At 37.1% G+C, this 57,671-nt stretch carries 58 protein-coding genes and 2 riboswitches (2 of these 60 cut by a window edge); of the genes, 48 read left to right on the forward strand and 10 right to left on the reverse strand.

The annotated features are described in order from the left end of the window. The 12 genes from RV15_RS02640 to RV15_RS02690 form a co-directional block, all read left to right on the forward strand. On the forward strand, window positions 1-1,128 hold the 3' portion of the coding sequence (locus RV15_RS02640; RefSeq protein WP_071876511.1) for an isopeptide-forming domain-containing fimbrial protein. 1,671 nt of this gene lie to the left of the window's left edge; the window shows 1,128 of its 2,799 coding nt (coding positions 1,672-2,799); its start codon lies off the left edge, out of view; the stop codon is at window positions 1,126-1,128. A gap of 15 nt (window positions 1,129-1,143) precedes the next feature. Beyond that, window positions 1,144-1,488, forward strand: a complete 345-nt coding sequence (locus RV15_RS02645) for an LPXTG cell wall anchor domain-containing protein (RefSeq protein ID WP_071876512.1) — start codon at window positions 1,144-1,146, stop codon at window positions 1,486-1,488. Beyond that, window positions 1,488-2,312 (forward strand): WxL domain-containing protein, encoded by an 825-nt coding sequence (locus RV15_RS02650; protein ID WP_083429072.1) that lies wholly within the window; start codon window positions 1,488-1,490, stop codon window positions 2,310-2,312. The genes RV15_RS02645 and RV15_RS02650 overlap by 1 nt, the downstream gene beginning before the upstream one ends. Before the next feature lie 70 nt (window positions 2,313-2,382). Continuing rightward, entirely contained in the window at window positions 2,383-3,222 is an 840-nt protein-coding gene (locus RV15_RS02655; RefSeq protein ID WP_071876513.1) for a WxL domain-containing protein, read from the forward strand. A gap of 130 nt (window positions 3,223-3,352) precedes the next feature. Then, window positions 3,353-4,435, forward strand: coding sequence for a WxLIP family cell surface protein (locus RV15_RS02660; protein ID WP_071876514.1), 1,083 nt, complete (start codon window positions 3,353-3,355; stop codon window positions 4,433-4,435). Window positions 4,436-4,458: 23 nt separating this feature from the next. Further along, window positions 4,459-5,136 carry a hypothetical protein gene (locus RV15_RS02665; protein WP_071876515.1) on the forward strand — a complete coding sequence of 226 codons (678 nt, stop codon included), beginning with the start codon at window positions 4,459-4,461 and terminating at the stop codon, window positions 5,134-5,136. Between the two features lie 13 nt (window positions 5,137-5,149). Next, the gene (gene lepB, locus RV15_RS02670) at window positions 5,150-5,806 is read left to right on the forward strand and encodes a signal peptidase I (RefSeq protein WP_083429074.1); all 657 of its coding nucleotides are present in this window, start codon (window positions 5,150-5,152) and stop codon (window positions 5,804-5,806) included. A gap of 178 nt (window positions 5,807-5,984) precedes the next feature. After that, the gene (gene metG, locus RV15_RS02675; RefSeq protein ID WP_071876516.1) at window positions 5,985-7,994 is read left to right on the forward strand and encodes a methionine--tRNA ligase; all 2,010 of its coding nucleotides are present in this window, start codon (window positions 5,985-5,987) and stop codon (window positions 7,992-7,994) included. A 217-nt stretch (window positions 7,995-8,211) separates the two neighbouring features. Further along, on the forward strand, window positions 8,212-9,438 hold the full coding sequence (locus RV15_RS02680) for a hypothetical protein (protein WP_071876517.1): 1,227 nt from the start codon (window positions 8,212-8,214) through the stop codon (window positions 9,436-9,438). Window positions 9,439-9,584: 146 nt separating this feature from the next. After that, a complete protein-coding gene (locus RV15_RS02685; RefSeq protein ID WP_071876518.1) occupies window positions 9,585-9,944 on the forward strand; it encodes an HIT family protein in 360 nt (119 codons plus the stop codon). Window positions 9,945-9,962: 18 nt separating this feature from the next. Continuing rightward, window positions 9,963-10,208 (forward strand): hypothetical protein, encoded by a 246-nt coding sequence (locus tag RV15_RS18575; RefSeq protein ID WP_139242963.1) that lies wholly within the window; start codon window positions 9,963-9,965, stop codon window positions 10,206-10,208. Further along, window positions 10,162-10,455: a GNAT family N-acetyltransferase gene (locus RV15_RS02690; RefSeq protein ID WP_167364071.1), complete on the forward strand. Its 294-nt coding sequence runs from the start codon at window positions 10,162-10,164 to the stop codon at window positions 10,453-10,455. Before RV15_RS18575 ends, RV15_RS02690 begins: the two co-directional genes overlap by 47 nt. A 76-nt stretch (window positions 10,456-10,531) precedes the next feature. Here RV15_RS02690 and RV15_RS02695 read toward each other — a convergent pair whose 3' ends face one another. From RV15_RS02695 to RV15_RS02705, 3 genes are all read right to left on the reverse strand, one after another. After that, on the reverse strand, window positions 10,532-11,122 hold the full coding sequence (locus tag RV15_RS02695) for a hypothetical protein (protein ID WP_071876519.1): 591 nt from the start codon (window positions 11,120-11,122) through the stop codon (window positions 10,532-10,534). Between the two features lie 104 nt (window positions 11,123-11,226). Further along, window positions 11,227-11,703: a DUF1203 domain-containing protein gene (locus RV15_RS02700; RefSeq protein WP_071876520.1), complete on the reverse strand. Its 477-nt coding sequence runs from the start codon at window positions 11,701-11,703 to the stop codon at window positions 11,227-11,229. Window positions 11,704-11,911: 208 nt separating this feature from the next. Beyond that, entirely contained in the window at window positions 11,912-14,086 is a 2,175-nt protein-coding gene (locus RV15_RS02705; RefSeq protein ID WP_071876521.1) for a HelD family protein, read from the reverse strand. A 152-nt stretch (window positions 14,087-14,238) separates the two neighbouring features. On the opposite strand from RV15_RS02705, the gene RV15_RS02710 reads away from it, so the two are divergent. The 13 genes from RV15_RS02710 (at window position 14,239) to RV15_RS02770 (ending at window position 29,056) form a co-directional block, all read left to right on the forward strand. Further along, window positions 14,239-15,009: a TatD family hydrolase gene (locus RV15_RS02710; RefSeq protein ID WP_071876522.1), complete on the forward strand. Its 771-nt coding sequence runs from the start codon at window positions 14,239-14,241 to the stop codon at window positions 15,007-15,009. Beyond that, a complete protein-coding gene (rnmV, locus tag RV15_RS02715) occupies window positions 15,006-15,602 on the forward strand; it encodes a ribonuclease M5 (protein WP_071876523.1) in 597 nt (198 codons plus the stop codon). Before RV15_RS02710 ends, rnmV begins: the two co-directional genes overlap by 4 nt. Then, window positions 15,599-16,480: a 16S rRNA (adenine(1518)-N(6)/adenine(1519)-N(6))-dimethyltransferase RsmA gene (gene rsmA / locus RV15_RS02720; RefSeq protein WP_071876524.1), complete on the forward strand. Its 882-nt coding sequence runs from the start codon at window positions 15,599-15,601 to the stop codon at window positions 16,478-16,480. Before rnmV ends, rsmA begins: the two co-directional genes overlap by 4 nt. A gap of 276 nt (window positions 16,481-16,756) precedes the next feature. Further along, window positions 16,757-17,956 carry an MFS transporter gene (locus RV15_RS02725; protein ID WP_083429076.1) on the forward strand — a complete coding sequence of 400 codons (1,200 nt, stop codon included), beginning with the start codon at window positions 16,757-16,759 and terminating at the stop codon, window positions 17,954-17,956. 36 nt (window positions 17,957-17,992) lie between these two features. Continuing rightward, window positions 17,993-18,982, forward strand: coding sequence for a linear amide C-N hydrolase (locus RV15_RS02730; RefSeq protein ID WP_071876525.1), 990 nt, complete (start codon window positions 17,993-17,995; stop codon window positions 18,980-18,982). 20 nt (window positions 18,983-19,002) lie between these two features. Next, window positions 19,003-19,106: riboswitch (glycine riboswitch) on the forward strand. Window positions 19,107-19,291: 185 nt separating this feature from the next. Next, a complete protein-coding gene (gcvT, locus tag RV15_RS02735; RefSeq protein WP_071876526.1) occupies window positions 19,292-20,377 on the forward strand; it encodes a glycine cleavage system aminomethyltransferase GcvT in 1,086 nt (361 codons plus the stop codon). Between the two features lie 24 nt (window positions 20,378-20,401). Beyond that, window positions 20,402-20,785, forward strand: coding sequence for a glycine cleavage system protein GcvH (gene gcvH, locus RV15_RS02740; protein ID WP_071876527.1), 384 nt, complete (start codon window positions 20,402-20,404; stop codon window positions 20,783-20,785). A 3-nt stretch (window positions 20,786-20,788) separates the two neighbouring features. Beyond that, window positions 20,789-22,105 carry an aminomethyl-transferring glycine dehydrogenase subunit GcvPA gene (gene gcvPA, locus RV15_RS02745; RefSeq protein WP_071876528.1) on the forward strand — a complete coding sequence of 439 codons (1,317 nt, stop codon included), beginning with the start codon at window positions 20,789-20,791 and terminating at the stop codon, window positions 22,103-22,105. Continuing rightward, window positions 22,102-23,547, forward strand: coding sequence for an aminomethyl-transferring glycine dehydrogenase subunit GcvPB (gene gcvPB, locus RV15_RS02750; protein WP_071876529.1), 1,446 nt, complete (start codon window positions 22,102-22,104; stop codon window positions 23,545-23,547). Before gcvPA ends, gcvPB begins: the two co-directional genes overlap by 4 nt. A 277-nt stretch (window positions 23,548-23,824) precedes the next feature. After that, the gene (lpdA, locus tag RV15_RS02755) at window positions 23,825-25,207 is read left to right on the forward strand and encodes a dihydrolipoyl dehydrogenase (RefSeq protein WP_071876530.1); all 1,383 of its coding nucleotides are present in this window, start codon (window positions 23,825-23,827) and stop codon (window positions 25,205-25,207) included. Between the two features lie 126 nt (window positions 25,208-25,333). Continuing rightward, window positions 25,334-26,521: a M20 metallopeptidase family protein gene (locus RV15_RS02760; protein ID WP_071876531.1), complete on the forward strand. Its 1,188-nt coding sequence runs from the start codon at window positions 25,334-25,336 to the stop codon at window positions 26,519-26,521. Window positions 26,522-26,556: 35 nt separating this feature from the next. Then, on the forward strand, window positions 26,557-28,221 hold the full coding sequence (locus RV15_RS02765) for a formate--tetrahydrofolate ligase (protein ID WP_071876532.1): 1,665 nt from the start codon (window positions 26,557-26,559) through the stop codon (window positions 28,219-28,221). Between the two features lie 202 nt (window positions 28,222-28,423). Further along, a complete protein-coding gene (locus RV15_RS02770) occupies window positions 28,424-29,056 on the forward strand; it encodes a hypothetical protein (RefSeq protein WP_071876533.1) in 633 nt (210 codons plus the stop codon). Between the two features lie 57 nt (window positions 29,057-29,113). Here RV15_RS02770 and RV15_RS02775 read toward each other — a convergent pair whose 3' ends face one another. Further along, window positions 29,114-30,223 carry an ABC transporter ATP-binding protein gene (locus tag RV15_RS02775; protein ID WP_071876534.1) on the reverse strand — a complete coding sequence of 370 codons (1,110 nt, stop codon included), beginning with the start codon at window positions 30,221-30,223 and terminating at the stop codon, window positions 29,114-29,116. A gap of 186 nt (window positions 30,224-30,409) precedes the next feature. Between RV15_RS02775 and mgsA the strand changes: the two genes are divergently transcribed. Both mgsA and RV15_RS02785 read left to right on the forward strand, forming a co-directional pair. Beyond that, complete coding sequence (gene mgsA / locus RV15_RS02780) at window positions 30,410-30,832, forward strand: methylglyoxal synthase (protein WP_071876535.1); 423 nt, start codon at window positions 30,410-30,412, stop codon at window positions 30,830-30,832. 74 nt (window positions 30,833-30,906) lie between these two features. After that, a riboswitch (THF riboswitch) is annotated at window positions 30,907-31,004 on the forward strand. A gap of 347 nt (window positions 31,005-31,351) precedes the next feature. After that, window positions 31,352-31,888 carry a folate family ECF transporter S component gene (locus RV15_RS02785; protein ID WP_083429077.1) on the forward strand — a complete coding sequence of 179 codons (537 nt, stop codon included), beginning with the start codon at window positions 31,352-31,354 and terminating at the stop codon, window positions 31,886-31,888. Between the two features lie 70 nt (window positions 31,889-31,958). Here the strand turns inward: RV15_RS02785 and RV15_RS02790 are convergent, their stop codons facing one another. Next, window positions 31,959-33,722: an ABC transporter ATP-binding protein gene (locus RV15_RS02790; protein WP_071876537.1), complete on the reverse strand. Its 1,764-nt coding sequence runs from the start codon at window positions 33,720-33,722 to the stop codon at window positions 31,959-31,961. Next, the gene (locus tag RV15_RS02795; RefSeq protein WP_071876538.1) at window positions 33,719-35,443 is read right to left on the reverse strand and encodes an ABC transporter ATP-binding protein; all 1,725 of its coding nucleotides are present in this window, start codon (window positions 35,441-35,443) and stop codon (window positions 33,719-33,721) included. The genes RV15_RS02790 and RV15_RS02795 overlap by 4 nt, the downstream gene beginning before the upstream one ends. 408 nt (window positions 35,444-35,851) lie before the next feature. On the opposite strand from RV15_RS02795, the gene RV15_RS02800 reads away from it, so the two are divergent. The 3 genes from RV15_RS02800 (at window position 35,852) to RV15_RS02810 (ending at window position 38,903) form a co-directional block, all read left to right on the forward strand. Next, complete coding sequence (locus RV15_RS02800) at window positions 35,852-36,697, forward strand: putative ABC transporter permease (RefSeq protein ID WP_071876539.1); 846 nt, start codon at window positions 35,852-35,854, stop codon at window positions 36,695-36,697. A 225-nt stretch (window positions 36,698-36,922) separates the two neighbouring features. Further along, window positions 36,923-38,104, forward strand: coding sequence for a 3D domain-containing protein (locus RV15_RS02805; RefSeq protein WP_425429261.1), 1,182 nt, complete (start codon window positions 36,923-36,925; stop codon window positions 38,102-38,104). A 229-nt stretch (window positions 38,105-38,333) separates the two neighbouring features. Next, a complete protein-coding gene (locus tag RV15_RS02810) occupies window positions 38,334-38,903 on the forward strand; it encodes a GNAT family N-acetyltransferase (protein ID WP_071876541.1) in 570 nt (189 codons plus the stop codon). 16 nt (window positions 38,904-38,919) lie between these two features. On the opposite strand, the gene RV15_RS02815 is transcribed toward RV15_RS02810, so the two are convergent. Then, the gene (locus tag RV15_RS02815) at window positions 38,920-39,435 is read right to left on the reverse strand and encodes an LURP-one-related/scramblase family protein (RefSeq protein ID WP_071876542.1); all 516 of its coding nucleotides are present in this window, start codon (window positions 39,433-39,435) and stop codon (window positions 38,920-38,922) included. Between the two features lie 49 nt (window positions 39,436-39,484). Then, on the reverse strand, window positions 39,485-40,354 hold the full coding sequence (locus RV15_RS02820) for a Cof-type HAD-IIB family hydrolase (RefSeq protein ID WP_071876543.1): 870 nt from the start codon (window positions 40,352-40,354) through the stop codon (window positions 39,485-39,487). Window positions 40,355-40,549: 195 nt separating this feature from the next. Between RV15_RS02820 and RV15_RS02825 the strand changes: the two genes are divergently transcribed. The 5 genes from RV15_RS02825 (at window position 40,550) to RV15_RS02845 (ending at window position 44,989) form a co-directional block, all read left to right on the forward strand. Beyond that, entirely contained in the window at window positions 40,550-41,233 is a 684-nt protein-coding gene (locus RV15_RS02825) for a uracil-DNA glycosylase (protein WP_071876544.1), read from the forward strand. 153 nt (window positions 41,234-41,386) lie between these two features. After that, window positions 41,387-42,367 carry a phosphate acetyltransferase gene (gene pta, locus RV15_RS02830; RefSeq protein WP_071876545.1) on the forward strand — a complete coding sequence of 327 codons (981 nt, stop codon included), beginning with the start codon at window positions 41,387-41,389 and terminating at the stop codon, window positions 42,365-42,367. 123 nt (window positions 42,368-42,490) lie between these two features. Next, complete coding sequence (gene tsaE, locus RV15_RS02835; RefSeq protein WP_071876546.1) at window positions 42,491-42,964, forward strand: tRNA (adenosine(37)-N6)-threonylcarbamoyltransferase complex ATPase subunit type 1 TsaE; 474 nt, start codon at window positions 42,491-42,493, stop codon at window positions 42,962-42,964. Then, on the forward strand, window positions 42,961-43,482 hold the full coding sequence (locus RV15_RS02840; RefSeq protein ID WP_071876547.1) for a GNAT family N-acetyltransferase: 522 nt from the start codon (window positions 42,961-42,963) through the stop codon (window positions 43,480-43,482). The genes tsaE and RV15_RS02840 overlap by 4 nt, the downstream gene beginning before the upstream one ends. A 178-nt stretch (window positions 43,483-43,660) precedes the next feature. Then, window positions 43,661-44,989: a 6-phospho-beta-glucosidase gene (locus RV15_RS02845; protein WP_071876548.1), complete on the forward strand. Its 1,329-nt coding sequence runs from the start codon at window positions 43,661-43,663 to the stop codon at window positions 44,987-44,989. A gap of 24 nt (window positions 44,990-45,013) precedes the next feature. Here the strand turns inward: RV15_RS02845 and RV15_RS02850 are convergent, their stop codons facing one another. Beyond that, entirely contained in the window at window positions 45,014-45,766 is a 753-nt protein-coding gene (locus RV15_RS02850; RefSeq protein ID WP_071876549.1) for a MurR/RpiR family transcriptional regulator, read from the reverse strand. A 26-nt stretch (window positions 45,767-45,792) separates the two neighbouring features. Beyond that, window positions 45,793-46,320 carry a GNAT family N-acetyltransferase gene (locus tag RV15_RS02855; protein ID WP_245791201.1) on the reverse strand — a complete coding sequence of 176 codons (528 nt, stop codon included), beginning with the start codon at window positions 46,318-46,320 and terminating at the stop codon, window positions 45,793-45,795. 467 nt (window positions 46,321-46,787) lie between these two features. Here RV15_RS02855 and RV15_RS02860 point away from each other — a divergent pair, with 467 nt between their 5' ends. The 13 genes from RV15_RS02860 to RV15_RS02925 all read left to right on the forward strand — a co-directional run. Beyond that, window positions 46,788-47,465 (forward strand): Pr6Pr family membrane protein, encoded by a 678-nt coding sequence (locus RV15_RS02860; RefSeq protein ID WP_071876550.1) that lies wholly within the window; start codon window positions 46,788-46,790, stop codon window positions 47,463-47,465. Window positions 47,466-47,792: 327 nt separating this feature from the next. After that, window positions 47,793-47,996, forward strand: coding sequence for a hypothetical protein (locus RV15_RS02865; RefSeq protein WP_245791203.1), 204 nt, complete (start codon window positions 47,793-47,795; stop codon window positions 47,994-47,996). Window positions 47,997-48,012: 16 nt separating this feature from the next. Then, on the forward strand, window positions 48,013-48,522 hold the full coding sequence (locus RV15_RS02870; protein ID WP_071876551.1) for a phage major tail protein, TP901-1 family: 510 nt from the start codon (window positions 48,013-48,015) through the stop codon (window positions 48,520-48,522). A 212-nt stretch (window positions 48,523-48,734) separates the two neighbouring features. Beyond that, on the forward strand, window positions 48,735-49,076 hold the full coding sequence (locus tag RV15_RS02880; RefSeq protein ID WP_071876553.1) for a tail assembly chaperone: 342 nt from the start codon (window positions 48,735-48,737) through the stop codon (window positions 49,074-49,076). 56 nt (window positions 49,077-49,132) lie between these two features. Beyond that, the gene (locus RV15_RS02885) at window positions 49,133-49,417 is read left to right on the forward strand and encodes a hypothetical protein (protein WP_083429079.1); all 285 of its coding nucleotides are present in this window, start codon (window positions 49,133-49,135) and stop codon (window positions 49,415-49,417) included. A 15-nt stretch (window positions 49,418-49,432) separates the two neighbouring features. Beyond that, window positions 49,433-51,733, forward strand: coding sequence for a phage tail protein (locus RV15_RS02890; protein WP_071876554.1), 2,301 nt, complete (start codon window positions 49,433-49,435; stop codon window positions 51,731-51,733). A gap of 13 nt (window positions 51,734-51,746) precedes the next feature. After that, a complete protein-coding gene (locus RV15_RS02895) occupies window positions 51,747-52,514 on the forward strand; it encodes a distal tail protein Dit (RefSeq protein WP_071876555.1) in 768 nt (255 codons plus the stop codon). Then, window positions 52,511-55,315, forward strand: a complete 2,805-nt coding sequence (locus RV15_RS02900) for a phage tail spike protein (RefSeq protein ID WP_071876556.1) — start codon at window positions 52,511-52,513, stop codon at window positions 55,313-55,315. Before RV15_RS02895 ends, RV15_RS02900 begins: the two co-directional genes overlap by 4 nt. A gap of 25 nt (window positions 55,316-55,340) precedes the next feature. Then, on the forward strand, window positions 55,341-56,216 hold the full coding sequence (locus tag RV15_RS02905) for a phage baseplate upper protein (protein ID WP_071876557.1): 876 nt from the start codon (window positions 55,341-55,343) through the stop codon (window positions 56,214-56,216). Further along, a complete protein-coding gene (locus RV15_RS02910) occupies window positions 56,216-56,446 on the forward strand; it encodes a hypothetical protein (protein ID WP_071876558.1) in 231 nt (76 codons plus the stop codon). Before RV15_RS02905 ends, RV15_RS02910 begins: the two co-directional genes overlap by 1 nt. After that, window positions 56,443-56,763: a collagen-like triple helix repeat-containing protein gene (locus tag RV15_RS02915; RefSeq protein ID WP_071876559.1), complete on the forward strand. Its 321-nt coding sequence runs from the start codon at window positions 56,443-56,445 to the stop codon at window positions 56,761-56,763. The genes RV15_RS02910 and RV15_RS02915 overlap by 4 nt, the downstream gene beginning before the upstream one ends. After that, entirely contained in the window at window positions 56,763-57,269 is a 507-nt protein-coding gene (locus RV15_RS02920) for a hypothetical protein (RefSeq protein ID WP_071876560.1), read from the forward strand. The genes RV15_RS02915 and RV15_RS02920 overlap by 1 nt, the downstream gene beginning before the upstream one ends. Window positions 57,270-57,496: 227 nt before the next feature. After that, window positions 57,497-57,671, forward strand: the 5' portion of a protein-coding gene (locus RV15_RS02925; RefSeq protein WP_071876561.1) for a MarR family winged helix-turn-helix transcriptional regulator. It continues 290 nt past the right edge of the window; the window shows 175 of its 465 coding nt (coding positions 1-175); its start codon is at window positions 57,497-57,499; its stop codon lies beyond the right edge, outside the window.

Raw genomic sequence — 57,671 nt, forward strand, 5'->3', positions numbered from 1 at the left:
GATGTTAAAATCTCTATTAGTGCTGAACCAGCTAAACCTGAGGCAACTAAAATCTATAAAAATGAAACCACATCTGGCGATAGCAATCGGGTAGATGACACGCTTTCATTTGAATTAACTGCTACAAATACAGGTGGTAGTGTCTGGGAAGGGGTTACTTGGACAGATACGTATCCAAACGAACTTGAACTTGATAAATTTTCATTTGAATTAGTAGATGCAGAAGGTGTAGGAACGATGGTCGTTCCGACTTTCACAGAAAATCCTCGAACATTTGAGATTAACGATGCTTTAGATGTTCAACCTGGAAAACAGATTAAAGTTCGCTATAAAGCCAAAATTATTGGTGGGGGAAATACAACGATTACTAATAAGTTTGAAGCATCTAACATAAATAATCAAAATGCGACAGCGCAAGTTGATATTCCTATAGCAGAGAATAAAAAAGACCTTACGATTGAGTTTGTCGATAAGATGGGAAACACACGTTATACGTCAATCCTGTTGTCGGCAACAGTTGGTGAATTTGTGAAACTAAAAGAATTAGCTGAAACGGAAGGAACAGAAGTGTTTAATGCGATAAAAACTGTAGAAAGTGACGGTTACAAACTAGTTCAGCGTCCTTTGGATGAAGCATCTGTTGAAATTATCGATGGAGAAAATCGTGTGCAGTATGTCTTTGATGGTAAATTGATCCTATTTTCCGCTCCAGATGTCATTGATTTTAAAACCCAAAAGTATGATGGTAAAACAACACGTGTGAATGCACCAGATTATTATGGGGCTGATCTGGTTGTAAAAGATGGACGAGCAGTCAAAGAAAGATGGACCTTGACCGCAAAATTGGACAAAGAATTGACTTCGACTGATCCAACCGCACAAAACAGCGTATTGAAGAATGCAATCCTTTATTTTTATAAAGGAAACAAGATTACCTTAAGTACAGGCGCCGAAATGATTATGCGTGACACAAATAAAAGTGATCAAGAATTATATAACATTAGTGATACTTGGTTGGGCACTCAAACGGGTGACGGGTTCAAATTAGAAGTCGATCCAGGTGACGTAAAAAAATTAGGAAGTTATGAAGCTGAAATTTTGTGGGAACTTGCAGCGACGCCAGAATAAGAAAGGGAGGAAAAGATGATTAAACAATATAAATTTATATATTTAATGTTGCTATTTCTTCTGTTTGGGGCGTCGCTTATTGAACAAAATGCTTATGCAGATGGAGGTCAGGTGACGACTAGTGGGGTTGTTGGTTTTTACGAAGAGTCAAGCAGTGAGCCTCCAATATCAAGCACAAGTGAGTCAGTAACAAATAGCAATTCAAGTGAGCCTCTGATAGCCAAACCCAAAGGTCGATTACCAAGTACCGGTGAGATAATAAGCAATCCGTTTACGTGGTTAGGCTGCTTGTTAGCAATTAGTGCGATGGGATTGTTCTTATGGGTGAAAAATAAACGGCAGAACGGGGATGAAGACTGATGGATAAAATGACAAAAGTCGGTTTACTTTCCTGTGTGACGAGTTTAAGCTTATTTGTTACTTCAATTGTTTTTGTAGAGCCTGTTTTAGCAGAGAGCGCTGAAAGAATAGGAAAAGGAAAGATAGAAATGATCGGTGGTATACCAAAAGATCCGATTGATCCTGAAAATCCTGAAAAACCAGTCGATCCTGGTCCAGGACCTTCAACTGACGGACCTTTACGAATTGATTTTGTCTCCTCTTTTAATTTTGGAAATAATAAAATTGAAAAGAGAAATCATCATTTCTTCGCTAATGCCCAATTGTTTCACGATGGAACGACGGCCAGAGGAAGTTATATTCAAATCACAGATGAGCGTTCAGAAAAACTTGGTTGGACCTTGCAGGTTCGACAAGAGTTTCAATTTAAAAATTCTGTTATTCAAGAAAAAGACGAACAAGAATTGAAAGGGGCAACTCTTTCATTGGATCATGGGTGGGCTAATAGTATCTATACATGGGAAACGGCTCCTGTTGTGACAAAAGATACGATTGAAATTACAGAATTAGCCACAACGCAAAATATTGCGATTGCTGATGTAGGAAGTGGCAAAGGTCAGTGGACCATTGAATTTGGCGCTTCAGAAACAAATACGAACAATCAAAAAAATACACTTTTTCCTAAAACTACTCCTTCTGGTGAAGCCGTATTAGACTCAGAATTTGAAAATCAACTGGTTTATGGAAATAAGGCAGTTGCCTTGTCTATTCCAAATGGAACAGTGATTAAACCTGTTCAATATGAAACGGAATTAACATGGATACTGGCAGCTTTGCCAAATTAATTGGAGTTAACTTGTGAATAACAAGTAACTATATAAAAAAATAACACACACAATATTAGGAGGAAACAAAATGAAAACAAGAACACTATGTGCAGTTGCTTTAACAGCAATCATTTCATCATCACTAGTAGGCGGTGCCGCAGCATTTGCTGAAACTACTGAACACAGTAAGGCGGGTAAAGGGATCATCGAAATCATCGAAGATACTGACGATAATGGCGATATTGATCCTGAGAAAGAGGGCGGCGGCATTATTCCAGATCCTGATACAGTTGATAAAAATACAGTGCCAGGTGCAATTACTATCGATCGAGTGGCTGTATTGAATTTTGGAAAACAAAAAGTGTCAACAAAAACTGAAACATATACAGCATCAGAAATTCCAGTAACAGAAATTGCAGCAGATGGTACTGAAAACCCAGATAAAACAGTTCGTGGACCTTACGTACAATGGACGGATAAACGTGCAGGGGAAGATCACACGTATGCAATCAAAGCGGAATTAACGAAACAATTTACGCTTGTAGGTAACACAAAAACATTAGATAAATCAACAATTAGTTACAAAAACGGATTATTAAATTCAACACAAGAAAATCTTGCATACTGGCCAGCAGGCGAACCAGGCAACTTTACATTAGGAAATGGTACGGATAATGAAGGTGCTGGAAAACAATTAGTATTTGATAATACTAAATCAACAGGTGCTGTTGGTTTAGGAACATATTCAGCAGAATTTGGACAATCAGCAGACTTTTTAGCAGAAAATATCAAACGTCCAGGTGCACCAACAGCTGGAATAGGTGAAGCAGCTAGTTCAGTTTCTCTAAAAGTTCCAGCACAAACAGTTGAATTAGGAGCTTATCAAGCAGATATCACTTGGTCAATTGAATATACACCAGCACCATAAACGTTTAGATATCGAGTAAAAAGTGTCTATTATCAAGAAACATGTCACTTATTGAACCATAACAAGTATAGGAGGCTGGCAGGTTAAAATGTCAGCCCCTGTTTATTACAAGTAAAGGATGAAGGGCCAAATGAAATTAAAAATAACATACGTTTTATACCTGATGATGACACTTGTCGGAGTCTTAGGTACAACTCTCTATACATATGCAAACGAACCATCCGCTGCTGACGCACAGGGGGCAACAGGTTTTTATTATGAAATCAACTACCCTGAAAATCAGAAAGAGAAGAAAGGCTACTTCGATCTGAAGATGAATCCAGGTCAAAAACAAGAAGTAAGCTTATCATTGAAAAACTTTGGTGAAGAAGAGGTGACAATTGGTCTCAGTCTCAATGGAACCAGAACCAATTCTAGCGGTGTTATCGAATATGGTCCAAGTAAAATCGAAAAGGATCCATCACTAAAATTTGATTTTGTTGACCTAGTAAAAGCACCCGAAACAATTACGCTAGCTCCTAAAGAAGAAAAAAGCGTGCCAATCACAATCACGATGCCTGACACATCTTATGATGGAATCGTTGTTGGCGGTATCCAATTGAAAACAATAGAAGATGAGAAGAAGGTCAAGGAACCAGTCAAAGAAGGTGCCAATATTGCCAATAAATATGCGTACGTAATAGCAATGGTCTTACAAGAAACAGAGAAAGAAGTTCAGGCGGAATTGGCATTGAATAAAGTTGAAGTAGGTCAGTTCAATTATCGTAATACTGTATTTGTAGATGTCTCAAACATCAAGGCTAATTTTTTACGAAAACTATCAATGGAAGTTCAAATAACGCCAAAAGGAAAAGGAGAAGTTCTTTATGAGACTAAAAAATCTGAAATAAATGTTGCTCCGAATACCTTCTTGCGCTTTCCTGTCACAATGAATGGTGAAAAAATGCTCCCAGGAAAGTATACAGCAAATATCTTAGCAAAAGCTGGTGATCAAAAATGGGAATGGCATGAGGAGTTTACGATCACTGATGAACAAGCAGACAAGTTTAATCAAGAGGATGTCGATTTAGTTCGAGAAAAAGGTGTGAATTGGCCACTAATTATTGGAGTAGCAGTTGGAATCTTTACCTTTGTTGTACTTATTTTAGTTATTAATCGTTTAGTAAAAGATAGAAAGAATAAGAAAAAAAAGATGCGAAAGAAGCAGAAATAAATTGATCGAGGTAGGTTAAAGAAATGACTGTATTAGAAATAACTATCCGAGTGTTACTTATTTTGACTTTACTCAGCGTATTGCTTTTTATACTCTTTCTCTTTTTCTTTATCAAAACGGCGAAAGAAGTAAAATTTGTCGAAAAAAAACGCAGTAAAAATACGAAAAGAAAGCGCCAGCTGGCACGTAAGCGAAAACAGTTACGAATCGAAAAGAAAAGAATGAAGCGTCGGACAATCCTCTTTATGGTGTTAGCAACTCTGTTTTTGGGAGGGAGTCAATTCGTTTCGTATTACCAATCAATGACCTTAAGTAAAGAAGATGAAGATGTCATTGTGAAAAGCTATTTTTTACTAAATGATTTTGATCAACAACTAGAAAACGCAAAAACAGAAAGTGAAAGTAAGGATAAAATAGATGGAAATATCCGTTATTTAGCTGGGGCTATCACTAGCTATGGAGCGAACAAAGCTAGTGATTTGAATACGGAAGAAGGGCAACTAGCACTCAATCGCTACTACAAAGCAATGCTAGATATCGGAACTAATGCCATGCGTATGACAACTGGCATTTATGGAAATGAGGAAATAGCTTCAGACTATCAAGCAGATATAAAACGAGCTCGAGTTTATCAAAAGAAAGTATTTGAACTATATAAAGTCGACGAATCTGCCTTGAAAAAAAGCAAAAGTAATTCTTGATTAGGGCTGACAAATGAGCATAAACAGACAAGCCAGACCAACACAAAACGAACGATCAAAGATTGAGCAGATAAAATCAAAGCGAAAGAAAAATCCGAGCAAGAAATCGAGAAAAAGAAAACAGCAACAGCAAAAAAGACAGGCTAGTAAACAAAAAAAACGTAATCAGTTTATTCGTGAAGGGTTATTTAGTTTATTTTTACTAGCAATATTAGTCTATGGTCAATCTTTTTTCTTTTTTAGCTTAGCGAAATCAACGAGCTATGCCATGAGCCCAACGTTAAAGTTTGGGACGTATGTTTTAGTTGAAAAAACACAAAGAATTCAGAGACTAGATGTTGTTTTGATCAAACGGGAAAATGCACAAAAAACAGAAATAAAGCGCATCATCGGGTTACCAAATGAAAAAGTAGAATATAAAAATGATCAACTGTTTATCGACGATGAAGAACGAACGGAACCTTTCATCACAGAAGAGAAAAAATCAGCTCGTAAGAATGAATTCATGTATACAAAAGATTTTACCCTAGCTGACTTAACTGGGGAAACAACATTAGCAAAAGATTGTTATTTTGTCTTGGGAGATAATCGGTTGTATTCAACAGATAGTCGTGAATATGGTTTAATTAAAAGAGCAGAAATTATCGGAGTTGTAAGTACGCGTTTTTAACTAGGTTAAAGTTAATGTGTCTTAAGTCTAAAGCATGAAATAAAACTGTTCACAGGTTTTATCTCATGCTTGTTTTTTTATCTAGAGAAAATATCAGGATTTCTAGTTCAATAAAGGCAAGTGTGGTATACTATTTAGGAGTAAATTCAAGAGAATGCTAGAAGGAGGATGTTTCTACATGTCAGAAAAAGAAACATTTTATATCACTACCCCGATTTATTATCCAAGTGGACAACTACATATCGGCAATTCATATACTACAATTGCCTGTGATGCGATGGCCCGTTACAAACGCTTGATGGGCTTTGACGTGTTTTACTTAACAGGTGTGGATGAGCACGGACAAAAAATTGAAAATAAAGCTTCAGAATTAGGCGTTACACCGAAAGAATATGTCGATAAAATGGCGGCAGATGTTCAAAAATTATGGAAAACACTTGATATCAGCTATGATAAATTCATCCGTACAACAGATGATTACCATAAAAAAGCCGTTCAGCAAATTTTTGACCGCTTATTAGAACAAGGCGATATTTACCTTGGTGAATACGAAGGCTGGTACTCTGTTTCAGATGAAGAATATTTTACTGAAACACAATTAGCAGAAGTCTATCGTGATGACGAAGGCAAAGTGATCGGTGGAAAAGCACCAAGCGGCCACGAAGTTGAATTAGTCAAAGAAGAATCTTATTTCTTCCGCATGAGTAAATATGCGGATCGTTTATTAGATTACTACAATGAACATCCAGAATTCATTCAACCTGAATCACGTAAAAACGAAATGATCAATAACTTCATTAAACCAGGCTTAGAAGACTTGGCTGTATCACGTACGACATTCTCATGGGGCATTCCATTGTCTAATGATCCCAAACATGTGGTTTATGTTTGGATCGATGCTTTGTCAAACTATATCACAGCTTTAGGCTATGGCTCAGAAGATGATAGCCTGTTCCAAAAATATTGGCCGGCAGATGTTCATATGGTTGGAAAAGAGATCGTCCGTTTCCACACGATTTATTGGCCGATTATGTTAATGGCCCTAGAATTACCGTTACCCAAGAAAATTTTCGGTCACGGCTGGTTATTGATGAAAGATGGAAAAATGTCTAAATCTAAAGGCAATGTCGTTTATCCAGAAATATTAGTTGATCGCTACGGCTTAGATGCATTACGTTATTACTTATTACGAGCAATCCCGTTTGGTAGTGACGGTGTCTTTACGCCAGAAGACTTTGTTTCTCGTTTAAATTATGATTTGGCGAATGATTTAGGGAATTTATTGAACCGTACGATTGCGATGATCAATAAATACTGTGAGGGACATGTTCCAGCATATGCCTCTAAAGTGACACCTTTTGACAGTGAGTTATCCACAACTGCTGCGAATGTGATCGGTAAATACCATGAAGCAATGGAGAAAATGGAATTCAACACAGCAATTGCTGAAGTTTGGACCTTGATTTCACGTGCGAATAAATATATCGATGAAACACAACCATGGGTTTTAGCCAAAGATGAAGACAAGAAAAATGAGTTAGATAGTGTGATGGTCCACTTAGCTGAAAGTTTACGCATTGTAGCGATTCTGTTACAACCAGTGATGACTGAGACACCGACAAAAATCTTTGAACAACTAGGCTTAGATCCTGATACGATGAATATGGAAGAGATCCACTTCGGTGAGTTTCCAACAGATGTCAAAGTTATTGCGAAAGGAACACCAATTTTTCCTCGTTTAGAGATTGATACAGAGGTACTTTATATTCAAAAGAAAATGTCTCAAAATACGCAAACGACAACAGAAGAAATCAAATGGGATCCAGAAGAAACGGAACTTATTTCAACAAAAGACAAAGAAATCAAGTATGAAGATTTCGATAAAGTAGAACTAAAAGTAGCAGAAGTCATTGATTGTAAAAAAGTTAAGGGTGCTGATAAGTTACTACAATTCCGTTTAGATGCAGGAGATGAGCAAGATCGTCAAATCCTTTCAGGTGTTGCAGAATTTTATCCAGATCCAAGTGCTTTGATTGGTAAAAAAGTCGTGATTGTTGCAAACTTGAAACCAAGAAAAATGCGTGGGCAGATCAGCCAAGGAATGATTCTTTCCGCTGAATCGCCAGAAGGCAAATTACAAATCATCGACGCACCAAAAGAAATGCCAAATGGTGCAATTATTGCCTAATAAAAGTGACATTAGAATTAATAGTTCAAAAAAGCAATTAACAGCTTGTTAATTGCTTTTTTATATAAAATGTATATAAATGATTAATAATTTGACAAATATTAGTTATTTATAAGAAAATTAAAAATATTATAAACAAGCATATCAAAAATGATGTTTTTATTGTATTATTACTTAGAGTCATAAAAAAAAGAGTAATCTACAAGGAGAATGTAAAATGAGAATGAAGAAGTATATGATGGGGATCATTACAGGAGTTGCAATTTTTTTATTAGCAGCGTGCGGATCAGATCCGAGAAAAGAATTTACAAATGAGCTGTTTAGTTCTAAAAGCAAAGACTACAATGCTGCCAGCTTTGAGATGAAAATCAAAGACTTGACGTATGATGGTGATGAAGGCGGCGCGTATGTAAAAATGATTGCCAGCCAATTAAAAGACATGAGTATTGAAGGAAATTATGCAATTGATGATAAAAAAGATACTATGGAAATGGAGATCACAGCGAATCTATTTGGAGAGAAATTACCTTTCCAATTCGTTGGCAGTAAAGACAACTACTATATGTCTACTAGCTTTGTCTCAGGTTTGTTAGATCTAGCGAATTCATTTGGTTATCCACTTGAATTAAGCAAAAGCGATTTAAACGAATTAAAGGGCAAATATATCGACATCGCTCAAGCAGGCGATACGCTTACATCAGGTGAGTTAGACAAGAAAACAAATCCATTGAAGAACAAGTCATTTACGAATGCTGAAAATTCTAAAATGGGCAGAGAAGTTAAAAAATTGATCGAAAGCTTCGACAAAAAATCTTTTACAGCAGATAAAGATGTCGTGACACATACGTTTACTAAAAAAGAAATTATCAAGATAATGGAAAAAATAGACGAAGTTGCCAAAGAAAACAAAGAGTACAAAAAGTCAGATAGTGAAAAAGAAATGAAAGATGCTATCAAGTCATTGAAAAATGATCTAGATAAAATGGATATCAAAGTCAGTATCAACGAAAAGACGAAAGCTGTCGATATGGAAATGGCTTTAGCTGCTACGGATGAAGATAATGCTGAAATGAGTATTGTGATGTCAATTTCCACAACACCGAAAAAAAATAGTGGAAAAATCAAAATGCCAAGTAAAAAGGAAATCATCAGTCAAGATAAGTTAGAAAGTATTTTAGAAAATATTACTGGAGCTGCTACAAATGATTCAGAATTAGATGATGATTCGATCGATTATAGTGACTTGAAGGATGATCCGGAAATTCAAGAAATGTTGGATGCTCAATTAGATGAAATGATCGAGCGGATTGAAGCAAATCCAGAAGCTGTAACAGAAGAAAAAGCAAAAGAAGTACGTGAAGAAGCGAAAGAATATCTTAATGATAAGCAAATGAAAAAATTAAACGATGCGTTGGATAAAGCGTTGAAAGCTGGAACAGTTTAACAAAAAATGATGAAAAACAATGTTTCCTGTAGCTAAATCATAGATTTGGCTATTGTGGAGAACATTGTTTTTTTCTACATATGTTCTTGACTTGCTGGAATAGGTTATAATAGTCAATAAGAATTCTTAGGGTAAGGAGGCCCCATATGTGTGTATTTTGTGAAATAACAGATTTTGTTATTGAAAATGAATTAGCTGGTGCTTTTTATGATAAATTTCCTGTTAGCACCGGGCACCTATTGATCATACCCAAAAGCCACAGAATGGACTATTTTGATTTATCTATAGCAGAAAAGCAAGCAATCGAGGAGCTACTTCAAATTGGCAAAAAGCTACTTGAAGAGACAAATGAGCCTGCGGGTTTTAATATCGGGACAAATTGTGGCATTAACGCGGGTCAAAGTATCATGCATTGCCATATACATCTGATTCCTAGATATCTTGGCGATATGGTAAACCCAAAAGGCGGTGTACGAGGTGTGATTCCTTCAAAACAACATTACTAAAGAAGAGCGGTGATATTAATGCAGTTAAAAGAATTAACGGTAGCAGATGAGCTACGCTACTTAGCTTTTGCAAAAGAGTGGGGCTCTTTAGAAGAAGCTAAAATAACTCCGACATCTGCTAATCTAAATGGGCTGACTTTTTCGGAGTGGCTAGATAAACTACAAAAAGATAAAGATATCAGAAAGAATGATTTTGTTCCAGCAGATACACTATTTCTTGAAGTTGATTGGTGCTGTTCAACTAAGATATGCATTAACGGATAGACTTGTGCAAATTGGTGGGAATATTGGTTATGGAATCGTTCCTTCTGAAAGAGGAAAGGGCTATGCGAATTGGCTACTTGCACAAGCTTTACTTATCTTTCAAGAGCGTGGTTTGTCTAAAGTAATGCTTACGTGTGACAAAACGAATAGAGGATCGCAAAAAACGATCCAAAACAATGGTGGTATCTTGTCTGATGAGTATTCTGTTGAAGGAAAAATAGTCCAGCGGTATTGGATCGAGTTATAGTGTAAAAAATAAACTGTCTCTTATAAAAATTGAGGCAGTCTATTTTTCGTCACATACTTCTTCAGCAACCAGTCGACTAAAATTTTAATTTTTTATTTGATTTAATTCTACGGAAACGAGTTGGTAACAGCATGATCAATAGTGCATAAGGTACGCTAATAATCGACCAAGTCAAGGCTCGACTCAAACTGTTGTTTTTGTACAACCAATTAAGTAAAAAATGTAGACCCAAGATACTAAAGGCAACAAAAATCAAGACCGCATACGTCGGTTCATTTTTGATAGTCGCTCTAAAAATACTGCCGATTAAAGGGACGAGATAAAAATAAGCACTAGTTAATGAAATCCGCCAACTTTTTGCGATAGTCCCAAGGTTTATCAAGAAAAATACAATAGACAGTACAATTCCAAGCGGTGGAAAAAAGGCGATCAAAGCGGAATATACAGCACCCCATAAAAGCATCAAGGGACCTTTTACAATTGCCGCAAGACCAACAAAAATTGCTATCAAAAGAAATTGCTGCGTCATCGTACCATAAGCTAACAACCCAAAAAGAATCAGTAATACCCAGTGCCAAATCGTATTGACTTGAGGTTTTCGTTGAATCGTTACGTTTTTTTGAATCGTAGTTTTTAGAAAGTCAGATTCTTCAAAGAAATTTTTCAAAAAGCACTCACTCCTATCAAATTAAAAATCAGACTGGAGTTAAGTTTACTGCGAAGTAGATAAAAACACATCGGACTAAAGTCGGTTTTTTCCGATTTTTTTATTCAGGCACGGTTGATTCTTGCACTGTAACAACCTCTAGCTGCATTGTGAACATCAACGAAGGCAATTTTGTCATTTGCTAAAATATGACTGATGACCTCTGGCGTTAAACTTTTAGGTTCATAGAGGTACGCATCAATGATCATTCCCAAGATATCGTAGCAGCGAAGAGAAGTAAAGCGATCATAAATAACGGAGGGAATTTCATTTAGTTGTAAAGCTGATTCGCCTTTTCCTAAGGTAACGAAAATAGGTCCAGTTGCGTCATAAGGAGATTGCATACTTAAATGGTGATAGTTCAATAAATAGGTGGTCTCACCTATTAGACCTTCTTTCAACGAAATTCTACACGGAAAGCCAGGGGAACTGTCAACAATCTGTTTTTTGATATTTTTTGCTTCTAATTCTTCTGTTGTCATGGCGTTTAACCAAAGAAAATCTTTTCTTTTGAGACCAGTGATTAAAAAATTATTTTTCATATTTAGTACCGTCCTTTCTCTAGTGAACAGTAGCAGTATACTCAAAAAAATCGTCTTTTTCTTTCGAAAAATGGACAGTAAATTTTTTTTGTATTGCTTTGGACTAGTTAAGAAATTAGTTAGCTATTTTAGCAAATATAAAAGCGTGAAACCCTTTAAATTCAAAGAGTTTCACGCTTTTTTTAACAGTTTAAAGTCCTAAGTTTAATTATTCAAGCGCAAGCAATGTGGAAAGCTCTCCAATATAAGGCAGAAATACTTGTTTCATCCCACGAGAAATAGCTGTATAAAGAATTTTTTTCTCGCGCTCCGTTGTTCCATAACGCAATGTCGAAGGATCGTGAATAATCACATTATCAAACTCAAGGCCCTTAGCCATATCAATTGAAAGAATTTGGGTAGCATTCGTATTATTTTTTTGGGACAACTGATGCTCTAATTCTTCCGCTTCCACCGCGTTTTTCGTAATGATCACAGTCGCTTCTTCAGAGGACAATGAGCCTAAAATTGAAATAAGTTTCTCTAAATATACTTCTTGATCGTTACAAGAAATAAACACAGGTTTCTCGCCATCTTTTCGGATCGAGACAATGTTTAGTTTCTCATGATTTGTCACTAAAGTCTGAAAGAGCTGAGTGATTTCTTTACTTGAACGATAACTATTTAATAATTGATAAGAGGTAACTGAACGGCTGGACGCCGATAATAATTCTTGTAGATCAATAAAACTAATCGACGTGTTAAAAATCGCCTGATTTTCATCTCCTGCTAAGGTAAAGTTAGCTTGTGGGAATAATTTAAGCAGTAAAAGAATTTGAGCTTCAGTATAATCTTGTACTTCATCCACCAAAATAAACGCCATTTGTCTATTCGATAAATCTTCAATAAATTTATCTTTGAGCAATAACAAAATCACTACTTCATCTGCAGTATAGGCTGTTGTTACTCTTTCATATGAAACCTGTTGATAACGCTGATACAATGCTTCAAAAAGCAACCATTGGTCGAACCAAGCGACGTCAGTAATCGCATCTACCACTTTGCGGTATTTTTGCTGTAGTCGTTGAAGCGCATACGCTACTAATTGTTCCTCATCTTCTGCATCAAACGTTGTATCAAAATAGCGCAATTGTTCTGCTTCAGTCAAATCTTGCATCTGATCGATCATTTGTTTAGACTTCGATTGTTTGATCAAATAACGATTCCACAAACTTGAAAGTTTTTCTTTTGTTGCAGAAAGTCTGTCTCTGATTGATAAAGTAGTTGGTGTTTCTTGATATAAACCAAAAATCAATTCAGCAGAAAATATCGGTTTACGTTTGAATAAAATCGGTTTAAATAATGATTGTTGAATCAAAGATGCATCTTGGAAAGCTTGAATAAACGCCACAAAATTCTGCGATTGAATCACTCTTTGTTGGGCATTGACTTGTTCAGCAGTGATGCGTTTGAAATAGTCGGATTCACTTTCAATTGGCGCTTTTTCACGAAAGGTAAATTTAAGAAACTGCAACAACGTCAAATTTAAGGGATTCCGTTCACCTAAATTCGGCAACACTTGAGAAATATAATCAATAAAGGTTGAATTGGGTGAAAGCAGTAAAATATCATCAGCGGTAATTTTGGTCCGATGATTATAAAGTAAATAAGCAATTCGCTGCATGATCGCAGAAGTTTTTCCACTACCAGCAATTCCGTTGACCAAAAGCAATGGGTGGCTTTCATCTCGAATGATTTCATTTTGTTCTTGCTGGATTGTTGTGGTGATATCTTTCATGTACTGAGAAGAATCAGCCTCTAGTGAATGAAGCAAAATATCATCTTGGATCGCAAGACTGGTATCGAAAAAGTTGAGCAACCGATCCTCTTCAATAATCAATTGTCTTTTTAAATTTAAGCTAACAGGTATTTCTGTTTTGTTGACGTAATAACTGCTGTCACCTAAAACATTATTATAAAAAAGTGAGGCAATTGGCGAACGCCAGTCATAGATTCGTGATTCACCGTCAAGATTTGTAAAGTCATTCATCCCGATATAAAAGACATCACGATCAGAATCGTCATCTAAGAAGGTTACATCAATTTTTCCAAAATAAGGGACTTTCAGTAGTCGTTCGACTTTTTCTAGTTGTTTAGCAGCCGTCTCATTTTGAATGTTTAACTGATCGATTTCTCTATTTTTCATTTCCATCATGGCAAACGTTTCTAAGTTATCTGAGTAACTATCAAAATTTAGTTTTGTATCGCCGCTAAATTGCTCTAACACCGATTTTCCAGTCGTGTTGACTTCATCGATAGCGGTTTGATAGGTGTCTTTTGCTTGGCTCAATTCTTCATAAACCTGTTGCAGATGTTGGGTTTCTTGTGTGCGATCGTTTGACATATTGGTTCCTCCTGACATAAATTGCCGTGACCGAATAGTATAAGCTATTTTTTTGAATAAAGCAATTATAAGAAGCTGATAATTTATCGGTGCTGTCCATTCAGCTTTTGGCTAAAATGTGATAAAGTATAGAAGACAGAGGAGGAGTTTACTTGATTTTTGATTCTCATACCCATTTAAACGCAGAACAATTTAATGAAGATATTCCAGAAACAATTGCACGTGCGAAAGAATTAGGTGTAACAGAGATGGCCGTGGTTGGTTTTGATACACCGACGATCGAAAAGTCTCTGGAACTTAGTCAACAATATAAAGAAATCCAAAGTATTATCGGCTGGCACCCAACCGAAGCTGGCAGCTATACGCCAGAAATCGAAAAAAAACTGCAGCAATTATTAACGACACCCAAAGTAGTAGCCCTTGGCGAAATCGGTTTAGATTATTATTGGATGGAAGATCCAAAAGAAGTACAAGATCGTGTGTTTCGTCGTCAAATCGCGATCGCTAAAGAGATGAATCTGCCAATCAGTATCCATACACGAGATGCGATGGAAGATACTTATAACATTTTAAAAGAAGAAGATATTCGTGATATCGGTGGAATCATGCACAGCTTTAGTGGTGACCCTGAGTGGATGGCAAAATTTTTAGAGATGGGGATGCATATTTCTCTAAGTGGCGTTGTGACGTTCAAAAAAGCGCTGGAAGTGCAAGAGGTAGCTAAAGCAGTCCCGTTAGATCGTCTATTGGTCGAGACTGACGCACCGTATCTAGCACCTGTTCCCTATCGAGGCAAACGTAATGAACCAGGCTATACTCGTTATGTAGTGGAAAAAATCGCAGAACTACGAGAAGTTCCCTTTGAAGAAATAGCTAGACAAACAACAAATAATGCCCATCGCTTATTTAGGTTAGCCGAATGACAGATAAGTTGCGAATTGAAGAAATTATTGTCGTTGAAGGAAAAGACGATACCAGACGAATTCAAGAAGTTGTCGATGTAGATACGATTGAAACGATCGGATCTGCAATCAATGAGGATATTTTAGAACAAATTCAACATGCGCAAGAAACGCGCGGGGTCATCATTTTTACTGATCCAGATTTTTCAGGTGAAAAAATTCGCAAAACGATCATGGAAGTTGTTCCTGATGCTAAGCATGCATTTCTCTCACGAAAGCTAGCTGCGCCTAAAAAAAGAGGGAATAGTTTAGGCGTGGAACATGCCAGTGATGAAGCGATTTTAGAAGCACTAGAAAAAATTGTGACACCTGTTAACGGGTCTGATGATTACCAAGAAATACCTAGACAAACCTTGATCGAATATGGTTTAATAGCGGGAGCTCGTGCAAAAGAGCGTCGTGAAAAATTAGGGGACGAATTGCGCATTGGCTATACCAACAGTAAGCAATTGACCAAACGCTTGAAAATGTTTCGTATTACAGAAAAAGAACTGATAGACGTAATGAATAAGATAAACGAACTACCTAGTGAAAAATCGGAGGAATCAATTTGACAGAATATAAAGAAATAGCCACGCCTTCAAGAACCAAAGAAATTTTGAAGAAACATGGCTTTTCATTCAAAAAAAGTTTAGGACAAAACTTTTTAACAGAACCGAATATCTTACGTAAAATCGTCGAGACGGCAGGGATCGATACGCAAACCAATGTAGTAGAAGTAGGTCCCGGTATTGGGGCATTAACCGAACAGCTAGCTAAAAATGCTGCACAAGTTTTGGCGTTTGAAATCGATGATCGTCTGATTCCTGTTTTAGAAGATACGATGAGTCCCTATCGAAATGTCACAGTTATTCATAATGATGTGTTAAAAGCAGATTTAGTCGGTACAACCAAAGTGGTCTTTAAAGAAGAGCTTCCGATCAAAGTCGTTGCCAATCTACCTTATTACATCACAACACCGATCATGATGCACTTTTTAGAATCTGATTTAGAGGTACAAGAAATGATCGTCATGATGCAAAAAGAAGTTGCAGATCGCATCTCGGCAAAACCCGGAACAAAAGCATACGGTTCGTTATCGATCGCGGTTCAATACTTTATGGAAGCAAGCATTGCGTTTATCGTACCAAAAACCGTGTTTATTCCGCAGCCAAATGTTGATTCGGCAATCATCAAATTAACAAAACGTGATAAACCGGCCGTTGAGGTAACGAATGAAAAAGAATTCTTCAAACTAACAAAAGCCTCATTCCAGTTGCGCCGTAAAACACTATGGAACAATTTGATTCATTTTTATGGTAAAGATGATGGAACCAAAGCTTGGTTGACTAATAGTTTGACAGAAGCAGAAATCGATCCTTCACGTCGAGGAGAAACCTTGTCGTTAGTGGAGTTTGGTCGTTTAAGTAATACGTTAGAAAAAAATCGTTAAAAAAGTGGATTGAGAAAAATTGCTCTATTTTTCTCAACCTCTTTTTGTTATACAAAATAACGCAGCGAATGTTATACAAAGAGGTTGGAACAGGAGCTGCTTCTATTGACACCGATTATACGGATTTCATGTGGTTGAGATATAACTCGAAGAGTTATGTTCCTATCACAATTTATTTTGACTTTATGTAAAATAATTGGATTGAGATATTGACTTTTTTCAAATATCAAGCATAATTGTAGTTAGAAAGCGCTTTCTTAAATAAGGAGTGATACTGTGGAGAATAAGAAAACAAGAAATGTTACGTGGATGCTGGTAGCTATTTTTCTGGGATACACCTGTATTTATGTTGATAAAACGACAATTGGAATGTCGCTGGTGACAATTGCAAATGATCTAGGGTTTGATCCGCAACAAAAAGGATTGATACTCAGCGCTTTTTTTCTAGGATATACGATTTTTCAGATTCCATTTGGTTATTTATCTAATAAGATCGGGACGAGAAAAATGATGATTACGTCTGTTTTTTTAGTAGGAATTTTTCTTTTCTTATTTGGATTTGGTTTTTCTTTATTGTATTTTATTTTGATCCGGTTTATGACAGGAGCAGTGGCCCATTCAGGTTATCCGTCTTCTGTAAGTACCTTTATTTCACAAGAACTACCAATCGACAAACGCGGACCAGCGCAATCGACAATGATCGCTTCTTCTGGTTTTGCGGCAATCGTAGGACCGTTATTGATCGCTCCTCTTTTACTACAGATTGGTTGGCATAAGACCTATTATTATTTAGGTGTAGCAGTTCTTTTGATCGCCGTTTTAATGTATTTTGTGATCCCTAAAGAATTTGGCGGGGTGAAGGAGCAGTTAAAAAATAAAAATGCGATTTCATTTCGGGAAGTATTGAAGGACCGAAATGTTTGGATTTTAATTTTTGCAGCATTTTTTATCAATGCTGCGATATATGGACTGAATGGTTGGATGGCGACTTATCTGGTTGAAGCTCATGGGCTGGCCTTAACTCAAACAGCCTATGTATCGGCTATTATTGGCTTTTTCACGATGGTAGCTGCAATGGTGGGTGGCGTTGTGGTCAATAAGTATTTCATTGGTAAAGAAAAAAACGTCATTTTCATTGCCACTATAGGTGGAGGGATTTTTGCCGTTTTAGTTTCAGTTGTGGGAACGTTTTTCCTGAGTATGTTGGCGTTAACTTGCGCTGTGGCTTTTGCCAGTTTAGCATTTGCGACATTGATGAGTATTCCGGTGAAAATATTTCCAACAGATGAAGTGTCTGCAAAATATGCAACGATTAATGCGATTGGTGTTTCAGGTGGATTCGTTGCACCGACGATTATTGGTGCATTGATTCAGCTTTCTAATGGTGCTTTCTTTAGTTCATTTTTATTTATAGGTATTTCATTTATTGTTGCTGGAGCAATTACTTTACTCGTTAAAAAAAATGAAGAATCTTAGTTCAGAATTTTGAAAAAATGAAAAGGGTGTGAGAAAATGTGTACAGGAATTACAATTAAATCAATCAAAGGCAATAGTTACTGGGGAAGAACTCAGGAATTTAATTTGTTGCTGGAATATGATGGTGCAATTATTCCAAGAAATTACGATCTGACTGTTTCGTTAGATCATTTTTTTACACGTTATGCTGCGATGGGGGTCTCAATTGCAGGTCAGCCGTTATTAGTGGATGGTGTTAATGAAAAAGGATTGATGGGTGGTTCTTTTTACTTTGGTAATTATAACCGGTATATCAAATCAGACAAAATTCGCGCGATGGGAAAATTACCACTAGCAGGGGCTGAATTTGTGACCTATGCGTTAACGAACTATGCTTCGGTCGAAGAAATTAAAGAGCGGGCAAATCAAGATACGGCAATTGCAATTGTTGATAATCAAATGGGAATTCCCCAGCATTATGTATTCCAAGATGAGTCTGGTGCGTCTGTTGTCGTTGAGCCGTCGATCGATGGTGGGTATGAAATTTATGATAATCCTGTAGGTGTTTTTACAAACAGCCCTAAATTTGATTGGCATTTGACCAACCTTCAAAATTATGTAGGACTAAGTGATACGATAGCACCGGATATTCAGATGGATGATCTTCATGTGTTTTCAAATGGCAAAGGGTCTGGTTTACGAGGGATTCCAGGAGATTTTACCCCACAATCTCGATTTGTTCGCGCAGCGTATTTAAAGCATTTTTCGGAGACAGTAGACGACGAACAGGCAGTAGAACAGATTTTCCATATTTTAGATAGCTTTGATATTCCCAAAGGTGTTGTGAAAGTCAGTTCAGATACAGATGTGCAGTATACGCAATATACCAGTGCTTATGATAGTAAAGAAAAGCAAATGTACATTCATTTGTATGAGAATCGTATGATCCAAACATTGTCTTTAACAGCTGGTATATTAGATAGTTCAGCACCTCAATATTTTGAATTAGAGACGGAGCAACAGTATCATTCATTGCCTAAGAAATAGGCACAAAATAAAGTAGATGGAAGAGAATTACGGGAGAGACTAGCCATAGCACCGAAGGAATAAATAATCAGTGGCGCAAACCACTGATCATGAAGATCTCAGGTAAAAGGACCGTAATTGGACATCACTCTGGAAAGCGAAAGCACCGAAGGAGCAACTCTTCAAGAGGAAGACGAATCTCTCAGGTTTTGTACAGAGGAACAGGCATTTTTTTAACATGCCTGTTCCTCTGTTTTTATATAGTTTATCTAGCTTGGAGGTGTCATCGGTTAAGTATTAAAAATACAAAAAAGCAAAGGAGTAGAAAAGATGGATTTAAAAACACCTTTATATGACGCACATCTTGAAGCAGGCGGGAAAATGGTTTCATTTGCTGGTTACACACTACCTGTTCAATATAAAGATAGCGGTGTGATCAAAGAACATTTAGCTGTTCGAAATCAAGTAGGATTATTCGATGTTTCCCATATGGGAGAGGTCGTTTATGAAGGAAAAGATGCTTTAGCGAATTTGCAGTATGTATTAACTAATGATTTTAGTAATTTAGAAGTAGGTCGTGTTAGATACACCTTGATGTGTAATGAAAATGGCGGTGTAATTGATGATCTACTCGTTTATAAATGTAGCGATGAAAAATATTTATTAGTAGTCAATGCAGCGAATAGAGCAAAAGATGTTGCATGGATGAAAGAGCACTTATTTGGTGAAGTCGAATTTTCTGATCAATCGGATCAATTTGTTCAAATTGCGCTCCAAGGCGCATCTGCCAAAGAGATCATTGGGAAACTAACGAAAGAAGAAGAGATTCCTAAAAAATATTATAGCTTTACTGAAAATGCTAATGTAGGCGGTGTAACTTGTTTATTATCACGAACAGGCTACACAGGCGAATTTGGTTATGAATTGTACTGTAAACCAGAAGACGGGATCAAATTATGGAATCTATTGCTGAAGACGGGGCAAGAATTTGGCATCATTCCCTGTGGCTTAGGAGCTCGTGATACCTTACGGTTAGAAGCTGGGATGCCGCTTTATGGTCATGAAATGACAGAAGAAATTACTCCTCTTGAAACGGATTTAAATTTTGCCGTCAAGATGAAAAAAGAAGATTTTATCGGCAAAAAAGCGCTCATTGACAAAGGGGAACCTAAAATTACTCGAATCGGTCTACAGTTAACAGATCGAGGAATTGTTCGTGAAGGAGCTGATGTGTATTTTCATGATAAGAAAATCGGGCAGACCACCTCAGGAACCATGTGTCCATTCATTAATAAAGCATGTGCAATGGCATTAGTTGAGAAAAATAGTGTTGAAATTGGTTCTCCCATAGAAGTTGAGGTTAGAGGCAAAAAAATTAAAGCAGAAGTAGTCACAATACCGTTTGTAAAAAAATAATTGGAAAAGAAGGAGTCGTTTATTATGACAAAAGCTACGGAATTGAAGTTTTCAAAATCACATGAGTGGGTACTTTTTGATGGAGATAAAGTAAGAATCGGTCTGTCTGATTATGCACAGGATCAGCTGGGGGATATCGTTTTTATTGATTTACCAGATGAAGGCGACGATGTTACCAAAGGTGAATCATTTGCAGATATTGAATCTGTTAAGGCTGTTTCAGAAGCGTATTCTCCAATTACAGCTACAGTGACAGCAGTCAATGAAGAGCTTTTGGACAGTCCTGAGCTGATCAATACGGCACCGTTAGATTCATGGTTGATCGAAGTGGAAGGAGTAGACGAAATCGAAGACTTGCTGAGTGCTGAGGAATATAAAAAATTCTGCGAAGAATCTGAGGAGGCATAATGAATGGGTAACTATCTTGGCTCAACGGAACAACAACAACAAGAAATGCTTAAAACGATCGGTTTAAACACCATGAGTGACCTTTATCAGGATATTCCTAAAGAAATGATTGTAGAAAATCTCGATATTCCAGCGGGAAAATCAGAATTTGAAGTACGCCGTATCTTAGAAAATATGGGCAAGAAAAATAAAGTCTTCTCAAGCATTTTTCGTGGTGCGGGTGCCTATAATCACTACATTCCTGCTATTGTAAAGCAAATTGCAGCAAAAGAAGAATTTATGACGTCTTACACACCGTATCAACCAGAAATCAGTCAAGGGTTGCTACAGTCTATTTTTGAATATCAAACAATGATTTGTGAAATTACCGGAATGGATGCGACAAACGCTTCTGTTTACGATGGTGCAACGGCTGCCGCTGAGGCAATCAATATGTGTCTAGAAAAAAAACGCTTAAAGGTCTTGATCTCTGAAACAACGAACCCAATGACGATCCAAACAGCTTTGACTTATTTTAGTTCGAGAGACATCGAGTTTGTCATGATTCCTGAAAAAGATGGAGTGACAGATTTGTCTGTTTTAAAAGAAACACTAGATGATACGAGTGCTTGCTTCATTGTTCAACAACCAAACTATTATGGCGGAATTGAATCCGTTGAAGCAATAGCAGAAATGGTTCACGAAGCAAAAGCTAAATTTATTATGAGTGTCAATCCTGTGGCTAGTACGGTACTGAAAAGCGCTGGTGAAGTCAATGCAGATATTGCTGTTGGCGATTCACAACCATTTGGGATACCATTAGCTTTTGGCGGGCCGTATATTGGTTTTATTGCTACAAAAGAAAAAATGATTCGTAAATTACCTGGGCGTATTTCAGGTGAAACCGTGGATGAAGCAGGTGATCGAGCATTTGTTTTAACACTGCAAGCTCGTGAACAACATATTCGTAGAGAGAAAGCAGCTTCTAATATCTGTTCGAATCAGGCACTGTGCGCCTTAACCAATGCAGTCTATATGAGTACAATGGGCGCTCGTGGCATTCAAGAAGTAGCTGAGCAGTGTTATAGCAAGGCTCATTATCTTTTGGATCGATTAACGCAAATCAAAGGGGTAAAACGAACCAATGATAGTCCGTTTTTCCACGAATTTGTGACAACTTTTCCGGTAGCAAATGAAGTGATTCTGGCTAAATTAGAAGAGCATGATATCTTGGGCGGTTATCCTACAGAGCAAGGGTTACTATGGTGTGTAACAGAAATGAATACGAAAGAACAAATAGACGAAGTCGTCGCATTGGTGAAGGAGTCGTGTGGACAATGAAATTAATTTTTGAACGTAGTGTAGAAGGATATTATAACGAAATGATTTCTCCTTGTGATGTACCAACCACGGCTCTTCCAGAAGAAATGAAACGTCAAAAAGAACTCCATTTACCATCACTGCCTCAACCAGAGATCAGTCGACATTATACAGAACTGGCAGATGCAACATTTGGTATCAACAATGGTTTTTATCCTTTAGGGTCATGTACGATGAAATACAATCCTAAAATCAATGATGAAATGGCTGCGTATCCCGCTTTTGCTAATATTCATCCTTTACAACCAGAGCATACGGTTCAAGGCTCGTTAGAAGTGTTTACTACGGCTGAAATGTTGCTGAAAGAAATCACTGGGATGAATGCGATAACGTTTCAACCGGCAGCCGGAGCGCACGGTGAATTTACCAGCTTATTGATGATCAAAGCGTACCATGAAAAAAATGGTCAGCCGCAACGAAACAAAATTATTGTACCCGATTCTGCTCATGGAACAAATCCTGCAAGTGTAGCAATGACAGGGATGATCACAGTGAATATTCCATCAGATAAGTATGGGTGTGTTGATATTGCAGCTTTGAGAGAGGCTGTCGGCGAAGATACCGCGGGTTTGATGTTGACCAACCCAAACACAGCAGGGATCTTTGATAAAAATATTTTAGAAATTACGAAAATCGTTCATGATGCGGGTGGATTGAACTATTATGATGGTGCAAACTTAAATGCCATTATGGGCGTTGCTCGTCCAGGTGATATGGGCTTTGATATTATTCATTTAAATCTACACAAAACTTTCTCAACACCGCATGGTGGCGGTGGACCAGGATCTGGCGCTGTCGGGTGTAAATCATTATTAAAACCATTTTTACCTGATTATTATCCAGTTAAAGAAGGAGCAGAAATACGCTTTACGAGACCTGAGTATTCGATTGGATTAGTGAAAGGGTTTTATGGTCAATTTTCAGTCTTCTTGCGTGCGTTGACTTATATTCTATTTTTAGGATCAGAAGGAATTTCGTCGGCTTCTAAAGGTGCTGTGCTGAATGCCAATTACATGCTTCATGAATTAAAAGATATCTTTGAAGTGCCATATGGTGAATCATGTATGCATGAATTTGTGATTAGCTTAGATAAATTAAAGAAAGAAACAGGTGTGACAGCGTTAGACGTAGCTAAAGGAATTTTAGACCATCATATGTATCCGCCGACAATGTATTTCCCATTAACTGTGCCGGAAGCATTAATGGTAGAACCACCTGAAACAGAGTCGAAAGAACGGATGGACGATGCGATTGCCGTTTACCGTAAGCTTTATGGAGACGCTCATAAAAATCCAGAAGCCTTTCATGAGTATCCACTACATGCTCAAATCCATCGCGTGGACGAAGTAAGAGCTGCAAGGCATCCAATTGTTCGTTATGATTTTGCTTTGAAACAAGACTAGAAATACAATAAGAAATGTGAGGATGTTGATTGGTACAAGGTGAAGCGTAACGTTGTTACCATGAGTTATCTAGCTACGCAGGCTAGTCTCTCGGAAAAAAGATAAAAATTAAATGTGATAAAGAGCATCACAGTTAATTTTTCCTATTTTTCTGTCGAGACTACACGAGCCTGCTACGCTTTTGCTTTGAAACACAATGAATAAAGTGAATTGATGTTGAAAAGTACAAGGTGAAGCGAAGCGTAACGTTGTTACCTACAGAGTAAGGAGGAAATGTATGAAGTATGATCTAATCATAATCGGGGCGGGGCCCGGTGGGTATGTTGCAGCGATCAAAGCGGCTCAACTAGGGATGAAGGTAGCTCTGGTTGAAAGTGATCGTGTTGGTGGTACGTGTTTAAATCGAGGCTGTATTCCGACGAAAGCGTTATTGCATTCAGCCGAAACAGTTCGTGAAATAAAAAATGCGAGTGAAAACGGCATTCATATCAATGATATTCAAATCAACATGGAAGAAATCTACGCAAAGAAAAATAAAGTTGTTGATACCCTCGTTCAAGGGATCGAAGGCTTGGTCAAAGCAAATAAAATCGAAATGATTTTTGGATCAGCTCGAATCATCAAAGCGGGTGTAATTGACGTTGACGGATCAAGATACGAGACCGAAAAAATCCTGATCGCGACTGGCTCAAAACCAGCGATTCCACCAATTCCAGGCAGTGATTTGTCTGGTGTAGTAACAAGTAACGAACTTTTAAAACAGCCGAATACCTATAAAAAACTGACCATTATCGGCGGTGGAGTGATCGGTGTAGAGTTTGCCTCAATTTTTAATGAGTTAGGCTGTGAGGTAACGATTATTGAAACAGCTAATACACTATTACCAAATTTTGATAGTGAAATTTCAAAAAAATTAGCAATGGTATTAAAAAAACAAGGCATCAAAGTAGCGACAAAATCGATCGTGACCAGTATTTCTAAGGAGGAACAACTGACATGTACCTTTACAACTAAAGGAAAAGAAAATACTGTGACAAGCGATGCAGTTTTGATTGCTACTGGCCGAAAAGCAAGCTTTGAAGGGGTATTTTCAGCTGATTTGAATATAGAAATAGAAAATCAAAGTATTTGGGTCGGTGATTCTTTTGAAACGTCTATTAAAGGTATTTATGCTATCGGAGATGTAGCAAGCCGTGGCACTCAATTGGCTCATTTAGCTTCTGCTCAGGGAGTAAATGCTGTTTTGGCGATGAATCAAAAAGCAGTGGAATATGATTTAGAGGTAATTTCTTCATGTGTTTACACTACACCTGAAATCGCTGCTGTCGGAATAACAGAAGATGAGGCAAACAGTCAAGGAATCTCTGTGAAGGTTGGAAAATACAATATGGCAGGAAACGGCAAAACAATGATTGCAGGGAATTCATTAGGATTCATCAAAGTCATTGCAGATGCACAAAGTGACAAAATCATTGGTGCACAGTTGATGTGTGATCGGGCAACAGATATGGTCAGTGAATTTACGACGGCAATTGTTAACGGTTTGACGATCGATGAGGTAACAGCGATCGTTCATCCACATCCAACGTATAATGAAGGAATAGGCGAGGCTTATGAAAACCTTCAAGGTCTTGGAATCCACACGATCCCTAAAAAATAACAAAAATATAGCAAATAAGCTAAAATGTTTGGTACTATAATAAGAGAATCAACTGGTCCGTTAGTTTTGGGTGCATTATTGGTTTTTACAAAGTCACTTGGTTTAAAAAGAAAAGGAGAAAAAATAATGCTGACAGAAACACAAAAAAGAGTTGCCGATAGTTTAGAAGACGAATTGATCCAAATTAGAAGACATCTGCATCAAAATCCAGAAATTGGGATGGATTTACCGAATACGGTCGCTTTTGTAAAAGGGAAGCTGATAGAATATGGTTATGAACCTCAATCTTGTGGAGACTCAGGTATCACAGTAGTTGCTGGTAAAAAAAGCGGAAAAACATTCTTGTTACGTGGAGATATGGATGCACTGCCGATCCGAGAGCTGACTGATTTACCATTTAAATCCGAAAATGGTTATATGCATGCGTGTGGTCATGATATGCACACAACTATGTTGCTTGGAGCAGCAAAATTATTAAAAGAATTTGAAGCTGAGCTAGATGGACAAGTAAAATTATTGTTTCAACCAGGTGAAGAAATTCTTTCAGGTTCTAAAGTTTGTATCGAAAATCATGTCTTGGAAAACCCTAAAGTCGATGCTGGTATGATGATCCATGTTTTTCCGTTTAAGGGATTTAAAGCTGGACAAATCATGCCGACACCGCCAGGAACTTTTATGGCTAGTGCTGATTGGTTTGAGATCAATATTAAAGGACGAGGCGGACATGGCTCACAACCAGAGACATCGATCGATCCTATCAATGTAGCGGTTCATATTTATACAGCGTTGCAAGAACTTTCAGCAAGAGAAATTGGTTCAGAAGAACGCTTTGTTCTCACGATTGGTGAATTTACTGGTGGTACACCTGGCGCTTCAAACATTATTCCAGAAACAACAGTTATGAAAGGAACTTTACGAACATTAAAAGAAGATGTCCGCGAGCATGTCAAAGAACGAATGACAGCAATGGCTGAAAATATAGCCAAAGCCTTTCGTGCCGAAGCAGAAGTGATTTTCACTAATGGTTGTACAACAAATGTGAATGATCCAGAGTTGACAGCCTTTGCCAAAGAATCACTAACAGAAACATTTGGAGCAGATCGAATCGTTGCGATTCCTACATCGACTCCACTTATGGGCAGCGAAGACTTTGGCGAAATCAGTCAGCTGATTCCGACGACAACTGTTTTATTAGTTGCCTCAGAAGAAAATATCAATCTTCATAACCCAGCAATTGTTTTTGATGAATCAGTCTTGATCGAAGGTGCGAAAGTTTATGCAGATACAGCAATGTCTTGGCTGAAAAAAGGTTAAAAATAAAGAATATTTAATGAGAAGGAGGGAAAAAAGTGGTCAAAACAGATATTGAGATTGCACAAGAAGCAATTATGCTACCAGTCACTAAAGTAGCAGAAAAACTAGGTTTGAATGAAGAGCAATTTGAATTATACGGAAAATATAAAGCAAAAATCGAAGTTGATAAAATCAAAACGAACAAAGAAGGAAAAGTGATTCTGGTTACGGCAATCACGCCTACACCTGCTGGCGAAGGAAAAACAACCACAGTTGTCGGCTTAGGTGATGCGTTGAATCGAATTGGCAAAGATGCAATCATCGCTTTAAGAGAACCTTCTTTAGGCCCTGTTTTCGGTATAAAAGGCGGAGCCGCAGGCGGGGGTTATGCGCAAGTTGTCCCAATGGAAGATATTAACCTTCATTTTACAGGGGATTTTCATGCGATTGGTGCAGCGAATAACTTGTTAGCTGCAATTATTGATAATCATATTTTTCAAGGGAATGAGTTAGGGATTGATAATCGCCGTATCACTTGGAAACGAGCGGTAGATATGAATGATCGCCAATTAAGACACGTTGTCGATGGTTTAGGGGCCCGAGTCAATGGTGTTCCTAGAGAAGATGGATTTGAAATCACTGTTGCCTCAGAAATAATGGCTGTTTTGTGTCTGTCCAATGATATCGAAGATTTAAAAGAGAATCTAGCCAATATCATTATTGGATACACATACGATAATCAGCCTGTTACTGCCAGAGAACTGAATGCACAAGGGGCAATGACAGCTTTATTAAAAGATGCAATCAAGCCTAATCTGGTGCAGACATTGGAAAATAACCCTGCTTTGATCCATGGTGGACCGTTTGCAAATATTGCCCATGGCTGTAACAGTGTGATCGCAACGAATACAGCTAGAAAATTAGCAGATTATGTCGTGACTGAAGGAGGCTTTGGTGCTGATTTAGGTGCGGAAAAATTCATCGATATCAAATGCCGCAAATCCGGCATTCGTCCTTCTGCTGTCGTTGTTGTAGCAACTGTTCGTGCACTAAAAATGCATGGTGGTGTACCCAAAGATCAACTTGGTATCGAAAATATTGCAGCATTAACAGACGGATTACCGAATCTTTTAAAACATATCGAAAATACAACGACAGTATTCGGTTTACCAACAGTTGTGGCGATCAATAAATTTCCTACAGATACAGATGCGGAGCTTGAGCTTGTGAAGGAAGAATGTCAAAAACGCAATGTGAATGTAGTTCTTTCAGATGTCTGGGCACATGGTGGTGCTGGTGGTGAAGAGCTAGCGCAAGAAGTGGTTCGTTTAGCAGATCAGGAAAATCATTTTTCATTTGCCTATCCAGACGAATGGCCGATCAAAGAAAAAATCAGTGCGATCGTGGAGAAAATTTATGGTGGAAATGCTGTTCGCTATGAACCAATCGCTGAAAGAGAAATCACTAAACTGGAAAAACTTGGGTTCGGTCATTTACCGATTTGTATGGCTAAAACGCAATATTCATTTTCAGATGATCAAACGAAATTAGGCAGACCAACTGATTTTACAATAACAGTTAGTAATATCAAGATCTCGGCTGGTGCAGGATTTATTGTTGCTTATACAGGAACTGTGATGACAATGCCTGGCTTACCGAAAAAAGCAGCATACGAGAAAATCGATGTTGATTCTGATGGAAAGATTGTTGGTTTATTCTAGTGTAATGACAAAGGGAAAGATAGAAAACCACCTCGATAATTTGATTAGTTTAATCGAATAATTGAGGTGGTTTTTTCTGAATCAAAAATAGAGAGCTGGCTAATTTTTTACTGGAAATTAAATCCAAAGGTGTCTTGACACATAGATGGTTTTACCGTAAAATAAGACATGTCATATATGTCAAGACACATCGGAGGATTATATGAAAAAGAGCTCAGTCAGAAACTTAACGATTGCATCTTTACTAGTGGCGATGGGGATTATCATCCCGATGGTCATGCCCAGAATCACGATTGGACCAGCTTCATTTACTTTGGCTAGCCATGTGCCAGTTTTTTTAGCAATGTTTTTTTCACCAAGCGTAGCGCTGATAGTTAGTCTAGGTACTGGTTTTGGTTTTTTTATTTCAGCGACACCGATTATTGCGTTAAGAGCATTTTCTCATCTGTTATTTGCAGTGATAGGTGCCTTTTATCTGCGGAAACATCCAACGATCGTCTTAGCTAAACATAAGTTTGTATTGTTCAACGGACGTTTTCAATTGTTTAATTTTGTGATTGGCTTAATACATTCTGCTGCAGAATTAGCTGTAGTAAGTGTTTTTTTTACGATGGGAAATTTGCCGGAAACCTATTATACACAAGGATATCTATATTCAATCTTTTTGTTGATGGGTATCGGCGGACTGATCCATAGTTTGATCGACTACAACATTGCTTATTTTGTGGCAAATGCATTAAGTAAACAATTTGATATTCCAGTATTTAGTCAGGCTAAAAAATTGGAGCAAGCAAAAGTGGCTATTCTTCCCCAAGAGATTAAACCACAGCAATAAAAAAGCTGAGCAGCGAATTCATCCGCTGCTCAGCTTTTTTATAACGACTAATAGGGGTTACGGTAATTTAATGACTTGTTCTGTTTCTGGATCGAAGAAATGAGCTTTGTTGATGTTAAAGGCTAAATCAACCATTTCTTCAGGTTTATGGAAATCACGAGCATCTACTTTTGAGATGAATTCCGTGTCGCCTAATTTTGTATAAAGCATTGTTTCAGCACCTAGTAGTTCGGATACGACAACTTCAGAGCGCACTACAGCATCGTTCATTGCATCTAAGGCAACCTGTTCGCTGTGAATATCTTCTGGTCTAATGCCAAAAATAACTGATTTCCCTTCATACCCTTTTTCAACTAATAATTTATTTTTTCCTTCTGGAATGATAAGTTCTAATCCATGACCGTCACGAATGACTCCGTTGTTTAAGGTAACATTGAAGAAGTTCATAGCAGGTGAACCGATAAAGCCTGCAACAAAGACATTGTTTGGCGTATCGTAGACTTCTTTTGGTGAGCCGATTTGTTGAATGAAACCATCTTTCATAATGACGATACGATCAGCCATGGTCATAGCTTCTGTTTGATCATGAGTAACATAAACTGTCGTCGTTTCTAAGCGGCGATGTAATTTTGCGATTTCTGCCCGCATTGCAACACGTAATTTTGCATCTAAGTTAGATAAAGGTTCATCCATCAAGAAGACTTTTGCGTCACGAACAATGGCACGTCCAAGTGCAACACGTTGGCGTTGACCACCAGATAAAGCAGCAGGTTTACGTTGTAAATATTCAGTCAAACCTAAAATTTCTCCAGCGTTTTCCACCCGTTTTTTGATTTCAGCTTTGTCATATTTACGAAGTTTCAGACCAAAGGCCATATTATCAAAAACAGTCATATGAGGATATAGAGCATAATTCTGGAAAACCATTGCGATATCACGATCTTTTGGCGCAACATCATTCATGATCTTATCACCGATAGACAGTTCACCTTCTGTAATATCTTCCAAACCTGCAATCATACGCAAGGTTGTTGATTTACCACAACCAGAAGGACCTACAAAAACAATAAACTCACGGTCTGCAATCTCTAAGTTGAAATCTGTTACAGAATAATTTTCTGCATTATCATATTTTTTATAGACATGTTTTAACGCCATTTCTACCATTGTCGTCACTCTTTTCTTTTTTATTGTATCCTCAGTATAAATGAAAGCGCTATACATACTCAACGGAAGGTTGCACAAGAAAAAATCTTTTTTTTCGTCAAAGTGACAAATAAACAATCATTCCTTTCACTTTATACTATGAGAGTTTGTTATAATGAGGAAAATAAGTGAATTGAGGGATCGACGATGAAAATTGCATTGATAGCGCATGACCGGAAAAAGGAATTAATGGTTAAACTGACCTTGGCATATCAACCGATATTACAAGAACATGAACTATTTGCTACTGGAACGACTGGTTTGAGAATTTCGGAAGCTACAGGCTTGCCGGTGCATCGGTTTAAGTCAGGACCTTTAGGCGGGGATCAGCAAATTGGCGCAATGATCTCAGAAGATAAACTGGATATGGTGATTTTTTTGCGAGATCCGTTGGCTGCTCAACCTCATGAACCGGATGTGACAGCGCTGATTCGTTTGAGTGATGTTTATGAGATTCCTTTAGCGACAAATATTGGGACAGCTGAAATTTTATTAAGGGGCTTACAGGCTGGGTTTGCGGATTTTAGAAATGTGGTTCATGAAACAGATAATAAGCCATTGTCTTTTTAATCATTTTGTCGCTGGAGTTGCTTGCAGCAATGTAGGGAATATGCTATATTGCCTTTAGGCTTAGGCCTAATAAAAACAGAGTAGGAAATAAAGCGTTAAGTGCTGAAAGGATGGGATGTTGCCTTTCGGACGAAGAATATATAAGAGTAGTGAGCCAGCTGTATGAACTATTTCCTTGGAAAATAGATAACCAGTTCGTTTCACTTTTCTGTGATCTAGCTGTACGAACTAGCTCTTCGGAAAAAAGATGAATAATGCTAGTGGCAAAAAGCGCCACAATCAGTATTCCCTATTTTTCTGTCAGAGCTGAACGAGTTCGTTTCGCTTTTCTGTGATCTAGCTGCATGAAGCAGCCTTTGAGGAAAGTAGACAATCTTCACATGGAACAAAAAACGTTCCACGTTCAGATTCCTAACTTTCTAAAAGGCTAAACGCTTCATTCCGCTTTTCTATATTCGCGGTTTTATTTTCGCATTCGCTGCATATTTTGTGTAGCAGCTCTATGAGGAGATGCTAGAAATGAAGAAAAGAAAAATTGATACACGTACCATTACGTTGATGAGTTTACTGATTGCGTTAATGGTGGTTTTTACACGATTTATTTCGTTTGAGACCCAATTTTTACGAGTTAGTTTGACCTTTATTCCAGAATCATTGATGGGGATACTTTTTGGCCCATTCTGGACAGGAATCGGTAGTGCCGTGGCTGACACAGTTGGTATGCTGCTATTCCCAAAGGGACCTTATTTTCCTGGATTTACACTAAATGCATTTATCTCAGGAGCAATTTATGGTTTCTTCTATTATAAGAAAGAGCTGACTTTTAAACGAGTGATTATGGCGACTTTATCTGTTACTTTAGTTATCCATATGTTTTTAACACCGTTGTGGCTCGGCCTGATGTATGGGGTAGACATCTCCAATCTGGCTTGGTGGGTGCCTAGAATAATTAAGAATATCATCTTTTTCCCAATCCAAGTTATTGCAACATACTATTTAGGAAACAAAGTTCCTTACAAACAGTTATTAAATAGATCATTGGCTAATTTTAAATAAAAAAATCCCTCAAACTTTTCAACATTCCAAGAAAGTTTGAGGGGTTTTTTCTGATTTCTAGTATTTTAAATCATAATTGCTTTTTGAATTGTGCTTCATATAATGCATGATAATAGCCATCTGCTTTATGGATCAGTTCATCATGACTGCCGATTTCTACGACAGAACCTTGATCCATAACCAAAATTTTATCGGCGTTTTTAATTGTCGAAAGGCGATGTGCAATCACGAAGCTTGTGCGTCCGTCCATCATTTGCAAGAAAGCATCCTGAATGTTTTTTTCGGTCAACGTATCCACAGAACTAGTCGCTTCATCTAAAATCAACATCGGTGGATCACTGATCATTGTTCTGGCGATCGTCATCAGTTGTCTTTGACCTTCGGAAATTTTAATCCCACTTGCACCAATCAAAGTATCTAAACCTTCAGGCAAACGGGTAACAAAATCAAAAATATAGGCTTTCTTCATAGCAGCTTCGATTTGAGCATCCGTTGCCTCGGCGTTTCCGTAAGTCAGATTATCACGAATCGTGCTGTCAAATAACCAAGTATCTTGCAAAACCATCCCAAAACTTTTACGCAAACTATCTCTTGTGACCTGCGTGATGTTATGGCCGTCAATTGAAATTTGTCCACTATCTACCTCATAAAAACGCATCAGTAAATTGACTAAGGTTGATTTACCGGCACCTGTTTTTCCGACAATAGCAATCGTTTCACCAGGGAGGGCGGTCAAATTAAAGTCTTGGATCAATGGTTTTGAGGGTGTATAAGCAAAATCTACATGCTCAAATATGACTTTTCCTGTAACATTATTTAAAACAAAAGCATGTTCGCCCTCTGGTTTTTCTTCAGATTGATTGATGATTTCAAAGGTACGATCTAATCCAGCTAGAGCCGTTTGAATTTGAGTAGTAATTCCTGATAACTCAATAAACGGTTTAGAAAATTGGCTAGAATAAATAGTGAAACTAGAGATAACACCAATTGTAATTGCTTGATTCCCACTTAATAATAGAAGTCCTCCGACAAGACCAATCGATAGATAAGCTAAATGATCGATAAAACGAGAGAGCGGATTTGTAAGTGAAGAAGAGAACTGTGCTTTTTGACCACGAACATATAAGTCTTGATTCAATGCTTCAAAACGTTGTTGAGAAACGCTCTCTTGTTGAAAGGCTTTGACGATTTTTTGATTTCCAACCATTTCAGAAACATAACCAGAAATCTCGCCTACGATTTTTTGCTGAGCAGAAAAATTTTTCTGAGACGATTTTGCAACGGCCCAATTGACTAGAAAAATAATTGGTGTAGCGATCAAAACAACTGCTGTAAGAAGTGGGCTTAGCTTAAGCATAAAGAAGAATGCAATGATCACCACAGACAGTCCTGAAAATAATTGGTTAAAGACAGCCGAGCAAGCGACAGAAATATTATCCATATCATTTGTAAAACGACTGACGATATTTCCATGAGATGTTTGATCGTAATAATTTAACGGCAGACGATTTAAATGAGCGAAGGCATCTTTTCTAAGTTCTGCCACAGAAAGATAGGAAACACGATTTCCTAAACGTTGAATCAGCCATTGACTGATTACTGTAATGACCAAAATACCAGCTAAAGTGCTAAGAAATCGCAAGAGAATCGTAAAGTCAACAGTGCCCTTCCCGATCATTGTATCCACAGATTTTCCCATATAGTAAGTCATCAAAACGGTCGTTAAGCCACTGAGAATACCAAGAATAACCGCTGCAATCATTTCCTTAGGATAGCGAAGCAAATAGGGCATGAAACGATTAAATGAATTAGTTGCTGTTTTTTTCGTTGTCATTCGTTCGTTTCCTCCTCTTGTGAAGCGACTATTTCTTGATAGGCTTTAGAATGGCGTAATAATTCCGCGTGTGTTCCTAGCCCAACTTGTTGACCGCTAGCTAAAACTAAAATTTGATCTGCTTGTTGAATCGAACTGATTCGCTGAGAAATGATGATAAGCGTCGTTTCCTTTAAATCTTGGCGTAATGCGGTGCGTAAATTTAGATCTGTTTGATAGTCTAAGGCGCTTAATGAGTCATCTAAAATCAAAACGTCTGGTTTATGAATCAAGGCACGGGCAATCGTCAAGCGTTGTTTTTGACCACCAGAAAAGTTTTTCCCACCTTCGTATACTTTGGTATCTAAACCTTCACTTAGACTTTCAACGAAATCTTTGCATTGAGCGGTTTCTAACGCTTGCCAGCAGTCTTCATCAGTCGCATCTTCTTTTCCCCATTGAAGGTTTTCCCGAATGGTGCCTGTAAATAAAACAGCAGTTTGAGGCGTAATGGCGATTTTTTTGCGTAGTTTTTCTATAGACCAGTCACGCACATTAATCCCATCAACGAATAGATTGCCTTCACTGGTATCATAGAAACGGGGAATCAATTGAGTTAACGTACTTTTTCCACCGCCAGTCGGTCCTGTAATCCCCAGAATTGAGTTCTTAGGAATTTTCAATGAAATATCTTTTAAAGCTAATCCAGCGGTTGGTTGGTAACGGAAGGAGACATGATCAAAGACGATTTCTTTTGTTTGACCGTCAGAAGTAATGCCATCGCCTGTTGACTGAATACTAGGATCCACGGACAGCACCTCTTGAACTCTTGATGCTGAGGCTGAAGCGCGTGTAAAAATGATTACCAAATTTGAGACAACGATCAATGCAAGCAACATCTGATTCATATAATTGATCAAAGCCAGCACTTCACCTTGTTGCAATCCGCCAATCTCGACTTTGATTCCGCCAAGATAAAGTAAAGCCAAAATACCAAGATTCATTACTAAGGTGGTAGCTGGAGTCAATAAAGCTGAAATATTTGAAACACGAATATAGATTGAAGAAAGATCATCCGTTACTTCATTAACATGTTTTTCTTCCGTTTGTTTTCTAGCAAAGGCCCGAATGACACGGACACCGCTCAAATTTTGACTGATTTGTCGGTTTAACAGATCCAGCTTTTCTTGAACTTTTTTATATAAAGGCACTGTTGTTTTGATAATGAAATAAAGAATAAGACAAAAAATCGGCAGCATCAGTAGAAAAATCAGTCCCATCTGTACATTGATATAAAAAGCCATAATAACGGAACCGATACTTAAAAAAGGTGCCCTGATCACGAGTCGAATCAACATCGCCAAAGCTAACTGTAGCTGATTGATATCATTGGTCATGCGTGTGATCAACGTGTCCGTTCCAAAGCTATTTAACTCAGCATGAGAAAGTTGGTTGATCTTTTTCATCAATTGATTTCTCAATTCTGTTCCAAATCCTTGGGAAGCAATGGAAGAATAATACTGACAAATCATGACACAACCAAGCCCAATGACTGACATTAAAAGCATCCAACCAGCCATTTGTAGTACATAGGCGCGGTCATTGTTTCTAATGCCCTGATCAACTAAACGAGCCATGAATAAGGGCAAAACTAATTCAAAGCAAGCTTCTAAAAACTTAAAAAACGGGCCAAGGATAATTTGCTTGCGGTATTTGCTTGTATATTTCAGTAAATTGATCATGGTTTCCTCCTAAATTTAAAAGCGGAACAAATCGGTTAATCCTTTAGAAAATCAGAAAATTGGCATTGAAATGTTCTTTGTTTCACTGATAATTTATCTATTTTCCTAATGATTGATTTGTGTAGCTAGATATGGTTAAAGGCTAAATAAGCTAATTGAAATTGATAAAAAATAAGTACGCGTGACTAGAACAAACGTTTCAATATTTTTATTTCAAACGATTGGCTCATTCATTTGAATCGTAGCCATGTAAAAACGATAATATCATCATATTTTTTGTATGTTTCAAAACAAGATAAATAATCTCTTCTATTGTATAACAATCCCTCGTGAGAATAAAGTTGCTCGCATAAAATCATGGTTATTTGTTACAATAGATAGCAAATGCTATTTTAAAGGAGAAAATATATGAATGAATTTGTTAAAATCGTTTTACTATTTTTCATCTACTCATTTATTGGTTGGCTTTGGGAAACTGTTTACTGCTCATTAAAGGCTGGAAAATTTGTGTATCGAGGCTTTTTAATAGGACCCTATTGTCCAATTTATGGTTTTGGAATTTTAGGTGTGCTTTATTTTTTAGAGCCGCTTAGACAAAACATTGTGGTTTTGTATTTACTATCGACGATTTTGGTTACTATTTTAGAGTATATCACGAGCTATGGTCTAGAAAAGCTGTTTCATGCTTCATGGTGGGACTACAAGGATGTCCCTTTAAACATCAATGGTAGAGTCGCATTACCTGTCTCTCTTTTTTGGGGGATCGGTTGTGTATTGATCGTTCGGGTAATTCATCCCAGAGTAATGCTGCTTGAAAGCTTTTTATCCGAAAAATTTGGTTTGATTCTACCAATTGCTTTATTAGTGATCATAATCAGTGATTTGATTTATACCTTAGTTAACATGCAATCATTTAAAAAAGCGACAGCACAGATCAGTACCGCTGTTGAGGAACGTAAACAAGAACTAACAGCTGCCTTGACTGAGAAACGAGATGAACTATCAGCCAATTTTTCTGAGTTAAAAGAATCTGTAGCAGAAGAAATCAATGAACGAAAACAAGCCAAAACAGCTGAACGGGTTTCTTGGCTAGAAGAGTTTAAAGAGACGCCAGCAATCAAAAAAATAGTCGCTCATATGAACTTCAATCAAAAACGATGGGTGCGGAATTATCCTAATTTAAAGCTTAAAAACCTAAAAAACTCTTCTGAAGTACAGCAAATCATCAAAAAAAATAAAAAAAATGTCAAATAAATCTTATTAAGTATAACAGGATATTCGTGTGTCTTATTTGATCAATAAAGGTTGATAGCTAAGTCTTTTTACAGATATTTCCCCACTAAAATGAAGCAGATATTACCATACAATGTTACAGAAAAAGAGGTGTTTTCTCTGAAACGTAACAAATTGTAACAGTATTGAAATAAAATAAGCTCTATAGATTAGTATAATAGGTAGAGTTGGATTTAGTTAGGAAAGGTGTTGGATTCAGTGAAAGTAAAAAAATTGATACCATTTTTAGCTGCTATCATGCTAGTAAATGTTGCTCTTCCAATCGGTGCCGCAGCAGAATCATTAGATGAGCTGAAGGACAAAGAAGCACAAGCCGCACAAACGGGAGAATCACTTAGCGAAGATATCAATACAGCTTTGAATGATGTTAATGAAAAATACGCTGAAATTGAAAAACTCAAAGCAGATATTTCAAAAGCTGAAGAAACAATCAAAAGCTCTGAAGCTGAAATCACAGTGACAGAACAAAGCATTGCACGCCGCAAAGAAGTCGTTGGAGATCGTATGAAGGATATCCAATTGAGTGGGGAACAGCGTACATGGCAAGTATTATTAGATGCTGAAAGTGTATCAGATTTCTTTAGTAAAGCGTATGCGATGACAATCTTACAAAATGCAGAACAAGAAAAGATTGAAAGTCTATCTAAAGATAAAGAAAAATTATCTGATCTTCAAGAAACTGTAAAAAGCAAACAAGAAGAATTGCAAACCAACGAATCAAAATTACAGGATGAAGCATCAGCAATGGATGAACAAGTTGTAACCTTAAAACAGCAATTATCTGATAATCAAGCAGCGTTACAACAAATCGCCAGCCAAAAACAGACAGAAGAAAAACGAATTACAGATGAAAAGAAAGCCGCTGAAGCTCGTAAACAACAAGAGGCAGCAGCTGAAGCTCAAAGAAAAGCTAATGCTATAGCTTCATCAAGCTCAAGCAACAGCTCATCATCGTCTTCTTCAAGTAGTGATTCAAGTAGCAGTTCTAGCTCTAGCAGTGAAGAACAGCCTGTTGTTACACCACCATCTCAACCAGAAGAAACACCAATCACAGGTGGAGACACTGGTAACGGTGGAGCTAATGGTCGAGTACTTTATATGCAATCAACGGCCTATTCGTGGAAAGAAGCTGGTTCAGGCTTTATCACAGCAACAGGGATCGATCTTCGCTCGCAAAGCAATGTGATTGCAGTTGACCCAAGCGTGATTCCTCTAGGATCATTTGTAGAAGTAGAAGGATACGGCTTTGCTGTTGCCGGAGATACCGGTGGCGCAATCAAAGGGAATATTATAGATGTCCATTTCCCATCCGTTGACCAATGTTTGGTTTGGGGACGTAGAAACAACGTTAAAGTGACAATTCAATAAAAAAATGAAGACACTCCTTAGAGTGTCTTTTTTTTCTGTTTTTTCTTAGAGACAAAATAGCGAAGTATAACAAAAATCAGCCGAGACTAGCTCAAAACAAAGAACAGGTTTCCTAGTTAAAGAGCTATAGTTTAACTATGATTATTAAAACAAATTAAAATTGAAAGTGACTGTAATGCATTACTAAAAGATAAATGGTACACTTCAATATAGAAAGTGAGGAATAATAATGATTCGTTTTGCAACAAAAGAAGACGGAGAGGCGATTGCTCCGTTGATATTAGTTATTTTAAAAGATATGGAATTACCTTTATTAAAAATTATCCCTGAAGAGACAATTTTGGCTGTTTTAGCTGAAGCAGTTGCAGATCCAGTCTATCGCTATGGTTATCAACGAGGACTAGTCTATGAACAAGACGGACAGGTTGCTGGAATTGCTTTTGGTTATCCAAATGAAGATGAACCGCTAATTGACGAACCATTGAAAAAAATACTACGTAAATACAATTTGGATGAAGAAATCAGGATATTTGTCGATCCTGAAACCTTACCAAATGAGTGGTATTTGGATACGATTTCTGTTGATGAAAAGTACCGTGGGTTAGGAATCGGTTCTAAGTTATTGGATGCTCTACCAAAAATGGCAAAAAAAGACGGCAAAGAAATCATTGGCTTAAGTGTGGATAAAGCCAACCCGAATGCAAAAAAATTGTATAGTCGCAAAGGCTTTAAAGATGTAGCTGAGATGATGATCAGTGGACATTTATACGATCATATGCAAAAAAAAATCAGCGAATAAACGCTGATTTTTTGTTTCAACAAGTTCCCCAACCAATGATTGGTTTGTGATTTTGATTTTTCTTTTTATTGTACAACCAGTAATCCAATACAGCAGCAACGCAAATACATAAAGGTGCATCAGCATCATTAGCAACATCTAAACTAAAATAATTACCTGTAAAAAGCGTAGCCTTGTTCATTTCCATGATTTTCCGATTGACCTGATAAATAGAATAGTGGTGATTTTTAATATCCCCTAAAACCGTCCAATGCATATGTTGAATATAGTAAAAATCAGCATTTAAATTCAAAATTTTCCGAAGCACACCAACTTTTTCAAAGCCTTTATATAGGTCAAAGCGTGAGCCAAAAGCAAAGGATGTCTGCTTGATGCTGGCAACTAATTCTCCGCTCATTGTATAAAGAGAAAGTGCGTCACCACGTGTACCCCACCGACCAACAAGTAAGAAAAGAGACTTGCCGTCCTCATCTTTAACAATCGTTCTGGTAACATTGCTTAGTTGCTGTTCTTGAATAAAAAACTCAGACACAATATCTCACCTCTTTTCTTCGTTGTTTGGCAGCTGAACTAGAAATTTTTTATAAATCTTCTCTAATAGCACGTGTGATCGCTTCACCAACACCATTTTCTAAATTCGTGGAGGTGATGTATTTGGCATGGTCTTTAACTTCTAACTCGGCATTTCCCATCGCAAAACTAACACCAGCCCATTGTAGCATGCTAACATCATTAAAATTATCCCCGATTGTCATGACTTCTTTTTCTGAAATGCCGCGATCTTTTGCAACATGAGCTACGGCGATTCCTTTTTGAGCATTTTTATGATTGACTTCAATGTTATTTTGAGCAGAGGATGTGACGACTAAATCAGCTAATCCTCTGATTTGAGTGCTTGCAGGTGCTAGTACTTTTGGTCCTTCCATACTAAAACCGATAATTTTTAAGACTTCAATATCATCCTGCTTAATCAAGGTGCGCATATCATCGATATAAGTGATATCTAATAAAGATAAGTGAGCTGCAGCCATCGCAATCGCTACTTTATAGGTCAAATGGGGCATAGTTGTTGCAATGTGAGAAGCAAAATTTTCAATTCTTTTTTCTTGTCGCTCAGAATAAATACCTTTGTTAGTAGAGACTTCAAAGTAGATATCATGTGCATCTAAAATATCCAAAATTTCTATAGTTGTCTTCTTTTCAATTCCGGCAGTAAAGAGTGAATTACCTGCTTTATCGAACACTTTGGCACCATTCAGGGTAATCATTGCACATTCGATCCCCGCTTCATCCAGAGCAGGTTTCGCTTCGGTGTATGCTCGTCCAGTAGCCACCATAAACTCAATACCTAAACGCTCTGCTTCTCTAATAGCTGAGGCATTGTCTTTTGAAATCCCCATCTTCGAATCTAGTAATGTTCCGTCCATATCTGAAGCAATCAATTTAATCATAAAATTTTCTACACCTCGTTTATTTAACTTATCTATAGTTTACCATGTTTTTTCCATTTCGGTGCAGAAAAAATTCCTTGTCACTACTTAAAAAATCAGATATGCTTATTGTGTCAAAGAAAGCTGTCAGAATAGACGTTTTAATTAATCATAGTTGGAAAATAGTGTACGGTTCAAAAAGAAGGAGGACAATGAATGAAAGCAATTATTCATAATAGTTGGCAAAATGTTTTAGAAGAAGAATTTACAAAGGATTATTATTTAAAATTACGAGATTTTCTAAAACAAGAATACAGCCAACAAACAATTTACCCAGATATGTATCATATTTATTCAGCATTGGAGCTTACACCTTATGAAGATGTAAAAGTGGTGATCTTAGGACAAGATCCCTACCATGGACCAAATCAAGCTCACGGGTTGAGTTTTTCTGTGCAGCCAGGGGTCAAGACACCGCCATCTTTAATGAACATTTATAAAGAATTACAAGAAGATCTGGGCTATCCGCTGGTATCGCATGGCTTTTTAGAAAGCTGGGCAAAGCAAGGGGTTCTTTTATTGAACACAGTCTTAACTGTTCGGAATGGTCAAGCTTATTCTCATCGTGGACAAGGCTGGGAAAATTTGACGGATGCCATTATAAAAAAATTGAATGAACGAGAACAACCAATCGTATTTATTCTATGGGGCAAACCAGCCCAAGAAAAAATCAAAATGATCGATACCAACAAACATATTATCATTAAATCACCACATCCAAGTCCCTTAGCAGCCCATCGTGGCTTCTTTGGCTCAAAACCATTCTCAAAAACAAATCAGGCTTTAGAGCAACTTGGAGAAACGCCAATCAACTGGCAGTTGCCTGATACAGTGTCTTAAAACAGTTCATTCTGTTATAGTGCAGTAGGGCCTGTTTGTGAAAACAATATCAGAATCAGCATTTTTTCCACTAATACAGCTATAAATAACTGTTATTTTCTTGTAGAATGGTGTATGATAAGTTTGTATAAATAATCAGTTGGAGGGTATATCGTGGAATTATTCGATAGCTTAAAATTTAAAGTCATTCGCCGCAACATCAAAATTGTTTTCCCAGAAGCAACAGATCCTCGTATTTTAGGGGCTGCAGCTCGTTTGAAAGCAGAAGAATTAATGGAGCCGATCTTGATCGGTAAACAAGAAGCAATTGTGGAAGCAGCTCACGCTCGCGGAATCAAAGCATCTAACTTTACAATCATCGATCCAGATAATTATGATGGATGGGAAGAGATGGTTACAGCGTTTGTTGAACGCCGCAATGGAAAAGTCACAGATGAAGACGCTCGTAAGATTTTAAAAGATGTCAACTACTTTGGGACAATGCTTACTTACATGGGACTTGCTGATGGTATGGTCAGTGGTGCGATCCACTCAACTGGAGACACTGTTCGTCCAGCACTACAAATCATCAAAACAAAACCAGGTATTAGTCGTACAAGTGGTGCAATGATCATGGTTCGCGGTCGCGACCAAGAAAAATACATCTTTGCAGATTGCGCGATCAACGTAAATCCAACAGCCCAAGAATTAGCTGAAATTGCGGTTGATAGTGCAAAAACAGCTGAATTATTCGATATCGAGCCAAAAGTAGCTATGATGAGCTTCTCAACAAAAGGTTCTGCAAAAGCACCTGAAGTTGACAAAGTTGTTGAAGCAACAAAAATTGCTAAAAGTTTAGCGCCTGAACTTGAAATCGATGGTGAATTACAATTTGATGCTTCATACGTAGCATCTGTTGCACAATTAAAAGCACCAAATTCACCTGTTGCAGGACAAGCTACAGTCTTTGTTTTCCCAGAATTACAATCAGGAAATATTGGCTACAAGATTGCCCAACGTTTAGGTAACTTTGAAGCGATCGGTCCAATCTTACAAGGGTTGAACAAACCAGTATCTGATTTATCTCGTGGAGCAAATGAAGAAGATATCTACAAATTATCAATCATCACTGCAGCACAAACATTAATGAACTAATCGAAATTACTAGAGAGTTAAAACAAAGCGTTTCACGTTTTGCTTTGGCTCTCTAGTTTTTTTTTCAATAATTCGGTATACTACACTACATAGAAATATGGAAAGTTTAAGTAGGTGAAAAAAATGGATATCACAATCAATAATCCTAAAGAAACGGAATCTCTGGCAAAAATTATCGGGCTAGTTGCTGAACCTGGCGACAATATTATTCTTTCAGGAGATTTAGGCGCAGGAAAAACGACGATGACTAAAGGGATTGCTTTAGGCTTAGGCATCGAGCAAATGATCAAAAGTCCCACTTATACGATTATTCGCGAGTACCAGCAAGGACGCTTGCCGTTGTATCATATGGATGTATACCGTATCGAAAATGGCGCTGATGATCTTGGGTTAGATGAATATTTTGAAGGTGATGGATTATCTGTCGTTGAGTGGGGAAAGTTATTGGGAGAATTTTTACCGACAGATTATTTAGATATTACTCTTAAAAAAGATTTTGAAGATATGGAAAAAAGAGTCGTGTCGATTCAATCATTTGGAACGCAGGCAGAAAAATATTTGGCTCGCATTCAGCAAAAATTGGAGGAAAGTATATGACAGAGGTTGAATTTACGATTCGGGAAGCGATTCCAGATGATGCAGCAGAGATTTTACACGCGTTAAAAACGATTGGCAGTGAAACACCTTATTTGGTAATGGATGAAAAAGGGATGGAAATGGCGCCAGATGAGATGAGCGAGAACTTAGCGAATCTTTATGAATCACCAAATAACGTATTGATGGTCGCACTAGCAGACGGGAAAGTCATTGGTACGGCTTCTGTTAAAGCATCATCGAAAAAACGGATGGAACATATCGGCGAAATCGGCATCAGTATTTTAAAGGATTATTGGGGCTTCGGTTTAGGAAGCCTGATGATGGAAGAGTTGGTTTTGTGGGCGAAAGAAAGCGAAGTGATTCGTCGTTTAGAATTAACGGTGCAACATCGAAATCAGCGCGCAGTCCACGTTTATGAAAAAATGGGCTTTAAAACAGAAGTGATTATGTCTCGTGGGGCGAAAACCGATGATGGTGAATTCTTAGACGTTCATTTGATGAGCATGATGATTGATTGAGATAAGCAAAAGGATTGAGCATAAAAATGTGTTCAATCTTTTTTTGTAACGCCTTGTTACTAAAATGTCACAAGTTACTTCTTCCTTTATTATGTAACGACTTTCTTCTTTTCTATATATTCTCATTTGGCAAAAGGCTATACTAAGGTCAGATAAAACGCTTAAGGAGCTGAACGAAATGTCAAAAGGAATTAAAATCGTTACGATCGGTGGAGGATCAAGTTACACACCAGAATTAGTTGAAGGATTTATTAAACGATACGATGAATTGCCTGTACGTGAGTTATGGCTAGTTGATATTGAAGCAGGAAAAGAAAAACTAGAAATCGTGGGTGCAATGGCGAAACGTATGGTTAAAGCCGCAGGTGTTGACTGTGAAGTGCACTTAACTTTAGATCGTCGTGAAGCATTGAAAGATGCCGATTTCGTTACAACACAATTACGTGTGGGACTGTTAGATGCACGTATTTTAGATGAGCGCATCCCATTAAGTCATGGGTTGATCGGTCAAGAAACGAATGGCGCCGGTGGAATTTTCAAAGCGTTGAGAACTGTTCCAGTCATTTTAGATATTGTAGAAGATATGAAAGAACTTTGTCCAAATGCTTGGTTGATCAACTTCACCAATCCAGCAGGAATGGTCACAGAAGCTGTTTTGCGTTATGGTAATTGGGATAAAGTGGTTGGTTTATGTAACATTCCAGTAAACGCAGTCTTTGAAGAAGCAGAATTATTAGGCGAAAATAACCGTGATTTATTCTTCCAATTTGCTGGGATCAATCATTTACACTGGCATACAATTACAGACAAAAATGGAAAAGACCGTACGGACGAATTGATCAAAGTAATGTATGGTCAAGACGATGCCAAATCAATTGTAGCCAACATCAAAGATAATAACTTGATCTGGGAACAAGTTGAAAATCTACACATGGTTCCATGTCCATACCACAATTACTATTACTATACAGATAAAATGTTAGCAGAAGAATTGGAAGATTTCAAAAACAACGGTACACGTGCTGAAAAGGTAAAAGAGATCGAACATGAATTATTTGAATTATACAAAGATCCTAATTTAGACTACAAACCAAAACAATTAGCAGAACGCGGCGGTGCACGTTATAGCGATGCAGCGTGTGAAATCATTAACTCTATCCATAACGATAAACGTACAACCATGACTGTTAGCACTAGAAACAATGGTACGATCACAGATTTACCAGCTGAAAGTGCCGTAGAAGTAACTTGTACGATTACAGGAAAAGGTCCAGTACCTTATAACTTTGGTAGCTTTAAACCTCAAGAACGTGGGTTGTTACAAGTGATGAAATCAATGGAAGAATTGACGATCGAAGCAGCTGTTACAGGGGATTACGGTACATTATTACAAGCATTCACCATGAATCCGTTGATTACAAGTGGAAATGTTGCAAAAGAAGTAATGGACGAATTACTAGAAGCACACAAACAATATTTACCAGCTTTCTTTAAAGAAGGAAAATAAACTGAAAAAGCAAGACCATTCGTTTTATGAGTGGTCTTGCTTTTGTTTTTGTACTTCTTTTGCCAAATATTCTACTGTATAAAGTGCGGGTACCTGAGATGTAATATCGCTATCCCCAATTCTTTCTGTTGAAATATAATAAGGAATATTCACATCTGAAAGGGCGGCAATCGGTGATTTTTCACTATTTGTAATTGAAATGATCGAGCTATCATTTGTAATAAAATGATTCAGATAATTGATGATCGCTTCATTCTCGCCACTAACGGAAAGAGCAATGACACAAACATTTTTGGCCATACTTTTATTGAAAAAGTTCACAGGATGATTGATTGGATCTTCAATGTGAAACGCCATACTGAAAATAGAGGAAAAGTACAATGCTCCATATTCAGCAATAATATTGGATGATCCTGTACCAATAAATAAGACAAGATCCTTTTCAGATAACAATTTTGCAGCTGCTTGAATTCGTTCTTGGTAAAAAGCTTCTGTAGACCGTTGGATAAAATTAGTAAATGATGTTTCATCTACAGCGTGTGTTGTAACAGGTTCCGTCAACGATTTTCGATATAAATTCAATTTGATTTTAAATTCGGAAAAACCTTCACACCCAAACTTTCGGCAAAAACGCAAAATACTGGCGGTGCTGCTATGGGTTTCTTTGGCTAACTCACGGATGCGCATGTAAACCACTTCATCGATGTGAGAGGCAATATATTTATAAATTTCTAAATCGATGGGACTTAAATCTGGACTATGATCTAAAAATAACAAGCTGTTCACTACTTTCTTTGTTAATATTATTTATTCAAATCAATACTATAAACAAAATGACGCACAGGCAGACCAGAATAATCTTTGTCGAATTGCTTTATAATCGTCATTCCATTCTTTTCTGCAACTTTTCGAGAAGGAATATTTGTGTCTCGAATGATCGAACAAATTTTTTCTGCTTTTAATTTATTTTTTGCATAGGTGAGACATAATTGGCTAGCAGAAATTGCATAGCCTTGGCGCCAATATTTTTTATTGACCAAGTAGCCAATTTCTAGCAATGCTTCATTTTCAACATCAGAATAAACAATACCACATTGACCGATAAAAGCCTCACTTTTTTGATCGATGATCGCCCACAGACCGAAGCCGTATTCTTGATAGCTTTTAAAATTCCAGCTCAACCAATCTTTGACTTTTTCTTCTGAGAAGGCTGATTCATAGGCGTACATCGTTTCTTCATCTTGTAAAATCAAACATAAATCCTTGAAATCATCGGTTGTGAATTCTCTTAAATAGAGCTGTTCATTTTCGATTATTTTTTTCGGCATCATTCGTTCCTTCCTTTTTATCAAAATCTAATTTCTAATTCATAACATACAATGGCCAAAACTTTCCTTGGACAATTTTTTAAGACTTCTTTTGCATAACTATGCACTTGATATCATAAATTAGTGGAGAATGACCTTAGCAAAATTGTCTGTTCGTTATTTAAGTGGTATTGCTGGATCAAGGCTGATAAACCCGTAGTGAACTCTTGTAGAAACATTATATGATACGTACTTTCAAAGAAAATCTATTTTAATATATTCTATCATAAGTCTTTTTAAAATAGGAAAAACTACTGTTGTTCAAAACAAAAGAGAGTATCTCTTTTTAAAATTGTTTTTTTATAACTTAATAGTTAGTAACTTAAAATTAAAAATTCCTACAATTAGGTTGACTTAGTCAACCTAATTGTGGTTTAATATATGTATTAACATGTTAATGAACACATTTGAAAAAGAAAGAAGGTCAAGAGATGAAACAAAAAATAATAACAATTTCTAGATTTATATTAGCACTCTTAATCACACTAGGACTTCTAGAAAGATTAGGTATTTTTAATGGAGAGATAGACTTAACAATGTTTGTTTATTATACAAATTTGAGCAATGTATTAGTGCTGATAGTAAGTGGCTATACTGCATATAAAATGTTACAAGCAATAATCAAAAATGAAAATTTTAGTATGAGTAGTCGCTTAGAGAAACTACGAATAGCTACTACTGTCATAATTGTAATAACTGGATTGGTATATCACTTTGTCTTGTACCCACAGTATAGATCTGAAGATCCATATTATAATTGGTTTACATTTTATAATATTATTTCTCATTATGTTGCGCCAATAGCTATGTTTGTAGATTGGTTATTTTTCGATCAAAAGATAAAATTAAATGTAAGTGATCCAATCAAATGGTTATCAATTCCAATTATTTATATCGGCTATGCACTAATTTACGGATTAGTGGGTCCGATTATCCCTAAAATAGGAACATCTTATGTGTATTTCTTTTTTGATATTGATAAAAAAGGAATCACAGGAGTTTTTAGCTGGGTTGTCATATTGCTGATTTTCTTTCTAGTATTAAATTATCTTATATATTTTTTAAATAACAGTTTGGCTAAAAGACAACAATCAAGTAAGAAGGTATAGACATTGTTATTCTTTACAGAAACTGAGATTTTTGAATCAAGTTAGAAACTTAAGCTCTGATACTTGGATGTCAGAAAGGTTGGGAATCATTTCTTTAAAAACTAGTTAATGAACTCTAAACAACGATAAAAATAGTATTATCATTAGGTTTTTGCACACTAATGATGATACTATTTTTATTTGTTTTGGGAGGATAACACAAGTGAAATGGGAAGAATTTGAAAGAAGGTTGAAAGTTTATAAGAGAGGATGCAATGTATACTGATTTCATAAGTTAGTCAGTACAGCTAAAGTCGCCCGTGACTATAAATGAGAGGGGAAGTTTAGATGATGAAGGGTGTTTCTACTTTTTTAGATAAGAAAGATCTATCTTTTAAGCAGCAAGATAAGACAATCAAAAATCAGTTAAAAATTATCAAAAAGCTGCAAAAAAGAGTTAAAGAAGAACAACGACGAAAAAATCAGCTTGCATCTCAATTAAAGCGATCGCTTCAACAGTTAGAAGAAATTAAAAGAGCAACAAAAGACTAAAGGAGGAAATGAACATATGACAGCATTAAGTGGAGTAGATGTAGTTTGGCGTTTTCGTTTAGCCGAAGATGAAGGAAATGAACGTGCGTGGGGATTAGCCTACAGTACAGAAAATGGTTACTCAAAATCAAAAGAAAGTGAATCGACTGTGACCAAAGATGGCAGCGTAGTGACGCCAGGTGCAACTGAAACAACAGTAACTGCCACAACATTATACAAAATCGGTTCGACACAAATCGATAAATTAGAAACAGCGATGGATGAAAATAAGCGTGTTCAAATTTGGCGTATCAATACCAAAGAAATTGGTACTGGCAACGATGAAGGGAAATTCAAAGCTAAATATTTTGAAGGCTATTTTACTTCATTTGAAGAAACTGATTCAGCAGAAAATAAAGTTGAATATTCTTTAGAATGGGCAATCGAAGGCGCAGGTAAGAATGGTTTTGCGGCATTAGAGCTTGATACTTCTGAAGGCGGCGATTATGCATTTAAAGATACTGTAAAAGTGGAAGCTAAAGCATAATCACTTTATTTTATAAAATACTTGAGGCCGGGACATAACTCTACGAGTTACATTCCAGCCTCAAGGAATCCGAATAAACGGTGGGAGCAGAAGCAACCCCTTCGGAAATAAGCTGAAATTCACAAAAATTTGAAGAGCTATTTTCGTGAATTTCCTCTTATTTCTCGGAGTTAAACACTTCTGTCCCAACCTCACAATCAGGAGGAATAAATATGGAATTAACAATGAACGAAAAAACATTTAACTGCACATTCGGCTACGGCTTCTTAAAAGAAATCAACAAACGTTATTCAGTAGAACGCGGGGGTATGCAGTTGAAATTAGGAGTAGGTGCAATTGTTTCGAATCTGCTTTTATCTGATGTCGATACATTATTTGAAGTTTTATTGATTGCGAATATGACAGAGAAACCTCGGTTGACGGTCAAATTTTTAGAAGAGTACGTTGAACAAAATGGCACAAAAAATCTGTTCGAAGAAGTGATCGATGAGCTAAAAAAGTCGGAATATACTGGGATGATGACCAGCAAAATGCTGGAAGAAGCACAAGCGTAACTAACATAGATTTTGATGAAGTATATGAACATGTCCGTTTAAATTGTTTACGTTTTTTGCAGATTGAAGATTTTAATGAAATTGCACGACTGACGATTCCGGATTACGAATTACGGATGAAGGCCTATCAATTAAAACAGTTAGATCGACAATACGAGATACATCTTCAAGCTTGGGCAACGGTTATGGCAGGACAAACACGCAAGGGCAAACCGATTTTCAGAACCTTTGATAAGTTCTTCGATTATCGCAAGGCAGAAGAGAAAATACTTGGTAGACAAAAAAGAACTTCTCCTGATAAAGAGAAACTTCAAAATTGGATCGCCAATTTTAATTCATAGGAAAGGAGGGGGAAAATGGAGAAAAAACAAAATGTAACGACAGTCTTATCAGCTATAGACAATAATTTTTTTAAAACATTAGCTAGTGCTGAGGGGGCACTTAACAATACTAAAGGAACATCAGATCGTTTATATGAATCTTTTACTAAATTAGCATCATATAATATCCCTCCTCAGAGTTTCGAGGTATTCAAGCAAAGTGCACAAGATGCTTCAACTATGGTGGATAACCTTGGGGAAAAGCTGAAAAAAAGATTTACTCCAGTTATTGAAAAGCCAAATTTGACTGGAATGATAGATGCTGTTGATAAAACAATTACTGATATCAACAGCAAGCTGAAACTATTTCATATGCCTAGTTTGGGAAAAATGATGAGTGGGGACGACTCTGTTTTTGGGAAAATCAACGGTAATATAGATAAAGTAACGCAGTCTTTTGGCGGAATGACTCAAAGTTTTGGTGATAAACAGAAACAAATGATTTCAGGTATGTCAAACTGGAAACAAAATCTTACTGGATTTACAGAAAATACTAAATATCAAATGAAGTTATTTACGATGGCTATGCGGACAGAAGGCTCTCCTATCGATAAGTTAGGTACAGCATTTGATGCGGTTTCTACTAAAGTTTCGTCAGGTTTTTCAAAGATGTATCAAAGCTCTGGAATGATGGGTTCAGCATTTAGGCAAGTTGGTGAAGGATTCAACGGTGTAAAAGATTATATGAGCGGTCTACCTGAAAGTGCAAGATATCAAATGAAGCTTTTAGGGATGCATATAAGAAGTGAGCATCCAGCTTTGGCTGAATTAGGAACCAAGTTTTCAGATATGTCTTCTCAAGTAGGTGGAACGATTTCTACTGTTGCTTCTAAATTTGGTATTTTAGGAGGAAAATTCACTGATACAATTACAAATTCTAAACTGTTAAAATCTACATTCAGCGGAATAGGAGCAACCTTACAAGGATCTGCTAATGTAGGAACAACGGCTATGACCTCAATGGTTCAAGGTTTGTCATCTGTTTTTGGATTTGCCTTAAAAGCATTAGGACCAGCGGCTATTTTAGGTGTTGCATTAGCTGGCTTTGGATTACTAGACAGCCAGTTTGATGGTCAAATAGGCAATATGATAGAAACAGCAACCACAAAAGGCCCAGCTATTATTGCAGGGTTTGTACAAGGAATTATAGAAAAGCTTCCAGAGTTGATGGAGACAGGTACGCAATTAATAGCTGGTTTGACAGAAGCTATCGCTGTAAATCTACCTGTAATCATGCAAAGTGCAGTTGATCTGATTGGCGCACTAGTTCAAGGTGTAATTGAAAGCTTACCTACCTTGATTCCAGCAGCACTGATGTTGATTGAATCATTAGCTACTAGTTTATTATCGGCAGCACCACAACTATTATTGACAGGATTAGATTTGTTGATTGCATTAGTCGATGGGATTTTAGCGAATAAGGATCAGATTGTTACTACTGTAACAAATATTATTGAAGCATTCACCACAAATATCACGAATAAATTACCAGAAATTATTAAAAAAGGTGTTGAGGTTTTAACAAAACTTGCAGAAGGGATCGCCTCTGTATTACCCACTTTGATACCAGTCGCTATAGAAGCAATTGCAACTTTAGTAGGAACACTATTAGAGCAGCTACCAACATTAATTGATGCAGCAATAAAAATTGTTGCAACGTTGTGCAAAGGATTATGGGATAATCTACCAGAAATTTTATCAGCAGCTGGTAAGTTGTTGGGGACTTTTGTTGAAGGGATTATTGGGCTTTTACCAGATATTGCTAGTGCAGGATTGAGAATGGGTAACGAAATAATCAAAGAACTTACAGGAGTAGATTTATTTGAAATTGGTGGCAATATAATTCAAGGCTTGATTGACGGTATCGGAGGGATGGCTAAAGCAGCATTAGATGCAGTCAAGAACCTTGGTAAAAGTATTGGAGATGCATTTAAAGGTCTTTTCAAAATCCATTCACCATCTCGCTGGATGCGAGATGAAATCGGAGCGATGTTACCCGCCGGTCTAGCTATCGGTATCGAAAGAAATGCTCATGTAGTTGACCAACCAATGGATAAATTAGTCTCTCAAATCATGCTGCCAAGCTTAGATAGTTTAGATCAACAGTTAGAAACGGTCCAAGATGTATCTATCCAATCCAGTAGTAAACAAATGATGGTTCAAACCAAACAACCTGCAACCTTCAACATCAAGCTCGGTAATCAACAATTCAAAGCCTTTGTTTCCGATATTTCAGAAGCAATGGGACAAGATTCTGCTATTAACTTAGCATTTTAGAAGGAGGGAAAACATGTATTATTTTGAAGACACAACTAAAAAAGTCCATAAAGATGATTTGATCCTTCCTTCTTCAGCCATGATGTATGATGGTGTTTATCTCGAAAAAATGATCGATGGTTATCGTACTTTAGCGGTAACAGGTAGAGAAATGCTGTCACTTACGGTAGATACACAAGAAACTCAGGTTGGAAGTATTAAATTAAATCAAAAATTACCCGCTCGAACAATTAAAGTGACCTATCAATTGATTGGAAAAGATGCTAAAGAGGTTCAGAAAAAATACCGTCAATTGATGCAATTGCTTTATAAAGAGTCGGCTGTTGAAATTCGCTTTAAAGATGAATTGGATTATCATTATCACGGACAATATATGACAACAGATGAAGTTCGTGGAGATACCAATAGTATCATTGCAAGCTTTGAAATTCTTTGTACCGATCCCAAGAAATATTCGGTGTTACTGAAAACGGACGGACCCATTACAACCTATTTACCCTATCAAACGATACCAGAAAAAATCACAGTAACGATTGCCGCGTTTGGTCCTTTAAAGATTACAAACAGCGACCAAACAATTAAAATCACTAGTTACAATTTAAGCGCAGGCGATCAAGTGGTTTTTGATTTCTTAAAAGGAAAAGTTTTTGTAAATGAACTAGATCAAACTTTTTTACTAGATTTAGAAAGTGATTTTGAAAATTTTAGTATTAAAGAAGGTCAAACTGTTCAGTGTAATAATGGCAAAATGACCATCTCTTATCGGGAGGTACAACTATGAATAAAAGCGTTTATTTTTTTGACGAGCGTCAACATTTACTTCGAATCGTTAAAGAGAATGAGCTGATAGAAGTCATCCAGGAAAAAGAAATTACATTGAGTAAAAACGAATTGATGAATGATACGCTAAATGTATCTACCGTATATGACGAAGAGCTGAAACAAGCGGTCTACATGGCTGTGAAAGAAGTAGCACCTTCATATAGTTTATATAGAATTATTTTAGATAGTGAAGAGGAAAATCTTTTATCATTTGTAGGTATTAGTTTTGCACCCGACGAGTTAGATTCTTATGTTGTCAAAAATGTTCAAGTGAAAAACGGCTCAATTAAAAATACGATTCAAAAACTGTTGGCAGAAACAGAATGGCGTTTGGGTAAAATCGATTCAAATTTACCTTCATTAACAGAAGATTTTAGCTTCCTATCTGTGCGTGATGCATTAAAAAATATTCAAGCACAAGGGTGCGAAATTCTGTTCAAATATAAAATCGATGGTATCGGTATTACGGATAAATGGCTGGAAGTCTATCGTGAAATTGGGGAACAAAGTAAACAACGTTTTACCTATGGGGAAAAAGCGTTAAGCATTGTAAAAGAACAAGACCGTAATCAGGTTTACACAAGTTTAATCGGTCGCGGACGTGGCGAAGATGTGGGCGATGGTGAAGGCAAACGAATCGAATTTACTAATGTAGAGTGGAAAAAAGCCAATGGCAAGCCTTTGAATAAACCCAAAGGACAAAATTGGCTGGAATTTCCCGAGATGACCAAACAATATGGTATCCCGCTAAAAAATGGTGGGATGCGAAGACGGGAAAAAGTCATTACATTTGATGAAGAAGAAAGTCCAGAAAAATTGCTACAAAAAACATATGATTCGCTTATTGAATATTCTCGTCCGCTCGTTCAATTTAAAACTGAGATTTTAGGTGGTGATACGATTGGGAATACCGTAACGATTCATCGACATGATCGAAATTATCATTACCAAACTCGAATTTTCAAGGTGAAAATCGATCGTTTGACAGGAAAAGTCGAAGCCGGTTTAGGAGATAATATTACGAAGAGTATTTCAAAAGCTACTTCGGATCTCAAAGGAAATGTAGATTCATTGGAAGAGAAAAAGATGACCTTTTATGATTCTGAAGAAATTTCCAAATGGCAAGATGATATTATTCGTGGAGCCAAAGGCGGCTCTATAAAGTTAATGAATGGGATTGAAACAGGAAAATCAAATAGTCGTGAACCCTATCAACAAGTTTTTATGGATGGGAAATCGTTAGAGAATAGTAAACATTTTTTAATCATGAACTCTGATGGCATAGGCTTTGTTAAAGATAAATTTACAAATACGCCTAAAACAGCTTGGACGATTGATGGAAAGTTTAATGCTGACTTTATTCAAGCTGGTACCTTAGAAGGCGTTACTGTCCAAACAAAGAAAGATAATGATTTTCAAATCAAGTTACAGTCAAATGGAACTATTGCTTTTAGAAATCAAAAAAAGAATGAAGAAGAAGGCTGGATCGGTGCTGTAATAGATGGGAAAACGAAAGAACCAGTGGGTGTTGCCATTTGCCAAATTCCGGGATATAAGTTTTCAATTGGTTCAGCGGTTTCTAAAGAAGAAAGAGCACCGAGTGCGGTGTTTGAAATCCCTAAAGAATCAAACGCAAATAAGAAAATATGGCGATTACACGGTCAAGGAGAAATTAATGGTGACTTAAAAATAACAGGAAATGTAGACATTAAAGGAAGCCTATCAATCAATGGTGTCAAAGTCATTCCTGGAACTGGCAATGGAGGCAGTGGTGGTACAGGCGGCGGATATCCGTCAGAAGTAACCAGTCAAGAGGATAAATTTGCTTGGGATTTATGGAGCTATTTAACCTCTAATGGATACAGTCACGCCGCAGCTGCGGGAATTTTAGGAAACGTCCAACAAGAAACTGGCGGCACCATGAATCCAGATACTGATCAGATCGGCGGTCCTGCATATGGACTAGTTCAATGGGATGGGTCTAGCTATCCTTTAGTTGGTAGTCCTACATGGGATGGTCGAGAATATGTTAGACGTCTGATTGCAGCTGCAGGTATCAACAATGACTATAAATCAACATTAGCACAAGGAAAACTAATCGATTGGTGTATGTACAATGGACAGTGGCTAGGCGCGGTTACTCCAACAGGTGTTGCTGAGTTTAAAATAATTTCTGACCCAGCGATAGCAGCCTATGCATTTGAAATGAATTTCGAGCGACCAAAAAATGCTCATCCAGAAGGGCAAGGTTATGCACAAGGATGGTATAACAAATTTCACAATTTAAAACCATCAACTGGAACAGGAAAAGCAGGATTGGATCATTTAGAATCATTAGTGGGTCAGTATTGGGGAAATGGTCAATGCTATGCCGTGCCAGCTGAATATTCTGGTTTCTTAAGTGGCTGTGGATTAGGTGCGCAAACCAGTTATCCATTAAGTCATGTTATAGGCAGCACTGAGGGAGCAGCTGATATTGGCAGTTCTTATGATTGGGCTGCAGTTGGTTGGAAAGTTATTTATCAGCCGGAGTATAAAGATTTAGTATCTGGCGCAATCATCAACTGGAAACGCGGCGGAAACATTGGTGGATTTAATGTCGATTATACCTATGGCCACACAGGTGTTATCCGAGGTTTAACAAATGATGGCTTCCAAACCTACGAACAAAATATTGGCAAGGGACAAATTATTGAAAGATACGACCGCACATGGGTCGGGTCAAGCGAAATCAGTTCGATCGTCATCCCACCAAAATAAGCAATTTTTAGAAAGGAGTGAGCAAATGTCAATTATATATCCAATTTTTTTATCGATCACACAACCAAACGACAATATTCCATCAATCATGATTCGCCAATTTGACGAAGGAACTCAAGTCTTGGATGTGACGATCACGGAACACGGTAAACCAAAAGACATTTCAAATTTAACCCCATTTTTCTGCGTCAAACAAGGACACCATGCCGGACTTGGTTTGTCTGAGCAAAAAGTCACGAAAATCATTGATGCAAAAAAAGGTAAACTACAATACACATTAACTAATTATGATATGCAAAATACAGGAGAAAATACAGCGTATTTCAGCTTTAGGGAACTTCAAAAAGACCTAAGTTGGCGTCAACAATTTTCCACACGAGATTTTGCTTACCACGTTAAAGAAAGTATTTACGAAGAGGGAATCAAAGATAGTAACTATATTTGGACGTTTGAAGAAATCTTACGCTATTTTACTGAATGGGTAAAAACGTGTCGGGAGATTTATGATGACTGGTATTTAGTGGCACAAGAAGAACTAAAGCGGATCATTGCAGAGTTTCAAGGATGGGTCACAACAAATCAAGAACGATATGATCAATGGACTACAGTTCAAAGAGCAGAATTTGATAAATGGTTTGCGACAATCAAAGAAATATTAGATGAAAATGTTGCTGGTAATCTTTTGAATCTAATTGAAGAATTAAAGCAGGCACATTTTACTTTGAAAAGTGGAGAAATAGGCATTCTTAGAACAATTAGAGACGATAAATTCAGCTTGAATCATAGCGTAGTTAAAAGCGGAACAGTTACTCATCAAAAAGAAGCTGCAGCTTTAGTTGTAGCTGAAATCGATAGTGAAAAGCAAAATACTTTCTTTCTAAGAAAGGTAGGTTCAGTTTGATGGCACATGAAGTTGAAATCAAAAAAATAATGGAAACAGATGAATCCGGTGTGCAACGTCAAGTTTTCCCTGAAACCCATGTTAGCGCGGTTCTTGGATTAGATAAAATTGAAACGATAGGAACAGGTGTAACGTCGATCAATGGTAAAACTGGAGACATCACCTTAACAGCAAAAGATTTAGATGTTGAAGGAACAGGAATAACAATAGAGAAGGTGGGAACGGTATGACAGATATTGTTGAATTAAAAAATGATGGCGTTGTTGTTTATCCTAAAACGCACGTCAGCGCAGTTGAAGGAATGACAACGATCAAAGGTGAAAAAGGAGATACAGGTCCTGCAGGTCCAAAAGGAGCAACGGGGGCACCAGGACCTCAAGGCTTAAAAGGTGCTACTGGTGCTACGGGACCACAAGGACCAGCGGGCGTAAATGCAACAACGACAACTACGGCAACGCAAACAGTCAACGGACTGATGAGTGCAGTAGACAAGAAAAAATTAGATACATTACCAACAATAACGTTTAGTAAGGTGGGAGCAGTATAATGGCAGATATCGTACAATTAGAAGAAAAAGGGAACTTGCTTTATCCGAAGACACACAGCTCAGCAGTCGATGGTTTTACAGATGAACTAAATGCGTTATCAAAAAATTTGACTGAAAATCTAACAAAGAAATTACAACCAGTAGCTTCTGAACAAGCACTTTGGTCAGGTTCATGGTATGGAGGGGCAGGTCAAACAACGATTCCTAGTAAACCTTTGTCAAAATGTTCGAATGGTTGGATCTTACAATGGGAAGTATATTCAGAAACTGGAAATCCAAGTGGAACTGCTTTTCAATTTTCCTATGTACCGAAACAATTTGTAAAATATCATTCTGGAAAAGGAATGGTTTTTCCAGTTTGTGCTTATAATGGATCAAATCCTCAAGTTAAGTATTTATATATTGATGATGTTAAATTATCAGGAAATGCTAATAATTCTCCAGATAAAGATACAACAGGTAAAGGGAACAAGATGTATGTACTAACGAAAGTTTATGAGTATTAAAAAAAGGAAGAGTAATATTTTTAGATTGTAGATATTGTCTCAAAAGACTTTATCTACAGTCTTTTTAATGTTGTAACTATATGTGTGAAGTTGTTGGGAAAATTTCTTTCCTCAAATATTGATAAAAGAGAACTAGTCTACATTAGAATGAAATATTAACTATTGTCTTTCCATAGTTCTTATCGTAATATAGTTAGGAACCGAACTATTTAACAAGGAGGTAAATCATGGACAGAAAAATCGGTCTAAAAATCAGAATTTTAGCTAACGAACTCAATCGAAAAGCAGCAGAAATTTTAAAAGAAGACGGTGGTGAAACCTCTTCAAGCATCCAAATGCGTATTTTAAACTTCATTCACCGCCGTAATAGTCAACAAGTACCAGTCTATCAAAAAGATATCG

Origin of the sequence: Enterococcus silesiacus (assembly GCF_001886225.1) — a bacterium.
Taxonomy (GTDB): domain Bacteria; phylum Bacillota; class Bacilli; order Lactobacillales; family Enterococcaceae; genus Enterococcus_L; species Enterococcus_L silesiacus.

Excerpts from the sequence above, each read along its gene's own strand:
- RV15_RS02645 (WP_071876512.1), top strand. The coding sequence starts at position 1,144 with ATGATTAAACAATATAAATTTATATATTTAATGTTGCTATTTCTTCTG.
- RV15_RS02650 (WP_083429072.1), top strand. The coding sequence starts at position 1,488 with ATGGATAAAATGACAAAAGTCGGTTTACTTTCCTGTGTGACGAGTTTA.
- RV15_RS02655 (WP_071876513.1), top strand. The coding sequence starts at position 2,383 with ATGAAAACAAGAACACTATGTGCAGTTGCTTTAACAGCAATCATTTCA.
- RV15_RS02660 (WP_071876514.1), top strand. The coding sequence starts at position 3,353 with ATGAAATTAAAAATAACATACGTTTTATACCTGATGATGACACTTGTC.
- RV15_RS02665 (WP_071876515.1), top strand. The coding sequence starts at position 4,459 with ATGACTGTATTAGAAATAACTATCCGAGTGTTACTTATTTTGACTTTA.
- lepB (WP_083429074.1), top strand. The coding sequence starts at position 5,150 with ATGAGCATAAACAGACAAGCCAGACCAACACAAAACGAACGATCAAAG.
- metG (WP_071876516.1), top strand. The coding sequence starts at position 5,985 with ATGTCAGAAAAAGAAACATTTTATATCACTACCCCGATTTATTATCCA.
- RV15_RS02680 (WP_071876517.1), top strand. The coding sequence starts at position 8,212 with ATGAGAATGAAGAAGTATATGATGGGGATCATTACAGGAGTTGCAATT.
- RV15_RS02685 (WP_071876518.1), top strand. The coding sequence starts at position 9,585 with ATGTGTGTATTTTGTGAAATAACAGATTTTGTTATTGAAAATGAATTA.
- RV15_RS18575 (WP_139242963.1), top strand. The coding sequence starts at position 9,963 with ATGCAGTTAAAAGAATTAACGGTAGCAGATGAGCTACGCTACTTAGCT.
- RV15_RS02700 (WP_071876520.1), bottom strand. The coding sequence starts at position 11,703 with ATGAAAAATAATTTTTTAATCACTGGTCTCAAAAGAAAAGATTTTCTT.
- RV15_RS02705 (WP_071876521.1), bottom strand. The coding sequence starts at position 14,086 with ATGTCAAACGATCGCACACAAGAAACCCAACATCTGCAACAGGTTTAT.
- rnmV (WP_071876523.1), top strand. The coding sequence starts at position 15,006 with ATGACAGATAAGTTGCGAATTGAAGAAATTATTGTCGTTGAAGGAAAA.
- RV15_RS02730 (WP_071876525.1), top strand. The coding sequence starts at position 17,993 with ATGTGTACAGGAATTACAATTAAATCAATCAAAGGCAATAGTTACTGG.
- gcvT (WP_071876526.1), top strand. The coding sequence starts at position 19,292 with ATGGATTTAAAAACACCTTTATATGACGCACATCTTGAAGCAGGCGGG.
- gcvH (WP_071876527.1), top strand. The coding sequence starts at position 20,402 with ATGACAAAAGCTACGGAATTGAAGTTTTCAAAATCACATGAGTGGGTA.
- gcvPA (WP_071876528.1), top strand. The coding sequence starts at position 20,789 with ATGGGTAACTATCTTGGCTCAACGGAACAACAACAACAAGAAATGCTT.
- gcvPB (WP_071876529.1), top strand. The coding sequence starts at position 22,102 with ATGAAATTAATTTTTGAACGTAGTGTAGAAGGATATTATAACGAAATG.
- lpdA (WP_071876530.1), top strand. The coding sequence starts at position 23,825 with ATGAAGTATGATCTAATCATAATCGGGGCGGGGCCCGGTGGGTATGTT.
- RV15_RS02760 (WP_071876531.1), top strand. The coding sequence starts at position 25,334 with ATGCTGACAGAAACACAAAAAAGAGTTGCCGATAGTTTAGAAGACGAA.
- RV15_RS02770 (WP_071876533.1), top strand. The coding sequence starts at position 28,424 with ATGAAAAAGAGCTCAGTCAGAAACTTAACGATTGCATCTTTACTAGTG.
- RV15_RS02775 (WP_071876534.1), bottom strand. The coding sequence starts at position 30,223 with ATGGTAGAAATGGCGTTAAAACATGTCTATAAAAAATATGATAATGCA.
- mgsA (WP_071876535.1), top strand. The coding sequence starts at position 30,410 with ATGAAAATTGCATTGATAGCGCATGACCGGAAAAAGGAATTAATGGTT.
- RV15_RS02785 (WP_083429077.1), top strand. The coding sequence starts at position 31,352 with ATGAAGAAAAGAAAAATTGATACACGTACCATTACGTTGATGAGTTTA.
- RV15_RS02790 (WP_071876537.1), bottom strand. The coding sequence starts at position 33,722 with ATGACAACGAAAAAAACAGCAACTAATTCATTTAATCGTTTCATGCCC.
- RV15_RS02795 (WP_071876538.1), bottom strand. The coding sequence starts at position 35,443 with ATGATCAATTTACTGAAATATACAAGCAAATACCGCAAGCAAATTATC.
- RV15_RS02800 (WP_071876539.1), top strand. The coding sequence starts at position 35,852 with ATGAATGAATTTGTTAAAATCGTTTTACTATTTTTCATCTACTCATTT.
- RV15_RS02810 (WP_071876541.1), top strand. The coding sequence starts at position 38,334 with ATGATTCGTTTTGCAACAAAAGAAGACGGAGAGGCGATTGCTCCGTTG.
- RV15_RS02820 (WP_071876543.1), bottom strand. The coding sequence starts at position 40,354 with ATGATTAAATTGATTGCTTCAGATATGGACGGAACATTACTAGATTCG.
- RV15_RS02825 (WP_071876544.1), top strand. The coding sequence starts at position 40,550 with ATGAAAGCAATTATTCATAATAGTTGGCAAAATGTTTTAGAAGAAGAA.
- tsaE (WP_071876546.1), top strand. The coding sequence starts at position 42,491 with ATGGATATCACAATCAATAATCCTAAAGAAACGGAATCTCTGGCAAAA.
- RV15_RS02840 (WP_071876547.1), top strand. The coding sequence starts at position 42,961 with ATGACAGAGGTTGAATTTACGATTCGGGAAGCGATTCCAGATGATGCA.
- RV15_RS02845 (WP_071876548.1), top strand. The coding sequence starts at position 43,661 with ATGTCAAAAGGAATTAAAATCGTTACGATCGGTGGAGGATCAAGTTAC.
- RV15_RS02855 (WP_245791201.1), bottom strand. The coding sequence starts at position 46,320 with ATGATGCCGAAAAAAATAATCGAAAATGAACAGCTCTATTTAAGAGAA.
- RV15_RS02860 (WP_071876550.1), top strand. The coding sequence starts at position 46,788 with ATGAAACAAAAAATAATAACAATTTCTAGATTTATATTAGCACTCTTA.
- RV15_RS02865 (WP_245791203.1), top strand. The coding sequence starts at position 47,793 with ATGATGAAGGGTGTTTCTACTTTTTTAGATAAGAAAGATCTATCTTTT.
- RV15_RS02870 (WP_071876551.1), top strand. The coding sequence starts at position 48,013 with ATGACAGCATTAAGTGGAGTAGATGTAGTTTGGCGTTTTCGTTTAGCC.
- RV15_RS02880 (WP_071876553.1), top strand. The coding sequence starts at position 48,735 with ATGGAATTAACAATGAACGAAAAAACATTTAACTGCACATTCGGCTAC.
- RV15_RS02890 (WP_071876554.1), top strand. The coding sequence starts at position 49,433 with ATGGAGAAAAAACAAAATGTAACGACAGTCTTATCAGCTATAGACAAT.
- RV15_RS02895 (WP_071876555.1), top strand. The coding sequence starts at position 51,747 with ATGTATTATTTTGAAGACACAACTAAAAAAGTCCATAAAGATGATTTG.
- RV15_RS02900 (WP_071876556.1), top strand. The coding sequence starts at position 52,511 with ATGAATAAAAGCGTTTATTTTTTTGACGAGCGTCAACATTTACTTCGA.
- RV15_RS02905 (WP_071876557.1), top strand. The coding sequence starts at position 55,341 with ATGTCAATTATATATCCAATTTTTTTATCGATCACACAACCAAACGAC.
- RV15_RS02910 (WP_071876558.1), top strand. The coding sequence starts at position 56,216 with ATGGCACATGAAGTTGAAATCAAAAAAATAATGGAAACAGATGAATCC.
- RV15_RS02915 (WP_071876559.1), top strand. The coding sequence starts at position 56,443 with ATGACAGATATTGTTGAATTAAAAAATGATGGCGTTGTTGTTTATCCT.
- RV15_RS02920 (WP_071876560.1), top strand. The coding sequence starts at position 56,763 with ATGGCAGATATCGTACAATTAGAAGAAAAAGGGAACTTGCTTTATCCG.